Here is a 41,614-nt window from a genome sequence, read left to right as displayed (position 1 = left end):
CTCCACGATGTCGGACGCCGCCGCGGTGATGTCATAGCGCTGCGCGGCGCCCGCACCCAGCAGGTACAGCTCGGGGCCCAGCGACCACATCCCGCTGGTCCTGTCCCGATCGACCATCCCCTGCTGGGCGAGCGCAGTCAGCAGACGATGCGCGGTGGGCCGGGCCAGATCGGTGGCGCGCGCCAGCTCGGAGGTGGTGGCACCACCCGTTTCGGTGGCGGCCACAGCACGCAACAACGCCGCGGCGCGGTCGATCACCTGGTTACCGGATGCACTGGACATGGGCTCGACAATAGCGTTCATATAATGAACGCATTACGTCCACCAAGATCATCTGTCGAGCAATAGGCGCGATATCTGGACGAAAGATTGCGGCATGACGTGCAGATGAGCAGACTCACCACCCAGTAACTTTCGCGTTCATTGAACGAACGCAAGCGCGGTGGAGGTGTCATGGCAACACAGGTGAGCACTACGGTGGGCGAGGCGATCGCCGACATCGTCAGCGGCAGCACGCTCGCTGTCGGGGGCTTCGGGCTGTGTGGGATACCCGACAAGCTCATCGAGGCAGTCGCCGAATCCGGCGCCACCGACCTCGAGGTCTATTCCAACAACTGCGGGGTGGACGACCACGGGCTGGGCATCCTGTTGTCATTGGGCCGAATCCGCCGCGTCACTGCGTCCTACGTCGGCGAGAACAAGGAGTTCGCGCGTCAGTACCTGGCCGGCGAACTCGAGGTCGAGCTCACCCCGCAAGGCACTCTCGCCGAACGACTGCGCGCCGGCGGCAACGGAGTTCCGGCTTTCTACACACCGGCTGGGGTGGGGACGCCCATCGCCGACGGCGGCATGCCGTGGCGCTACGCCACCGACGGCACGATCGCCGTCGCGTCACCGCCGAAGGAGACGCGGGTGTTCGGCGGCAAACGGTATGTACTCGAAGCGGGCATCCACGCCGACTTCGCGCTCGTGCATGCGCGTGTCGGCGACACCCACGGCAATCTCGTGTTCGACAAGACCGCGATGAATTTCAATCCCCTCGCAGCGATGGCCGGCCGCATCACCATCGCGCAGGTCGAGGAGCTCGTCGAGCCAGGCGTGATCCACCCCGCCGACGTGCATCTGCCGGGGGTGTTCGTGCAGCGGATCGTGCACACCGGACCTCAGGACAAGCGCATCGAGAAACGCACGATCAGCACCACCGAAGGAGCCGCCTGATGACCACCACCGTGACCGGCTGGACTCGGCGGCAGATGGCCGCACGCGCAGCCGCCGAGATGATCGACGGCGAGTACGTCAACCTCGGCATCGGGCTGCCCACACTGATCCCGGATCACCTCCCCGCCGACATCCACGTGACGCTGCACTCCGAGAACGGCATCCTGGGCACCGGCGGGTACCCGACCGAGGACGCCGTCGACGCCGACCTCATCAACGCCGGCAAGGAGACCGTCACCGTCAGATCCGGTGCGGCATTCTTCGATTCGGCGATCTCGTTCGGGATGATCCGCGGCGGCCACATCGACACCGCGGTGCTGGGTGGGATGCAGGTCTCGCGCACCGGCGACCTGGCGAACTGGATGGTGCCCGGCAAGATGGTCAAGGGCATGGGCGGCGCGATGGACCTCGTTCACGGCGCGGCTCGGGTCATCGTGCTCATGGAACACACGACCCGCAACGGTGACCCCAAGATCCTCGATACCTGCACGCTGCCCCTCACCGGCGCGGGTGTCGTCAACAGGATCATCACCGATCTCGCGGTGATCGACGTGATGGGCGACGGCACGCTGCTGCTCACCGAAGTCGCTGCCGGCGTGAGCGTCGATGATGTGGTCGCACGCACGGGCGCCGAGCTCACCGTCGACGTGGGTTGAGAGTCACCGGCCACTCACGCGCCCGCTGAAGCCGGACTCACCCCACCGGCACGCACACGATCGTGATGCACACCGTCTTGGGTGCGTCCGGGATCGGGAAGATCGGCACCAGCGGCACCGGCAGCAGCGGCACGGGCAGGATCGGCACCGGGATCTCGGGCACTTCGATCGTTGCTGCCTCATGCGTTGTGGGTGCCGCCGACGCGGTGGGCGCGACGGCCAGCGCCGCTGCCGCTGCGAGCCCTACCCCTGCTGCCAGCTTCTTGAGATGTGCGGTCATGATTGTGCTCCTGGAGATCCTCGAGAATCAGACCGCTGATTGTGGACCGGCAGGGATTCAACAAGAGCCGACTGATCATTTCGTTACTGACACAAAACAATTGGTCCACCTGACCCGGCTGCGGGCTGCCACACCGTTCGGGTCGGGCTCCACGTCGATTTTCGCACACGGCGATGGCGATATCGAGAGAATCGTCATTCGACGGACGGAGTCGATCGGGGCACAACGGTGTCGACCGCGCCGACCAATGCGGTCAACGCCTGTCCGCAAAAGACGGCAGTATGGTCACATGTTGGAGACCTCTGCCCGCCTGTTGGCGTTGCTGAGCCTGTTGCAGACCCGCCGCGAGTGGTCGGGTTCTGAGCTCGCCGACCGGCTGCACATCACCACCCGCACGGTGCGCCGTGACATCGACAAACTCCGCGAGCTCGGTTACCCGGTCGACGCCACCGTCGGTGTCGGGGGCGGCTATCGACTCGGCGCGGGGGCGGAGATGCCGCCACTGCTACTCGACGATCAGGAGGTGCTCGCGGTGGCGCTCGGCCTCAACGAGATCACCACCGGGTCGGTCAGCGACATGGCCGAGGCATCGGCAGGCGCACTCGCGAAGCTCCGTCAGGTGATGCCGTCACGACTGCGCCACCGGCTCGATGCGCTCACCATGGAGGCCGTGCCACGCGAGACCCGAAATCCCGTCTCCGGTGCGACCCTCACCGACATCGCCACCGCGTGCCACCGCACCGAACGCCTGCGATTCGACTACCGACGCGGCGACGGGACCGAGAGCCGACGCGAGGTCGAGCCGTACCGGCTGGTTCGCAGCGGGCTGCGGTGGTACCTGATCGGTTGGGATCTCGGGCGCGACGACTGGCGATCATTCCGGGTCGACCGCATGGAACCGAAGACACCGACCGGTCCGCGCTTCGTCCCGCGTGAGCTCCCAGAGGGCGGTGCCACCGGATACTTGTCCCGGAGCCTCGGGGCGGTGTATCGACGCGCGTCGGCGCGCGTACGTGTCCACGCGCCGCTGGCCACTGTTGCCGCCATGGTGCACGACGAGTGGGGCACCATCGAGGCGGGAGACGAGAACAGCTGCGAATTGGTGCTTTTCAGTACATCGCTGGTCAGCATCGCGCGCTGGTTACGCGCCTTCGACGCCGACTTCACCATCCTGGAGCCGCCCGAACTCATCGACGAATGTCGGGCGGTGGCCCGCTATCACGACGACGTCGCGGCACGATACCTGCGCGCGGCCGACGCCGCCGAACGATCATGAACGTCGCCGACCTGCCCGCGTTGCTGGCGCAGACCACGCAACGATTGCGTACTGCCGGTTGTGTGTTCGCCGAGGAGGAAGCACAACTGTTGCTGGCCCATGCCGACAACGAGACCCAGCTCGCCGCCTGGATTGCTCGCCGCGTGACCGGAGAACCGCTCGAGGTGGTGCTCGGCCGGATGACCTTCTGTGGGCAGACCGTGTTCGTCGATGCCGGAGTGTTCGTCCCACGCCGACGCACCGAGTGGTTGGTCCGACAGACCGTCGCGGTCACCCGGGCCGGTTCGTCGGTGGTGGACATGTGCTGCGGGACCGGTGCGATCGGTCTCGTGGTGGCGCGCGAGGTCTCTGACATCCGGTTGTATGCCTGCGATATCGATCCGGCTGCGGTGCGCTGCGCGGCCCGCAACATCGAACCGCTCGGTGGCCGAACATTCTGCGGTGACCTGTTCGACCCGCTGCCCGCGGCGTTGCGCGGCACCGTCGACAGCATCGTCGTGAACGCCCCGTACGTACCGACCGCCGAGATCGCCCACATGCCTCCCGAAGCACGTGACCACGAGCCGCGGCAAGCCCTCGACGGCGGGGCAGACGGCGTCGACCATCACCGCCGGATCGCTGCTGCGGCGGGCGAATGGCTACGACCGGGTGGTCACGTCCTGATCGAAACCGGCGCGGCGCAGGCGGGACTGACCGCCGAAGCACTGTCGGAGCACGGTCTGCTGACCTCGGTGGCGTCGTCTGACGAGCTGGCGGCGACGGTTGTGACGGGACGCCTGCGAGGCCGGTGAATCCACAGCGCCCCGGCCGCGGGTGAGCGGTCGGGGCGCGGTGAGTTGTCTGACACCACCCCCGGAGTCCCGCGGGTACGGGGATGTCGACAAAGGTGGTGCGTCCTCGGGATCGCCCGGGGCGAGTGCAACGATCGATCCGTCGGCGCCCTCGACGCTACCGGGCGATCCGGCACCGGTCGAACAGCGCCGGATGAACAACGGATGAAGCATCTGATCAACTGCGCGAACGCGTTTCGCACTGTTCCGCAGCCCGCTCGCATGCGCACCCGACGCACGCCTTCCGACGCTGTCGGCGGCCCGTGACATGCTGTCAGCCGACCGCCTGTGACACGAAAGCGCCGATGCCGAAGACGACACCGATCCGACGACGAACCTGGCTGCTGCTCGGGGTTCTTCTCGTGGCTGCCCTCGGACTCGTGGTGGTCAGCGCGCTGCCCGATGCCGACGACACCACCGCCGGCGGCGACCGCACGGCAGTGGGCTCGACCGTGCCGAGTGCGCCCGCAAGCGGTTCCGCAGCCCGGTCGGTCTCCCCTGCCCCGGAGACCACCGCACCGCCCGCCGGACAGTCGGAAGCCGTCCGACGCTCCCTGACGACGTTGGACACCCTGGCGGTGAAGGGTCGGGCACCCAGGACCGGATACGAACGAGAGCAGTTCGGACAATCATGGTCAGACGACGTGAGCGTCACCGACGGCCACAACGGCTGCGACACCCGCAACGACATCCTGCGCCGCGACCTCACCGACGTCGCGCTGAAACCCGACACCCGCGGCTGTGTGGTTCTCGCCGGCACGCTCGACGACCCGTACACCCGTCAGACGATCTCCTTCACCCGTGGTCCGGACACCTCCGCTCAGATCCAGATCGACCATGTTGTCGCCCTGTCGGATGCGTGGCAGAAGGGAGCGCAGCAACTCGACGCCGATCGGCGGCGTGACTTCGCGAACGACCCGCGAAACCTGCAGGCAGTAGCCGGGTCGGCGAACCAACGCAAAAGCGACGGGGACGCGGCCACCTGGCTGCCGCCGAACAAGAGCTACCGATGTACCTACGTATCCCGCCAGATCGAGGTGAAGTCGCTGTATCGGCTCTGGGTGACGCCGGCGGAGAAGGACGCGATGACACGGGTGCTCACGGCCTGTTCCGGCACCGCGATCCCGACATCAGAGACGGCATCGCCCCCGCCGACGAAGACCGACCGGGTCGCGCCGGCCTCCTACTTCCCGAACTGCGCGGCAGCGCGTGCCGCGGGGGCCACGCCGTTGCGGCTTGGTCAGCCGGGGTACCGCGCCGCACTCGACGGCGACGGTGATGGGGTCGCCTGCGAGTAAGCCCGGCGCTGTCGCGGAGGTGTCGCAACATACCTCCTGAGGCAACCCACTCGGCGCGGCCTCGCGGATGGATCAGCTGGCGAACAGCAGAGCCGGGAGCAGCGAACTCCCGAGCGTCGCGCTCCCGACGATGCCGACCCCGAGCGCTGCGCTGCCTGCTGCGACAATCGCGCGCCGCGCGTTGATCATTCGCACGTGGAAAGTCTCGTACCACGTCCGCGGATCGAGTGTCGGGCCCGCGGCACCCATTTCACACGACCGCTCGACGACACATCCGCGGTGGTGCGCGCAAAGGGATTCGAACCCCTGACCGCTGGTGTGTAAGACCAGAGCTCTACCGCTGAGCTATACGCGCAAGTGACGATCCGGCTAGTTGATTACCGGCCGACGCCAACTCATGAATGTAATGGGTATCTCGTCAGAGCCCAAACCGGCCGACCCGTCACCGCGGCGACGGGGCCGCTCCGTCCTCGGCCACGGCGAGCAACGCTTTGTCCCACAGCGAAGAATCGCGCGCCTCCCCGGGCTCGAGCATGTCGCTGAATCGGATGATGCCGTCCCGATCCACGAGGAAGGTGGCCCGGTTCGCGTACCCGGAGATCTCGTTGAAGGCCCCGTACGATCGTGCGACCTCGCCGTGCGGCCAGAAGTCCGAGAGGATCGGGAACAAGAACCCTTGCGCCGAAGACCACACCTTGTGCGTCGGCGGCGGCCCCACCGAGATCGCGACGGTCCGCAACCCCTCGTGGATAAAGCTCGGCTCATGATCTCGGATGTAGCCCAGTTCGCCCTGACACGTGCCGGTGAACGCCAGCGGGAAGAACACCAGCAGCACCTGCCCGTCGGCACGCAGCCGGGACAGCGAGACGCGCTGATTGTTCTGATCACGCAGTTCGAAGTCCGGGGCTGTCTCCCCCACTTCCAGCGGCGACGTCGGCTGTTCGGCGACCTCGCTACTCATGCGCGCTTACGGGATTTGGGCTGAACCAGCCGTGATCCCGACCATCTCCCCAGACTGAGCACATTGGTCTGAGTCAGCCCCGCAGTCGGTGCGGACTCGGCGATCTCACTGGGATCGACGTGACCATCGGTTCCGGTCTTGGGTGAGAACACCCAGACGTACCCGTCATCGGCCAGCGGTCCGATCGCATCCATCAACGCATCAACGAGGTCACCGTCACCGTCGCGCCACCAGAGCACGACCACGTCGATCACTTCCTGGGCGTCCTCGTCGAGCATTTCCTCACCGATGACGTCCTCGATGTCGGCCCGCAACTCGTCGTCGGTGTCCTCATCCCAACCGAGTTCCTGCACGACCATGCCAGACGTGAATCCGAGCTTGTGGGCGCTATTGTCCCCAGCGCTGCTGGACTCTGTGGCGGCTACCACCGCGTGTGACCTCCCTGCCAATGCGTATTCGACTGTCAGCTTAGAGAACAGCCTAAATGCTCGGGGTGCAACCCGAACAGGGGTATGCGGACACCAGGTCGTCACCCGTCATGGCGTCGCCGGGGCCGATGGCGCCGTCGAAGGGGGCGCAACCGTCTGCGGCGCACCTGACCCGGGCGCCGGAGCCGGCGACGCGTCGGAGGTCGGCGGCAGCGGTAGGTACTGCGCGCACCTGTCCAACACGAGGTTCTTGTCTTTCGTCCACTCCGCCGCGATCGGGTTGAGGCCGGTCAACCGCCGCTTGGCGATGGCGTCACCGAGTCGTCCAGTGGAGTCGAGGAACTGCGCGGTCGGATCGGCTACGTCCTCGGGTGTGACAGACGAGAGATGCCCACGGATCACGTCCGAACCCGCGATCAGACTGGCGCGCGCCCGGTCGTCGAGGTCACCCACCCGGTCGTAGCTGTGCACCTCGCTGAGACGTTGGACGAACGCGTTGTAGCCGCGCACCATCACCACCATCGACGACATGGCTTCCCGACACAGGTCCACGCCGTCCTGCCGAATCGACGACGCCACCGAGGCCGACAATTCGGCCTGGTAGGCGGCCACCTGGCCGGGCGCGGCGGAACCCGAGCCGTCGATCGGTGTCGCGCAACCCGCGGTCCCGAAGCCCGCGGCGACGACGATCCCGACCGCGATCGACGACCTACGCACCCGACTCGTCGTCGTGCGCGTGACCCCATGATCACCGTCGCCCCGCATCGCTCTCCTGACTCATCAGTAACAAACACCGAAACGCTACCGCAGGTCGCAGCGGGTGGCAGCCATCCGGCGACAACCTCGCCCACCCGGTGCCAACCGTAGTGACATGCGGCACGATAAGAGGGGGACGCCGTGGTCCCGACATCATGGGAGCGGCCCCGTGTCATCGCACGCCGGACACCACCGTGTTCGGCCGACCGAGGGAGTAGGCATCACAGTGACCGAACAGGCAGAACACACGACGACCAAGGAGTCCGGCTCGCAGAAGCCGGCCGAGGGCGCCAACGGCGATGGTCGTAACCGTGTCCGGGTGATCCGCGAAGGGGTCGCCTCGTACCTGCCCGACATCGACCCCGACGAGACCGCCGAATGGCTCGAGTCCTTCGACGACATGCTCGATCACGCCGGGCCCGGGCGCGCCCGCTATCTGATGCTGCGACTGCTCGAACGCGCAGGCGAGAAGCGCGTGTCCATCCCGTCACTGACCTCGACCGACTACGTCAACACGATCCCGACCGAGAGCGAACCCTGGTTCCCCGGGGACGAGGACGTCGAGCGCCGGTTCCGCGCCATGCTGCGCTGGAACGCGGCGATCATGGTCCATCGGGCCCAACGTCCCGGCGTCGGCGTCGGCGGTCACATCTCCACGTACGCGTCGTCGGCGGCCCTCTACGAAGTCGGCTTCAACCACTTCTTCCGCGGACTCGATCATTCGGGCGGTGGCGACCAGATCTTCATCCAGGGCCACGCCTCCCCCGGCATCTACGCTCGCGCATACCTCGAGGGGCGCATCGACGAACACCGGATGGACGGGTTCCGCCAGGAGCACAGCCACGCCGGTGAGGGTGGCGGTCTGCCCTCGTATCCGCACCCACGATTGATGCCGGAGTTCTGGCAGTTCCCGACGGTGTCGATGGGCATCGGGCCGATGAACGCCATCTATCAGGCGCGCTTCAATCACTACCTGCACGACCGGGGTATCAAGGACACCTCCGATCAGCACGTGTGGGCGTTCCTCGGCGACGGCGAGATGGATGAGCCCGAGTCCCGCGGCTTCGCCAGCTTCGCCGCGACCGAGGGCCTCGACAACCTCACCTTCGTGATCAACTGCAACCTGCAGCGGCTCGACGGTCCGGTCCGTGGCAACGGCAAGATCATCCAGGAGCTCGAATCGTTCTTCCGCGGCGCCGGCTGGAACGTCATCAAGGTGGTGTGGGGCCGCGAATGGGACTCGCTGTTCCACGCCGACCGCGACGGCGCCCTGGTCAACCTGATGAACACCACTCCCGACGGTGACTTCCAGACCTACAAGGCCAACGACGGCGCCTTCGTCCGCGAACACTTCTTCAACCGGGATCCCCGCACCAAGGAGCTGGTCAAGGACCTCTCCGATGCCGACATCTGGAATCTCAAGCGGGGCGGTCACGACTACCGCAAGATCCACGCCGCCTACGCCTCGGCGATGGCCCACAAGGGCCAGCCGACGGTGATCCTCGCCCATACGATCAAGGGCTACACACTGGGCAAGCACTTCGAGGGGCGCAACGCGACGCACCAGATGAAAAAGCTGACCCTCGATGATCTGAAGGCCTTCCGCGACTCCACCCGAATCCCGATCAGCGACGAGCAGCTGGAAAAGGACCCCTATCTGCCGCCCTACTACCACCCCGGGATGGATGCACCGGAGATCCAGTACATGCTGGACCGCCGCAAGCAGCTCGGCGGCTCGTTGCCGGCCCGCCGGACAAAGTCAAAGGCCCTGAAACCCGACGTGAGCCGGGCACTCAAAACCGCAGGCAAGGGCTCGGGCAAACAACAGGTGGCCACCACCATGGCGCTGGTCCGCATCTTCAAGGACCTGCTGCGCGACAAGGAGATCGGCGACCGCATCGTGCCGATCATCCCGGACGAGGCACGTACCTTCGGCATGGACTCGTGGTTCCCGACACTCAAGATCTACAACCGCAACGGACAGCTGTACACCTCGGTGGATGCGGAGCTGATGCTCGCCTACAAAGAGGCCACCGACGGCCAGATCCTGCACGAGGGCATCAACGAGGCGGGGTCGGCGGCCTCGTTCACCGCGGTCGGCACGTCGTACTCCACCCACGACGAACCGATGATCCCGCTCTACATCTTCTATTCGATGTTCGGCTTCCAGCGCACCGGCGACAGCTTCTGGGCCGCAGGTGACCAGATGACCCGCGGGTTCGTCATCGGCGCGACGGCAGGTCGCACCACGCTGACCGGTGAGGGTCTGCAGCACGCCGACGGTCATTCCCCGCTGTTGGCCGCAACCAACCCAGCGGTCGTCTCCTACGATCCGGCCTTCGCGTTCGAGCTCGGCCACATCGTCGCCGACGGCCTCCAGCGTATGTACGGCGAGAACCCAGAGAACATCTACTACTACCTGACGGTCTACAACGAGCCGATCTCGCAGCCGGCCCAGCCGGAAAACCTCGACGTCGCCGGGCTGCTGAAGGGCATCTATCGGTTCCAGCCGGCACCCGACGGCAAGAAGTTCTACGCCAACATCCTGGTGTCCGGGGTCACCATGCCGGATGCCTTGCGCGCGGCCGAGATCCTCGCCGACGAGTGGGATGTGGGCGCCAACGTCTATTCGGTGACCTCGTGGAGCGAACTGGCCCGTGACGGCGTCGAGGCCGACCGGCTCGGTGTCCGCGAACCGAACACGGCGCACCCACAGCCGTATCTGACCGAGGTGCTCGGTCAGACGGTCGGCCCGACGATCGCGGTCAGCGATTTCATGCGGGCGGTGCAGGAACAAATCCGCGCCTACGTGCCGGGCACCTATCTCACCCTGGGAACCGATGGGTTCGGCTTCTCCGACACACGTCCGGCCGCACGCCGGTTCTTCAACGTCGACGCGGAGTCGATCGTGGTCGGGGTGTTGGTCGGCCTGGCACGCGACAACAACATCCCGTTCACCGTCGCCCAGGAAGCTGCCGATCGCTACCAGATCACCGATGTGGCAGCCGCACCCGAGCAGACGAGCGACCCCGGGGTCGCCTGATCAGCCCATCGATGTCCTCGGCCACTCACCGTCTGCGGATCGGTGCGTGGCCGAGGGCATAGATTGAAGTGGTGACCGACGCTCCGCTGAACCCTGAGCCACCGCCGGCCGACGTATTCGGCGAACGGGGGGCGCACGTCCCGGCACCGGCGACGGTGCACGATGCGCTTCCCGACACGCTCTTGCGGCGCGTGAAACAGTACAGCGGTCGCCTGGCCACCGAGGCCGTGCATTCCATGCAGGACCAGCTGCCCTACTTCGGTGACCTCGATGCCGCCCAGCGGGCCAGCGTGCAGTTGGTGGTGCAGACCGCGGTGGTCAACTTTGTCGAGTGGATTCAGGACCCCGAGGGCAACGTCAAGTTCACCGTGCAGGCCTTCCAGGTGGTCCCACAGGATCTGGCCCGGCGCATCACCCTGCTGCAAACCGTCGAGATGGTCCGCGTGGCCATGGAATTCTTCGAGAAGTGGCTGCCCCTGCTGGCCCGCAACGACGCGCAGCTACGTGCGCTGACCGAATCGGTGCTGCGCTACGGCCGTGAGATCGGCTTTGCCGCCGCCTCCATCTACGCCTCGGCGGCCGAGTCGCGCGGCGCCTGGGATTCCCGGCTGGAGGCCTTGGTGGTGGACGCAGTGGTGCGTGGTGACACGGGACCGCAGTTGCTCTCGCGGGCCGCCGCCCTCAACTGGGACTCCGACGCACCGGCGACCGTCATCGTCGGCATACCCCCACCGGAGCAGAACGTGTCGGTGCCGTTGGCCATCCACAACACGGCCAAACAGTTCGACCGATCGGCGCTGTCGGTGGTGCAGGGCAAGTTCCTGGTGGCCATCGTCAGCGGCAGCATCCGGCCGACCGAGCGGTTCGTGACGGCGCTGCTCACCCACTTCGCCGAGGGCCCGGTGGTGATCGGCCCCACCATGCCCAACCTGGGCAGTGCACACACCAGCGCCGATGAGGCGATGTCGGGGATCACGGCCGTGGTGGGGTGGCCCAATGCGCCTCGGCCCGTGCACAGCCTCGAACTACTGCCCGAGCGCGCCCTGAACGGAGACACCACGGCGATGTCCGCGCTGAACGACCAGTTGGTACAGCCGTTGGCCAAAGGCGGAAGCACGTTGAACGCGACTCTGGAGGCGTATCTCGACTCCGGCGGATCGGTCGAGAGTTGCGCCCGCCTTCTGTATATCCATCCAAATACCGTTCGTTACAGACTGAAGAAAATTGCGGAAATCACAGGTCGCGATCCGACAAACCCCCGCGACGCGTATGTACTGAGGATCGCGGGCACTGTGGGTCGATTGACACACTTGCAAAACGAATCACCCTCTCACGCCACATAGGTCACATCAGCCACAGTCCGATTTTCGCGTTTTCGCAGATCAAGGTCATCAGGACACGGTTTCATAACGCATCTCGGAGTGATGACGAACCAGGTACCCCTTCGATGAACTTTGTGGGAACCCTACAAATCAAAGCCACAAGGTTCATGGGCCTCAACACCCGCAAAATGGGCTCCGACGGTGTTCTCTGGTCACGTGCTCACGATGCTTGCGCCCGGCCAGGGCTCTCAGACACCAGGGATGCTGACCACGTGGTTGGAACTCGCGGGTGCGCGTGACCAACTCGCCACGTGGTCGAAGCTGACGGGACTCGATCTCGAGCGGCTCGGAACCACCGCGACCGCCGAGGAGATCACCGACACCGCGGTGACGCAACCGCTCGTGGTCGCCACCGCGTTGCTCGCCTTCGACGAGTACCGCAAACGCACTGATCTGCCCCCCGACGCCATCGTCGCCGGCCACTCGGTCGGTGAACTCGCTGCTGCCGCGATCACTGGTGTGATCAGCGCCGACGAGGCGGTCACGTTGGCGGCGATCCGCGGCGCGGAGATGGCGAAGGCCTGCGCGATGGAGCCCACCACCATGGCGGCGGTCCTCGGCGGCGACGAAGCCGAGGTGCTCGCGCGCCTCGACGAGCTCGATCTGATCCCGGCCAACCGCAACGCTGCCGGACAGATCGTCGCCGCGGGCAAGGTCGAGGCGATCGACGAACTCATCGCCGCCCCGCCGGCCAAGGCGCGCATCCGCAAACTCGCGGTCGCCGGCGCTTTCCACACCCGATTCATGGCGCCGGCCCAGGACGCCGTCGCCGAGGCGGCGGCGAGCATCACACCTGCCGATCCGGTGCGGACCCTGCTGTCCAACTCCGACGGCCGCCCGGTCACCGACGGCGCGGACGCGCTGACCAAGCTGGTCGCCCAGGTGACCAAGCCGGTGCGCTGGGACCTGTGCTCGGCCTTCATGCGCGAGCAGTCCACCACTGCCATCGTCGAGCTGCCGCCGGCTGGCACGTTGGCGGGCATTGCCAAGCGAGAGCTGAAGGGAACGCCGACGTCGGCGCTCAAGGACCCCGACGGCCTCGACACCATCACCGAACTTGGATAGCGGTCGCGGCGTGACGCCGTGACCCCCGGATAACCGGACCCCCGGTAGTCCAAGCACGCATGGGCAGGCGCCCGCGCGTGCTCCGGAGCTGCATCAGCACCGATCAGTCACCCCATGGGTCGACCCAGATGGTCAACCCAGAAGTTCGACACAGAAGGGAGCCACACAGTGGCCGCCACTCAGGAACAACTCATTGCCGGCATCGCCGAGATCATCGAGGAAGTCACCGGCATCGAGCCGTCCGAGGTGACCATGGAGAAGTCCTTCGTCGACGACCTGGACATCGACTCGCTGTCGATGGTCGAGATCGCGGTGCAGACCGAGGACAAGTACGGCGTCAAGATCCCCGACGAGGACCTCGCCGGTCTGCGCACCGTCGGCGACGCCGTGGCCTACATTCAGAAGCTCGAGGCCGAGAACCCCGAGGCTGCTGCCGCCATCCAGACCCAGGTCGAGGCAGACCAGAACTGATGAGTTCTCCGTCCCTCCGCGAATACTCCACGCTGGGCGGGAACTTCCCGAGTGTGGTGGTCACCTCCATGGTGGCCACCACCTCGCTCGGCGTCGACCTCGACTCCACCTGGCAAGGCCTGCTCGACGGCAAGACCGGTATCCGCGAACTCACCGACGACTTCGTCACCAAGTACGGCGAACTGCCGTGCCGCGTCGGTGGACGCCTGCTGGCAGATCCCGCTGATGAGGTCACCCGGGTCGAAGCACGCCGGATGGCCTACGTCGAGCGCATCGCCCACGTCATGAGCAAGCGCTTGTGGGCTCAGGCTGGCGAGCCAGAGGTCGACCCCGACCGTCTCGCGGTCGTACTCGGCACCGGTCAGGGTGGCGGTGACGCGATGGTCGACGCGGTGAAGGCGATCGAGTCCTCCGGCAACTACCGCAAGGTATCCCCGTTGGCCGTCTCGATGGCCATGCCCAACGGCCCGGCGGCCGTTACCGGCCTCAACGTCGGTGCACGGGCCGGTGTGATCACCCCGGTGTCAGCCTGCTCGTCGGGTGCCGAGGCCATCGCGCACGCGTGGCGGCACATCGTCATGGGCGACGCCGACATGGTGGTCACCGGTGGCGTGGAAGGTCACATCGACGCGATTCCGATCGCTGCGTTCTCGATGATGCGGGCGATGAGCACACGCAACGACGATCCGGCGGGTGCGTCACGTCCGTTCGACAAGGACCGCGACGGCTTCGTGTTCGGTGAGGGCGCCGCCATGTTGATCCTCGAGCGCGAGGAGCACGCCAAGGCTCGCGGCGCACACATTCACGCGCGCCTGCTCGGTGCCGGGATCACCTCCGATGGGTTCCATCTGGTGGCTCCGGATCCCAGCGGCCAGGGCAATGCTCGCGCGATGACCCGGGCGATCCAGACTGCCGGTCTCACCAAGACCGACATCACCCACATCAACGCGCACGCGACGTCCACACCGATCGGCGACACCGCCGAGGCGGCCGGGATCAAGGCCGCCATCGGTCAACAGGCTGCGGTTTACGCACCGAAATCGGCTCTCGGACACTCCATCGGCGCAGTCGGGGCGCTGGAATCCGTGATCACCATCAAGAGTGTCGAGGAAGGCGTGATCCCGCCGACGCTCAACCTGGAGAACCAGGATCCCGAGTGTGACATCGACGTCGTTGCCGGTGAGGCTCGCTACGGGCAGATCGACTACGCGTTGAACAACTCATTCGGTTTCGGCGGGCACAATGTCGCGCTCGCCTTCGGTCGCTACTGACCCTCCCGACACCACAGGAGACTGCGATGACCACATTGGCCCCCATCGTCGGCCATGAGGATGCAGCCGATCCCCGTGATCCGCTGTTGCGGTTGACCAACTTCTTCGACGAAGGCTCGATGTCGCTGCTACACACCCGCGACAAGTCAGGTGTGCAGGCAGCCATCGGGCTGGTCAACGGCATTCGCACCGTCTCCTATTGCACCGATGGCACCGTGATGGGCGGTGCCATGGGTGTGGTGGGGTGCGCCCACATCGTCAATGCGATCGACACCGCCATCGCCGAACAGGCCCCCGTTGTGGGGATCTGGCATTCCGGGGGCGCCCGACTGGCCGAGGGCGTCGAGGCACTGCACGCCGTCGGCGGTGTCTTCGAGGCGATGGTCCGCGCGTCGGGCTACGTCCCGCAGATCTCGGTGGTCGTCGGCTTCGCGGCCGGTGGCGCCGCGTACGGTCCGGCGCTCACCGACGTGGTCATCATGGCCCCGGCGGGCCGCGTATTCGTCACCGGTCCCGACGTGGTCAAGAGTGTCACCGGCGAATCGGTCGACATGGAGTCCCTCGGCGGACCGCTGACGCACGGCAAGAAATCCGGGGTCAGCCACATCACCGCCGATTCCGAGCCCGACGCCTACTGGCGGGCTCGTCGGCTCGTGTCCACCTTCGGTCGGCAGGGCCAGTTCGATCTCGAACAGGCACGTGCCGGCGACACCGATCTCAAAGCTCTTCTCCCCGAGTCCAATCGGCGCGCATACGACGTGCATCCGGTCCTCCGGGATCTGCTCGACACTCAACTCGCCGCCGACAATGAGACCGAGATCTCCAGTTTCGAAGAGCTGCAGGCCAAGTGGGCGCCGAACATCGTGATCGGGTTCGGCCGACTCGCCGGCCGCAGCGTCGGCGTGATCGCCAACAATCCCTTGCGCATGGGTGGCTGCCTGAATTCCGAGAGTGCCGAGAAGGCATCGCGATTCGTGCGACTGTGCGATGCATTCGGCATACCGCTGGTCGTCATCACCGACGTCCCCGGCTATCTGCCCGGCGTCGGCCAGGAATGGAACGGCGTGGTGCGCCGCGGCGCCAAACTGCTGCACGCGTTCGCCGAATGCACCGTGCCCCGGGTCACCTTGGTGACCCGAAAGATCTACGGCGGCGCCTACATCGCGATGAACTCCCGCGCGCTCGGCGCGACGGCCGTGTTCGCCTGGCCGGGCTCCGAGGTCGCCGTCATGGGTGCCAAAGCTGCCGTCGGCATCCTGCACAAGAAGGCCCTCGCCGCGGCGCCTGACGACGAGCGTGAAGCCCTGCACGAGCGTCTCGCCGCTGAACACGAGGCCATCGCCGGCGGTGTCGGCCGCGCGCAGTCGATCGGAGTGGTCGACGATGTCATCGACCCGGCCACCACTCGCAGCCGTATCGCCGACGCGCTCGCCGCCGCCCCCGCGCGTCGCGGGCGGCACAAGAACATCCCGCTCTGACCCGGCCCAACCCGATCCCCCGGAGCGCCCCAGCGACGATCGATTAGCGGGCGAGCGACAGCGAGAACGCGTATCGAGTTCACCTGTCCAGCTGGAGATCTCGATACGGCTCCTCGCTGCCGCTCGTCACCTACTCGATCAGCAGAGGTGTGCCTACCCCACCCGCTGCTGCAACCAGGTCACCTCGGCGCCGGCGCCACCCATGCGATAGGCCTCCAGCGCGTCATCCCACGCAGTGCCCAACGCCGCCTCGAGTTCGCCGGCGAGTCCGACACTGTCGGGTTGACGCTCGATGAGCGCACGCAGCTGCATCTCGCCGATCACGACGTCGCCGTTGGCGCTCGTCGAACCGCGCCACAGCCCTAGTCCGGGTACGTAGCAGAAGCGTTCACCGTCGACACCGTCACTGGCGTTCTCGGTCACCTCGAACCGCAGGCCCGACCACTCGCGCAAAGCGGTCACCAGACGTGCGGCGGTACCGACCGGCCCCGTCCAGTCAACGGTCGCACGTTGCGTCCCGGGGTCGGCCTCTTGCGCGGACCACTTCAGGTTGGCCCGCGCATTCAGGGTCGACGACAGAGCCCACTCCACATGCGGGCACAGCGCCACCGGCGCCGAGTGGATATACACCACTCCAGTCGTCATGTCCGCAAACTGACTCAGATTGCGCACCTTGTTTCACCTCCGGTCTCGACGAGGAACGTCTTCCCCAACACACCTCGCGAATCCGGATATCACACTTGTGTGGTCAATTGTGCCCCATGGTGCCCGTGTTGCGCCAGTTTCTGGTGTGCTTTCTCAGGTTCGAGATCGAGACCGAATCTCGTCGACAACCGAATCGTTGAACTCGCTCCACAGCGGCTTGGCCCAGGCTCCGAAATCGCGGTCGCCGAGCACGACGCACGCTGCGCGCAGTTCGGGGTCGACCCACAGGAACGTACCGGTCTGACCGAAGTGACCGAATGTCTGCGGCGAGTTCTGCTCGCCGGTCCAATGCGGCGTCTTGTGGCCCCGGATCTCGAATCCGAGGCCCCAATCGTTGGGCCGCTGCTTTCCGTAGCCCGGGACGAACCCGTCCAGGCCCGGGAACTGCACCGATACCGCCCGGGCCGCCGACTCGGCAGACACCAGGCGGGGCGACAGCAGATCCGCCGCGAACCGTGCGAGATCGGCAACGCACGATCGGGCGCCGTGACCGGCCGGCCCGGCCAATTGGGTCGACGACATACCCAACGGCTCGCAGACCGCCTGGCGCAGGTACTCCGCGAAGCCGATGCCGGTCGCAGCCTCCACCGTCTCGGCGAGCACTTCGAACCCGGCGCTCGAATAGATGCGCTGCGTCGCAAGGGGCGCAATGACGTCGCGACTGGCGAAGTCGAGCCCCGAGGCATGAGCCAACAGATGCGCGATGGTGGCGCCCGGCGGGCCTGCCGGGTCGTCGAGGGCCACGGCCTCCTCCTCCACCGCCAGCAGCACGGCTTGCGCGACCAGGAGTTTGGTGACCGAGGCGAGTTCGAACACGCGAGTGGGGTCCCCGTACTGCGCGGTGACCCCACTCGGCGTGATGATTGCGGCCGCAACGTTGTCGACCGGCCATTGTGCTAACGAATCCAGAGACGACACAGCGGCCAGCGTACCGCCGCGTTCTGTCGCTACCGCGTCAGCGGTCCTCGTCGGTGTAGCGGATGACACCCCGGATGTTCCTGCCGTCGAGCATGTCCTGGTATCCCTCGTTGATCTGGTCCAGACGGTACTGACGGGTGATCATGTCCTCGATGTTCAGTTTGCCCATCCGATACATCGACAGCAGCTGCGGGATGTCGAGCTTCGGGTTGGCGCCACCGAAGATGGTGCCCTGCAAGTTCTTCTGCAGCAGGGTCAGCATCGCGAGGTTCAGGGTGACCTCGCTCTCCATCATGTTGCCCATGCCGGTGAGGACGCAGGTGCCGGCCTTGGCGGTGATGCCCATCCAGGTGTCGACGTCCTTGCCGTGTACCTCGCCAACGGTGACGATCACCTTGTGGCACATGTGCCCGTTGGTCAGTTCGGCGATGCTCATCGCCGCCTCTTCGACCGAGGCGAACGCGTGGGTGGCACCGAACTTCATGGCCTGCTCGCGTTTCCACTCCACGGGATCGATCGCGATCACATTGCGCGCACCGGAGACGACTGCACCCTGCAACGCCGCGGTCCCCACGCCCCCGACGCCGACGATGGCGACATCCTCACCGGGCCGGACGTCACCGCTACGGGTCGAAGATCCGTATCCGGTCGGGATTCCGCAGCCGCACAGCGCGGCGACCTCGAACGGGATGTCCTTGTCGATCTTCACCGCGGACGCCTCGTGGACCACCATGTAGGGCGAGAACGTACCGAGCAGAGTCATCGGATAGACCGGTTCACCCGAGGCGGTGTGGATGCGGAAGGTGTTGTCAGAGACGGCCTCACCCTGCAGCAGCATGGCACCGAAGTCGCACAGGTTGGCCAGACCCGCCTTACACGAAGGGCACTTTCCACACGACGGGATGAAGGAGAGCACCACGTGGTCGCCGACCTCGAAGTCGGTGACGCCCTCCCCCACCTCCTCGACCACACCGGCGCCCTCGTGGCCTCCCAGGATCGGGAAGCCCGCCATCGGGATACCACCGGTCATCAGGTGATGGTCGGAGTGGCACATGCCGGCCGCTTCCATCCTGATCTTGATCTCGCTGCGCTGGGGATCACCGATCTCGATCTCCTCGATCTCCCACGGCTTGTTGTTCTCGCGCAGCAGCGCACCCTTGGTCTTCACTGACTTCCTCCACTTCCGACTACGACTCGTCTGACGTGAATCGCCCCCCGCCAGACGTGGACGATCTAGGAGAGACCCTAGTCACTTTCCCGGAAAAATGGAACGTGTTCTAGTCTGGTATTCGGCGCTCCACAAACCACAAAGGGAACTGACATCCACGGTGGATACAACCAGCGTGGATGTCAGTTCCCCGTGTGGTTACCCACACAAACGTGTTCAGTTGGCCAGGCCGGCATCCTTGCTGCCGTAGGACGACCGCAGCGAAGGCTTGACAACCTTGCCGCCGGCGTTGCGCGGCAGTTCGTCGACGATGACCAGATCCTTGGGATGCTTGAACCGGGCCAGGTTCTCGTTGAGGTAGGGCTCCATCTCCTCCAGCGTGAGGTCGTCGACACCCTCGGCGAGCACCACCACCGCGACGGGCACCTCACCCCACTTCTCGTGTGCGCGACCAATGATCGCGGCCTCGGCGATCTTGTCGTGGCCGAACAGCGCGTTCTCCACCTCGGCGCAGTAGATGTTCTCACCGCCGGAGATGATCATGTCCTTCGCACGGTCGACGACGTAGAGGAAGCCCTCCTCGTCCTCGCGCACCAGGTCGCCGGAGTGGAACCAACCACCGTGGAAGGCATCCGCGGTGCCCTGCGGATTCTGCCAGTACCCCTTCATCATGTTGGGTCCGCGGTAGACGATCTCGCCGACCTCGCCGCGCTTGACATCATTCATCTCCGGGTCCACCACGCGTGCGGTGACGGCCGGCACCACCTTGCCGATGGACCCGATCTTGCGCAGCGCATCCTTGCCCTCGAGGACACAGGTGATCGGCGACATCTCGGTCTGGCCGAAGACGGCCACGTTGAGCGCATCCGGGAAGGTCTCACTCATGGCCCGCAGCACGGTGTCCGATGCCGGCGCCGCACCCCAGCTGATCACACGCAACTTCAGGTCACGTGGTTTGGCCTGCTGGGCGGCACACACCGCCTGCCACTGTGCGGGCACCAGGAAGATCGAGGTGGTGCCCTCACGCTCGAGGGTGTCGAGCATGTCGTTCGGGTCGAAGGCGCCCAGCGGGTGGATCACCGAGAGCGCACCCATGTAGAACAGCGGGGTCATCGCACCGAGGCCGGCGATGTGGAACATCGGCGCGACGCAGGCACCGATGTCGTCGGACCGGGTCTGCAGCGCCTGCAGACAGGTCACCGCCTGCGCCTGCAGATTCTGATGGGTCAGCATGGCGCCCTTGGGCTTTCCGGTGGTACCCGAGGTGTACATGATGAGCGCGACGGTCTCCTCGGGGATGTCGATCTCGGGAAGTTCCGAGGCATCCTCCGCCATCAGTTCCTCGTACTTGAGATGTGCCTCGTTGTCGGTGTCGCCGACCACGATCAGCGAATCGATCGCTCCGGTGGACGCGCTCACGGCGTCGGCGAGCGGTGCGAGCAGCGACTCGGTGACGATCACCTTCGCGCCGCTGTCGGACACGAGGAAGGCGATCTCGGCGGGGCTCATGCGGACGTTGACCGGGACCGGGATCGCACCGATGAGATTGGCACCGAGTGTGGCCTCCACGTACTCGGTGCGGTTCAGCATGACCAACAGGATGCGGTCGCCGAATCCGACGCCCCGGCGGTTCAGCGCGGCGGCGAATGCGCGAGTGCGCTCATCGAGCTCACGCCAGGTCGTGACCTGACCGAGGAACTTCAGCGCGGGCCCGTCCGGTGTCATGAAGGCGTGCCGACGCACCTGGTTGTTCCAGTGGTTACGCCGCGACCGCAGTGGCTCGGTCGTCAGATCGCTGGCCGGGTCGATGGTTGCGGTCATTGGGGATACTCCTCCAGTCGTGCGCCGCTCTCGCAGGTCGCGTTGGGTGTTGTGCTGGTGTCGATGTCGGTCGGGTGGCGGTCGGCGACACGGCCGAGGGTCCGACGCGTCAGGATGTGGCGCTGCCCGCGAAGGCCGCCATCGCAGCCTGGAACTCGGCGGACTGCAGCAGCTCGGTCTGCCCGTCGAGTTCCCGGTCGAGCGCGGCCTCGAAGTCACCCATCGTGTGGGCGTCGAGCGCCGCCTTGGTCAATCGCAGCGCGCTGGTCGACGTGCCGGCCAGCTTTCCAATGACCTTGTCGACAGTGGCGTCGAGCGCGGCACGGTCGGCGACCAGCCCGCTGAGCAGCCCTGCACCGAAAGCCTCCGCAGCCGGCAGCTTTTCACCCAACAGCGCCATGGTGTTGGCACGCGCGCGCCCGATCGAGGAGGCCACCAGCATCGATGCCCCGCCGTCGGGCATCAGTCCGATGTTGATGAAGGCCAGCAGAAAGTAGGACCGTTCGGTCGCATAGACGAGGTCCGCGGCCATCGCCAACGATGCACCGATGCCGACCGCCGGCCCGTCCACCGACGCGATGACCGGAACCGGGACCGCACGCACTGCACGGGCGAGCTCGGAGCCGCCGGAGATGACGCCCCGGGCCTGCGTGGCATCGAGGCCACCGGTCGGGTTGCCGCCCGCGGTCTGCGCGATGTCGATGACATCGGCGCCGGTGCTGAAGCTGCCGCCGACGCCGTCGATGATGACCACCCGCACGTCATCGCGCTGGGACCACTCGCCGAGCGCGTCCATGATCGTGCGGGTGGCTGCGCCGTTGAGCGCATTCATCCGATGCTGCCGGTCGATCTCGATCCGGGCCACCCCTCGTGCGTCGACCTCGGCCCGCACTTCGTCCACGGCAGCGTCGTGTTCGCTCACTGTTCGCCTCACTCCTCAGCTTTGTCGCCCTCGCCTGTCACGGGTGGATCGACGCCCACAGTACTACCACAGTGCGACCTAGATCACGAGAATACTTATTAACTTTCCTTTACGTAAATACCCTTTTTCCTGGACTTTTGTTCCAAACAAAGAAATCACGGGTGGAGAAGATCGACTCCGGCTAAGCTCGCATCCCATGGCTTCACGTTCGTCGACTCCGGCTGCCCCGCAGGGCCGCAAGCCACGGCGCCGGCCGGCCGATAGGCGCGATGTCATCCTGCGCGTGGCCGCGAAGGCTTTCAGCGACAGCGGGTATCACGCCGTGCGTCTCGACGACATCGCCGACGCCGCGGGCATCTCCGCGCCCGCGCTCTACCGGCATTTTCCGAACAAGTACGCGCTTTTCGCCGAGACCGCGCGCTCGTTGGCCGGCGCCCTGGCAGCAGCAACCGCCGCGGTGCCGTCGTCGCCCGAAGACCCCGCCGGCGAGCTGCGCGGGTTGCTCGGCGCACTCACGGCAGCGGCCGTGGACAACCGCCGGACGGGCGGGATCTACCACTGGGAGGCCGACTACCTCGTCGACGACGACGCCCGGTATGTCCGGACGGTGGTGGTCGACCAGCATCGTCGTATACGCAGCGTCCTGTATGCGTGCCGGCCGGATCTCGACGGTGCCGCAGCAGATCTCATCACCGCCGCCATGACCAGCGCAGTCGCCAGTCCCGCCACTCACCGGACGGTCCTGGCCGCACGACAGATCGTGACGCTGATCACCGACGCCGCGATGTCACTGACGGATGTGGAGCTCCCGCCCGAATCCACTCCGAGGATCGGACCCGCCGGCGGGCTGTCCCCCACGTCGAAACGTGAGGTGCTGCTGGCTGAGTCGATCCGACTCTTCGCCGCCCGCGGATTCCGCGAGGTGACCATCGACGACATCGCGCGCGCCGCCGATCTGCCCCCGTCCGGCGTGTACCGCCATTTCGAGAGCAAGGCCGCGATCCTGCAGGCCGCGTTCTGGCGCGCATCGGACCGCGTCACGGCGATGATCTCCGATGCGCTCGCGCGCGCCGCCACCCCCCGACAGGCGATCGTCGCGCTGGTGACCGGTTACTGCGACATGTGTTGCACAAACAACGACATCCTCGCCGTCTACGCCAGCGAGATCGGAAACATCGAACCGCGCCAGCGCACCGAGCTGCGCGCCCAGCAACGGATCAACGTCGAGGAGTGGGCAGGCTGGCTGACCCGCGATCGACCCGAGCTGACTCCGGTGCAGGCACGCTTTCTGGTTCAGGCAGCACTCAATGTCACGATGGACCTGACCCGCCCCCGCCGTCGACCCTCGGCCGAGCGCGTCAGCAGCCTGGGACTGCGGCTACTCCTGGCCGACCACGCCCCCAGGCAATCAGACGGTGTCCAGATCAGCCAGTAGCCATCGGCCGTCGCGTCGCTCCAACGTGACCTTGACCCGAGACTGGTATGGGATACCCTTGGGCACTTGCGAACTCACTTCCGGAGAGGTAACCGTCTGATCGAGTGTCACCAGCACGACCGCGGTGCCGTCGGACAATGACTCCACGCCCGCATCATTGGCAACCGCCCGCGAAGTGCCACTGACCGAGGCGTTGCCGCGCCGCGCATCCGCCGAGGAGGTGATGTAGGTCTTCGCGAATTCCGGAGTGGAGATCTCGCGAATGCGACGGTCGAGATCGTCATAGCGAGCCGGATCATAGGTGGCGACCGTGGCCGCATAATCCCGCGCGATGCGCATGACCTCGGAGCGAGTGGCTGCCGACGGCCCCGCCGCGTCGGCGCGATCCTCGGCCTGCACCCAGGCGTAGGCGAAGTAGGCCGTCGTCACGGCCAGTAGCGCCGAGAGCGCGACCAGAATGATCAAGGCGATGCGCGTGCCGCGGCCCCCGCCGCCGGTGGCAACCCTTCCGGGAACCCGGTCGGCCGAATCCGACCCGCCACGTGATCGACCCCCGCGCCGCCCTCCTTTGGACTCGGCCTCGGCTCGTAGCCGGTCGCGCTTCGAGCGGTTGACGGCGAGGAAGTCATCGCCATCAAGAGAGGTGATGTCCTCCGTCGTCCGGGAATCATCGAGGTCGCGATCGGTGACCGATGACGAGTCGGTGCCGGCAGAATCGGCAGCCGCTGCGACGTCGACGCCGCCTTCGTCGGTCGAGGTCGGCCGTTGAGACTTTGGCATGCGACCAATGTAGCGGGCATCGATTGTGTTGTAGGTCACCGCTATCCTGCTTACATATATTTGATGTGATACTTTCTAGCCCAACATCGAGCATCGCTCACCCGATCATCACGAAAGGCCAGATCAAGCAATGGTGTCCTTCACCGACGAACAGACCGCTTTTGCCAAGGCCGTCGCCGATTTCTGCCAACGCGAAGCCGGTACCCGTGCACAACGTGACGCGCTCACCGACAACGGTGCGGAACTACATTCGCCCGAGCTCTACGGAAAAATGGCCGCTCTCGGGTGGACCGGCATCGTGGTTCCCGAGGACTTCGGCGGCGCCGGCGCGGGCAACGTGGAGATGTGCATCCTGCTGCAGGAGGCGATGCGCGGGAACGCGCCGATCGGTGGCATCGGCCCGACCCTGATCACTGCCGCCGCCTACGAGAAGTTCGCCGACGAACAGCTGAAGAAGAATGTGCTGGCCGGCGTCGTCGACGGCGATTCGTTGTCCATCTCGATGTCGGAGCCCGAGGCCGGCTCCGACGTCGCCAATCTGTCGTGCCGGGCCGAGAAGGTCGACGGCGGCTGGGTCATCAACGGGCAGAAGACCTGGTGCTCCAATGCACACTTCGCCAAGTCCATCCTGCTCATCGCACGGACCGAGAAAACCGACAAGAAGCACGAGGGCCTGACCCAATTCCACATCCCCGCCGGCACTCCGGGTCTGGAGATCAAGGGCATCGACACCCTTGGCGGCCGTGAGGTCAACGACCTGTACTTCACCGATTGCGAGGTGCCCGATTCGGCCGTCGTCGGCGAGGTGGGCAATGGCTGGAACCAGCTGATGGCCGGACTCAACACCGAGCGTCTGATCCTTGCCGCGATGCAACTCGGCGTGGCCGAACGGTCGTTCGCCGACACTCTGGCGTTCATCACCGACCGTAAGCAGTTCGGTCGACCGATCGGCACCTTCCAGGCGCTGCGCCACCGGATGGCCGACCTCGCAACCGAGATCGAGTGCACACGGGAGCTGGTGTACTCGGTGGCCCGGCAGGCCGATGACAACCCCACCAAGCTGTTGCCGCGCGAGGCCTCGATGGCCAAGCTCAAGGCGACCGAGACGTCGAAGCGGATGACGATCGACGCGATGCAGATGATGGGTGGTTACGGCTATGCAACCGAGTTCGACGCCGAGCGTTTGATGCGCGGTGCAATCATCTCGACCGTCTACGGTGGCACAAATGAGATCCAGCGCGACATCATCGGCAAGACCTACGGGCTCTGAGGGTCCGGCGCGCTCGACGTCGCCACGTCTGCGCCGGCGGCCACAGCTCTCCGAGGAGGTCGCCGCCCACCTGCGTGAGCAGATCATGACCGCCACGCTGCGGCCCGGTGATTATGTCCGCATGGACGAGACGGCCGAGCGGCTCGGCGTCAGTGTGACGCCGGTCCGTGAGGCCTTGCTCACCCTACGGGGCGAGGGCATGGTCAACCTCGCGCCGCACCGTGGCTACATCGTCGCCGAACTCAGCCGTACCGATGTCGAGGACCTGTTCTGGTTGCAGGGCGAGATCGCGGTCAAACTGGCGTTGCGTACCGCAGACGCGATCACCCCCGAGCAGATCGCCGACCTCGAATGGCACAACCAACAGCTGCGCAGCGCGTTGACCTCCGGTGACGGCAGTCAGGTCGCCAGCGCGGAGTTCGACTTCCACCGCGTGCACAATCTGATCGCGTCGGGCGGCAAACTGGCCTGGTTCCTGCTCAGCGCCACCCGGTACACCCCGGCGCAGCTGTACGCGACCGACCCGGAATGGGGCGAGGTGGCGGTGGATTCGCATGCGAAGCTCATCGAGGCGTATCGGTCCGGAGACCGAACCCAGGTGGTCGAGCAGACGCGACGACAGTTCGTCGACGGTGCCGCACGCCTGACCAGACACCTGGAGGCCACCGGCATCTGGGATGAACAGAGCTGAGCCCATCACCCGAGCGCCGACTGCACACGACGCGCCGGGGCCGCCCGGCTGAGGTATTCGTCCGCGTCGGGTAGTCTTTGGAAGTGCGCCGCCCAGGGCGGGGCAGGTCACCCCCGACGACCTGCCCCGCCCTGGGCGGCGCGGTCGTTTGAGAGGTCCCGCGAGACCCGCCGCGACCTCATCACGTCGCGGTGCCCCGACGAGACGAAAGGTGCACTCGACATGGACACCGCCGACACCGCCGCGCACCAGCGCCGGGCATCTGCCGTCGGAGGACATGACCCGCTCGCCGGGTGGGAACGACGCGCCGAGTGGCCCCTCGTGGCCATGGCGGTGCTGTTCCTCGCCGCGTACTCATTGCAGGTGCTCGCCGATCCCGGCGAGACGATGAACACAGTGCTCGACGTCGTCATCTTCGCTTCCTGGGCCTGCTTCGCGATCGATTACGTCGTACGCCTGGCCATCACCCCCGATCGCTGGTCGTGGTTCTGGCGCCATCTCGCCGACCTGGCGATCGTTGTCCTGCCGATGTTGCGCCCACTCCGGCTGCTGCGATTGTTGATCCTCATCACCGTGCTGCAAAAGGCGCTCGGCGGCGCCATCCGAGGCCGCGTGGTGATCTACACGGCGGCCAGCGCCCTACTCCTGATCTACGTGGCATCACTGGCCATCTACGAGACCGAGGGCCGCCTTCCCGATGCCACCATCACTTCCTTCGGCGACGCCCTCTGGTGGTCCATGACCACGGTGACGACCGTCGGCTACGGCGACTACTACCCGATCACCACGACGGGTCGGGTCATCGCCGGACTGCTCATGCTCGGCGGGATCAGTGTGATCGGTGTCGTCACCGCCACCATCGCGTCGTGGATCGTCCAGCGTGTCGCCGACGACGACGAGGCCAACGCGGCGGCGACGTCCGCCGAGATCCAGACGCTGCGCACCGAGGTGGCCGAACTGCGCCGTGATCTGGCGCGCCACCGCGAGGCCGCCGAGGTCTGATCCGGGCATCCCGGAGAGCCGAAATCCCCCGCCACCTGGTGCAGGTGACGGGGGATTGTGTTGCTCCCCCAACTGGACTCGAACCAGTAACCGTTCGATTAACAGTCGAATGCTCTGCCAATTGAGCTATGGGGGAATGCTCTCGAACCGAGTGATGACTCTAGCGCATGGACGCGCCGGAGAACAAAACGCCTGCACGCCCGTTCTCCGGCGCCCCGTACCCGCATGAAGCCGAACCGTGTGAGGTCAGTGCCCGGCCACGACGTCCGCCTCGTCGAAGGTGCGGGGTGTCCGCGCGTTGGGCAGGAACCAGTATGCGATGCACACCAGACCGAAGAAGAGGTAGCCCAGTGCGACTTCCGGGGCGGCCGCCCAGCTCACCTCGGGCGCATGAATGAGCCCGATGAACGACAGCACCGCACCCACGGCGCAAGCGATCGCGGCGAAGTGGAATTTCTTGTCCAGGATGAAGGTGACGATGGTGCCCAACACCAGGCCGACGAGGACCGCGCCTTCGCCCAGCGTCTTCAGGCCGTCGTAGACCAGACCCGCGTTGCCGAGCGCCTCAGCGCCGACTTCCGCGGCGGTCGTGCCCGCCGCGCTCAGCGCGTTGTCGATCATTCCCCGGCCCCATTCGGCGAGATTGGGCAGAATCGCAGCGACCACCGCGATCGCATGAATCCTGGGAACGGCCTGGAATGCCTGCGCACCGATCAGGAGACCGATGTAGAGCAGGATGGGCACGATCGCGGGAACCGGGAGCAACGCCTCCAACACACCGAAGAGGCCGACGAAGCAGAGGACCCCGATCACCACCCCGCTGGCCAACGAGTAGCCGGCCCGACCGCCGGCGTCTTTCCAGCCAGGATGTCCGATGTAGACCGCGGGCGGAAACGGCGAACCGAAGGCCGCGCCGACACAGGCGCCTGCACCGTCGGCCAACAGCACACTGCGCAGGTTGTAGTTGTCGCCTGCCGCGGCTGCGCTCTCCACATTGCTCATCGCCTCGGTGAAGTTGTAGACGCCCAGCGGTATGGCGGTACCGAGCAGCGGCGCGAGGTCACCGAGTCCGGAGAACAACATGTCGAAGCGTTGATCCGGAATCCCGACCGCGATGTCGGAGACGGCCTGTTCGAGATCGGGCACCGACATGTAGCCGCCGATCCAGCCGATCGCGGTGCCCACCAACAGTGCGGCCAGCCCGACGGGAATGTTGCCGGGCAGCCGCACGTCGGTGAAGAAACCGATCAAGATGATCGCCAACACCGGCAGACCGATCCAGGCGACCTCCCACATCTGGGCGGCCGGGCGCATGGCGATGAACGTGATCGAGATACCCGCGAGCGTGCCGAGCATCGCCGCGCGCGGCGTCAGCTTGCGTACGTAAGGCCCCACGAACGCGCCGATCATCACGATCACACCGATCATGAACGCCCACGCGAGCCCGGCCTCCCAGGCCTGCATCGCATCGTTGGTGGTCAGATAGACCGGCAACATCACGACGAAGACCACGATGAACATGTGCGGCACGCTGGGTCCGTACGGCAACGCGGTGACGTCGGTACGCCGTTCGCGCTTGGCGAGTCGCCGCGCGAGGAATGTGTAGTACAGGTTGCCGAGTATCAGCGCGACGCCAAGCGCCGGCAGCACCGTGCCCAGTACGTCGCCGGCGGGAATCTGGACGACAGCGATCATGAGCCCCGTCAGCGTGAGCACGTTGACGAGGATGTTGAATCCGAGTCCGAAGAACGCGTTGGTGTCACCGCGGGTCCACCACGGAACGGGCGGTGGCGCCGGCGACAACGCCGGGTCGGCGGGCGGAGCGGGGTCGGTGGTGGTACTCATCGGTGGTTCGATCCTCTCGGCAACAGGTGACGTGCCCGCTTCAGGAGACTGCGGAGCCGGGCACAGGTGACGTCGGCGACGCTGCCGGCTGATCGGTGAGGGCGGCGACGAGCACGCCGCTCGGCGCGGTCCAGCCGAAGATCCCGCCCTGCGCGGCGATCATCTCCAGGCCCACTCGCTGGAACTCTGGGAAATACGAACCGACGCAATCGGATACGACGACGCATTCGTATCCGCGGTCGTTGGCCTCGCGGGTGGTGGTGTGCACGCACACCTCGGTGGTGACGCCGGTGACGAGGAGCTGGGTGACGCCATGTTCGGCGAGCACGGTGTCGAGGTCGGTGGCGTAGAAGGCGCCTTTACCGGGTTTGTCGATCACCACTTCGCCACCGACCGGCGCCAGCTCGTCGATGATGTCGTGGCCGTATTCGCCCCGAATCAGGATCCGGCCGTATGCACCGGGATCGCCTATCCGTTTGGCCGGCGTCCCGCGGTTGAGCTTGGCCGGTGGACAGTCGGACAGATCCGGCAGGTGACCTTCGCGCGTATGGATCACCAGCATCCCGGCCGCACGCGCGGCGGCGAGTAGCTCGGCCAACGGTGCGACCACCTGCTGTAGCCGCGACACATCGTTGCCGAGGGTCTCGCCGAAACCACCCGGCAGCAGGAAGTCGCGTTGCATGTCGATGATGACCAGAGCGGTACGTGCGATGTCGAGGTGCAGCGGTGCGGGTAGGGCGGCGATGGTCACGGGTTGGGCCACGGGACAAGCCTTTGCCGAAATGGGTGTAGTGACCGAGCATCGTGTTGGTCTCGATCGGTTGGTCGAGTACCTCCTCGACGGTGAACGTGCGACCGATGGTCGGCGTCACGAGCACGTCCAGGTCGCGCCATGTGCGGGCAACCTGGGCGCGCAGTTGCTGGAGTTCTTGCAGTGCGGCGAAGGCGTCGACGGCGGTGTATTTCTGGCCGCTGCGCAGGATGTCGCGCACCACCGGATGGATGGCGTCGGGCCGCTGGGCGAGGAAGTCACCGAACACCACCAGGCGCTCGGCCACCCACGGTCCGGCATAGAGCAGTTCACCGGCCGCCAGAAACGGCGCCAGCGACACCTCGACGATGTCGACAGCCGCGGCGAACCCGTTGTGCATCAACCTGTCCCGAAATGACAGATGCGCCGCACGCATGGCTTCGTCACCGAAGAACTCCAGTTCGGACAACGGCGGCAGACCCACCCGAATCGGGCCGCCGGCGTACTTCGGTCCCGGGCTACGCGACCACGGATCGTCGTCGTCACGACCCGCCATCACCGCCATCACCCGGTCGACGTCGTCGATGCAACCGGCCATCGTGGTGATGCAGTCCAGGGATTTACACGCGGGCACCAGCCCCACGGTGCTGATGAGCCCTCGCGAAGGTTTGTATCCCAGGACCCCGTTGAGTGCGGCGGGCACTCGCCCGGAGCCGGCGGTATCGGTCGCTACCGCGAACGGCACCTCACCGAGGGCGACTGCGAGCGCCGACCCAGAACTCGACCCACCCGAGATCATCTGTCCGCCGTACACACTGCGCGGCACCGTGTACGGTGTTCGGGTGCCGTTGAGCCCGGTGGCGAACTGGTCGAGATTGGTCTTGCCGACATAGAGCGCCCCCGCGTCGAGCAGGTGCTGCACCGCCGGCGCCGTCATCTTTGGGACGTAGGCATAGTCCGGACACGACAGCGTCGTGGGCACCCCGGCGACGTCGATGCTGTCCTTGACCCCGAAAGGGACGCCGTAGAGCGGGAGCGCCCGGGCCCCGGGACGTCTCTCGAGATCTGCCGCCGCGGCCAGCAGGTCCTCGCGACCGACGGTCGACAGCCAAGTGCCGTCGTCGCCGCGTGCATCGATCGCGTCGGCGACGATCCGCGCAGTCCGTGTCGGCGACCCACTGCCGGACACATGATCAGCGAGGATCTCCGCGACGGACGGGCCGAGTGCAGGTCCCCTACGGGACCGACCACCATCTCCATAGCGTCGATTGTCGACAGAATATGTGGCGGCCGCGGATCGTCTGTGTGTCGGTTGTGTTAGCGACGCCGAGGCGGGTCGACGGCGGACGGACCGGTGCACGCCCCGCAGCTACGTCGCGGTATCCCCCGGCGGCGCAGCCAGATCGAGGTACTGAAGATGCTTGTGGTCACGCAACGCGGCCACCGCGGCGACCGGATCGTTGGTCTCCAAGGCCTCGAGGATTGCCAGATGACGCCGAAAGCCGTCATCGGGTCCGTGATGGTCCACGGTCTCCGCCCGCAGGTTCACCGCCATCGGCAACTGGAGCTTGAGCAGAATGGGCTCGAGTGCGATGTCGAGCTGCCGATTACCCGCCAGACCCACCACCGCAGCATGGAAATGTCGATGGGCGTCATCCTTGGCGAGGTCATCGGTGGCCGTCTTCATCTCCTCGACCGCCGCCCGCACCGGCGCGAGTTGCTCGACCGGGTCGTTCAGCGGGAGCGCCGACTCCACCGCGAACCTCTCCAACACCTGCCGCAACTCGAAGAGCTGCACGATGTCGCGGGGAGACCATTCCGCGACCCGCGTACCACGCCTCGGCTGATGCTCGACCAGGCCCTGTTGCGCCAGCAGGCGCAGCGCCTCACGCACCGGAGCTCGGCTGATGCCGAGATCGGCACACAGAGTCTCCTCGACGATCTTCGCCCCGGGGGAGAGTCCACCGGAGAGTATCGCGTCGCGGATACGTCGGCCCGCCACGTCGACCAGACTTTCGGGGAGGTCGCGGTCCTCGCTCGCCCCGTCGCCCCCGGCCATGCGCTCCTCGTTCGTCACTGTGCTCGTGTCATCCGCTGTGGATTCCCTGCAGTCTAGTGTGCCGCGTTGCGCCGCGGCGCCGACCAGGTCGACGAGCCGGTGCGGTAATGTGCAGCGTCGGGCATGCGCAGCGCTCATGCCGGGGGCGGTAGCTCAGTTGGTTAGAGCCGCGGACTCATAATCCGTAGGTCGCGGGTTCGAGCCCCGCCCGCCCCACCAGAGACTCCGAGACGTCGGTGCACCAAACTGGACGTTCGTTTCCCAAACGAAGTCAACGACGCCGGATTCGACACTCCGGCACAGCACTTCGCGTGCCCCACCGCGACGGCTCGGTGGTACCCCACCGGCACCACCGTCCCCACGAGGCCACTCGGGCAACTCCAAACCCTCTGCACGCCAGCCTGACTCACAGTGTTCACCGCGACGACACGCGCGGTGTCACCCAAAGGGGGGAAAGTTTCCCGATCCAAAACCGGCGCGGGGTAGGGTTCGAGATCATCACATCGACCTTCACCACGACACAGTTGCCCGGATCGGCCCACCGGTCCACCTCCCCCTCCCCCACTCGCGGAAATCTCGATGACGCTTGCCGTTCGTGTTCCCCGAAAGTCGCTCCGAATCAACACAAGTGAAAGCATTACGACCACCCGACGGTGGCGTACGTCCATGCCCATCATCGGCCTCACGGCACTCTCGGTGGTCGCCGTCGGGCTCCTGACCGCCCCTGCGCCCGCGCCCGCTGATGCGCATGGTGCGCCGACGTTCAACCTGTTCATCCCGGGGACCTGGGAGACTGATGAGACCGCTGATCCCAGCACCCCGATCGGCGCCCTCAAGCCCATCGCCGAACGCATCCGTCGCGACCACGGCACCTCTGCGCACATCTACTTCCTGCCCTACCTCGCTCGCGCATTCGACAACGGAGAGAGCTACGGAGTGAGCAAGGCCACGGCTCTGGACAACGCGGCCCGCGTCCTGCGTGACTTCACCGCCCGACATCCGACAGCGAAGGTGACGATCACCGGCTACAGCCAAGGCGCGGATGCTGCCGGGGACCTCGCGTCGGCGATCGGGAACCGGATCGGCCCGGTCACCCCTGACAAAGTGCTCGCCGTCGCACTGCTGGCCGACCCACGTGCGGGTACCCGCGGCGAAACCGTCGTCGGACCACGAGCCGACGGTGTCGGAATCGCCGACCCACGCCCGGCCGGCATGGGCACGCTGGCCGGACGGGTCTCATCGATCTGCGCTCCCGCCGACCTCTACTGCTCGATCGACAAGCGGCAGAACCCATTCCTCGGTCAGCTGGGGTCGGCCTTGGGCAAGACACCGGACCAGGCCGTGCTCGCCGTCCGCCGCGCGGCGACTGCCGCCGGCACACTGGCCTCACTCGATCTGCACGGCATCGCGGCAGGGTTGGCCGCGCTGCCGCCACAAGCCGCCGATGGTGACCTCGCGGCGGCGCACGCGACCGCCACCGAGCTCAACGCCGACCTGCGACCCCTGGTGACCCTCGCCGCGGCGGTCGACTTCGCCGAGATCTCTGCCGTTCTCGCACTGATCCCCGACGAGACCGGATTCGCCAAGGCGATGTCCGTGGTCGCGGCGGGACTCTCCCATGTCGACGTGGAACGTACCGCCGACCTGGTGGGCCGAATCCAACAGCTGACCTGGGTGGCCGCCGCCGAGGTGGGACAGCGCGCGGGCGCCAAAACCCTACCGGTCACCGGGCATACGCGCGCCGAGGTCGCCCGCCTCGGCCGCGAGCTCGGCCAGGTCGCCCGTGGCGTCGTGTCCGCCACACCGCAGGCGGGCTCCGGGATGCCGGTCGTGTCACCGGACTTCAAGAACTCGGCGACCGCGGTGACCCGCATCGTCGCGAAGTACGCGATCACCGACCCGGCCACCCTGGTCACCGACGCAGTCTCGGCCGGAAAATTCTATTCCGGTGAGAGTCACGTTCGCTACGGGTCACTGGTCGTCGACGCCAACGGCAACAACGCCGTGAGCTGGCTGGCCCAATGGCTCACGACGGCCATCGCCCAGGCCTGACCACCCAGGCTTGACTGGTGAGGAGCGCCACAGTGGCGCCTCGCCGACCTGCCCGGTCGGACAGGTCGGGTGATAATTCTCCCAACGCACGGTCGCGAAGGGGGCACAACATGCGGGGAACCGATCACATCTGGGGACGGCCCAAACCGGCACCCGACCGTTGTCGCGGCCCGCACACCTACGGCGGGGGTTGCACCTTCAACGCCGACGACCCGCACCGGCCACTTTTCCCCGAGCAGCTCCGCCCGGGCGCGAGGAACGCGACCGCCGCGTGATGACCCCGGCAACCTGACCGAACAAGTCACCCGACTCCGGTGTCGGGATCGACGGCCTGCTCGAGCAGACTGCGCCGGTAGGCCTCCAAGGCCACCAGGTCCCCGAACACTGCGTTGTAGCCATCCGGGTCCTCGCCCGGCGCCATCCGACGCAGCCGCGACTTGATGTCGGCGATCTGGGCTCCGACCCAGACCTCCTGCAGCCGCGCCAACACGCTGCTGATGTACCGGGAGATGTTGTCCTCGGTGACCGGCATCGACTCCACGGCGAGTTCGGTCACCAACGGACCGAGAACCGGATCGTCGACGCCGTTGTGCACCGCATCCACCCACTCGGCACCGCCCATACCGGCCGACGTGCCACCGAGCGCGGACATCGCCGTTCGAATCGAGGCATATGCGGGTTCGGTGAAACACTGCACGGGCAGCGAATCGAAGACGGTCCCGGCGACGGCCGGGTATTGCAGTGCCGCCTTGAGCGCTTCGCGCTGCGGCCACAAACGCGGGTCGGCGGCCAGCGGTCGCGCGGTGGGCGGCGTCGATGCCGCCTCCGGTCGCTGGCGCCGGATGGAGGTGACCTGCCCCGAACGCCCGCTGTTGCGCGCTGCGCCGCCCGTCGCCCGGGCGTATCGCACGCCCTCCTCACGTACCCGTCCGAGCACCTGGGCCACGTCCTCCCAGCCCACCCAGCCGGCAAGCTGCCGCGCGTACTCATCGCGCAGGGCGACGTCCTTGATCCGCGCGACGACCGGAACCGTCTCGCGCAATGCGTGCACGCGCCCCTCTGCGGTGTCGAGATCATGACTGCCCAACAAGGCCTTGATCGCGAACTCGAACATCGGTACCCGCCGAGCGACCAGATCACGCACCGCTGCGTCACCACGTTCCTGCCGGAGTTCGCAGGGGTCCATCCCCTCGGGCGCCACCGCCACGAACGTCTGTCCGGCGATACTCTGCTCGCCTTCGAAAGCTTTGAGCGCCGCGGCCTTTCCGGCTTCGTCACCGTCGAAGGTATAGATCACCTCACCGCGAAAATACGAGTCATCCATCATCAACCGTCGCAACAGCGCCAGATGGTCCTCACCGAATGCGGTCCCACACGAGGCCACCGCGGTGGTCACGCCCGCGAGATGCATCGCCATCACATCGGTGTAGCCCTCGACGATCACCACCTGGTGCCCCTTGGCGATGTTCTTCTTCGCGTGGTCGAGCCCGAACAACACCTGAGACTTCTTGTACAGCATGGTCTCCGGGGTGTTCATGTACTTGCCGAGGTTGTCATCGGAGAACAACTTGCGCGCCCCGAAGCCGATGATGTCGCCGCCGAGATTGCGGATCGGCCACAGCAGTCGGCGATGGAACCGGTCGATGGGCCCTTTCCGCCCCTGCTTGGACAGCCCGGCGGCTTCGAGTTCGCTGAATTCGAAGCCCTGGGACAGCAGCGCCTTCGTCATGGTGTCCCAACCGGCGGGCGCATATCCGCAACCGAACGTCGCAGCGGTGGCGGCGTCGAAGTTCCGTTCGGTCAGGTAGTCGCGGGCGGGTTGCGCCTCCGGCGACTGAAGTTGTTGTGCGTAGAACTTCTGGGCGGCGGCATTGGCCGCCACCAGGCGTGCTCGGGTTCCGCGGTCACGGATGATCGCGGTGCCGCCGCCCTCGTAATGGATCTGGTAACCGATGCGATCGGCAAGCTGCTGCACCGCCTCGACGAATGAGATGTGCTCCTGCTTCTGCAGGAAGCTGTAGACGTCGCCGCCCTCTCCACAGCCGAAACAGTGGAAGTGTCCGTGATTCGGCCGAACGTGGAACGACGGGGACTTCTCATCGTGGAACGGGCACAGCCCCTTCAAGCTGTCGGCCCCGGCCCGGCGCAGCGCCACGTAATCACCGACGATCTCCTCGATGCGTGTCTGCTCACGGATCGCCGTGATGTCACGATCGGGAATTCGGCCTGGCACGCCGACCAGTGTAGTGAGTGCACGCCGCGTCGCCGCAGCCCTACTCACACTCAGCCGAGGTGTGCCTGAGCTCCCGAGTTCTGCCGGTCCGAACGTTCGAGCCTGCCCTCGGTCATCGACGCGATCTGATCAACGATGACCCGCAGCCGCGCAGCGTCATCGGAGGCGTCCTGCCAGAACGGCACGAAGATCGGGTCGAGCCCACCGGGGGCGGCGGCGGTCAACCAGTCCGCAACGCGATGGATTCGTTCGCGCTGGCGCCGCTGGGTGGCCTTGTGTCGTTCGTTGGAGAAGATGAACCGCAGCGCAAGTGTCTTCAAGATGGCGACCTCGGCCGCCACCAGCGGCGAGACGGTGAGGTCGGCGTCATAGCGCGACACCGACCGGTCCCCGACCATCGCGCGGGTGCCGGTGATCGCCGCCGACGCGAACCGGCCGATCAGTTCGCTGGTGAGCCGCTTCAACGTGACCGCGCTGTCGAGGCTCCCGTCGTATCCACCGGCGGCCATGACGATCTCCATCCGGGACAACCGCTGGGCGGCGTCGATGAGTGCGCCCGCCTCGAGGCCCTCGAACTCCTTGACGCCGATGTCGGCCAAGGCACGTTGATCGATGGGATCGGCCAGCGTGCGGAGGTCGATCCGATCGGCGATGACCCCGTCCTCGAGGTCGTGCACGGAGTAGGCGACGTCGTCGGACCAGTCCATCACCTGGGCTTCGATACACTGCCGGCCCGCCGCGGCGCCGTTGCGAATCCAGTCCAGCGCCGACGCGTCGTCGTCGTAGGCGCCAAACTTCACTGCCGGCGGCCGGCGCGTCCAGGGGTACTTCAGGGTGGCGTCCAGCGACGCCCGGGTCAGATTGAGTCCCGCACTGCGACCGTTCGCGTCGAGCAACTTCGGTTCCAGCCGAGTGAGGATCCGCAGATTCTGCGCGTTGCCCTCGAATCCACCGATCTCGGCAGCGACCTCGTTGAGAGCACGTTCGCCGTTGTGACCGTACGGCGGGTGCCCGATGTCGTGGGCCAGACCGGCCAGTTCCACCAGGTCCGGTTCGCAGCCCAGTCCGATCGCGATGCCGCGGCCGATCTGACCGACCTCGAGCGAGTGAGTGAGTCTGGTACGCGGGGTGTCGCCTTCCCGCGGTCCGACGACCTGCGTCTTGTCGGCGAGACGACGCAGCGCGGCGCAATGCAGCACCCGCGCACGGTCCCGCGCGAAGTCGCTGCGATGATCCGTGCGGGTACCGGGCAGACTCGCGACCTTCGGCGCTTCCGGCACGAATCGCTCGACGGCCTCGTCACCGTAGTCGGCCGTGAGCGGAATGGCAGACACGCTGGTCGAGCTAGTCAAGCACCCAGCCCCGGGCGACCGCGAAGTCGGTGATGCGCTGGCGGATCGCCACGATCTGTCCGGCGGTCAGGTCGTCGGAGGAGTCGAGCAGCAACTCCGTGATCTCTTCGGTGAAAGCCGACGCGTCGAGCGAACCCCGTGACCGCCGCGGACGCTCGCCACCGTGCGAACGTCCGTGGTCGTGTGTCTCACGTCGATGCGGACGGCCGGCGGGAGCCTCGTCGGCAGGTGCGGCCTCGGTGACGGCCACGTTGACCGCCTTGGAACCCCGGTCGGTCTCCTCGACGTCGAACTCCACCTTGGCACCGGGTTTGAGCGCCGTCTCGTCGATGTCAATGTCGTTGATGTGCAAAAAGACGTCGGCGCCACCCGACTCCGGCGCGAGAAACCCAAATCCCCGATTTGCGTCGTAGTGCACGACCTTGCCGCTGACGGTCACCGCTTCACTCGCTCTCCTCGTCGCACCACAGTCCGAACCCCGTGCCCGGGCGTGCGACGACAACTCCATCCACAACTATGACAGATATCCGCAGGTCGCACTGGACGCGCCCTTCGTGAGTCAGGAACCGAGCAGCTTGCCACCGAGGTACTCCACGACCTTGTCCAGAGCCACCCGCTCCTGACTCATGGTGTCGCGCTCCCGCACGGTCACCGCCTGGTCGTCGAGGGTGTCGAAGTCCACGGTCACACAGAACGGCGTACCGATCTCGTCCTGGCGGCGGTAACGCTTGCCGATACCCTGCGCGTCGTCGAACTCGACGTTCCAGTGCTTGCGCAGTTCTGCGGCGAGGTCCTTCGCCTTGGGGGACAGCTTCTCGTTGCGCGACAGCGGCAGCACCGCCACCTTCACCGGGGCCAGACGACGGTCGAGTTTCAGCACGGTCCGGGTGTCGATGCCGCCCTTGGCGTTCGGCACCTCCTCCTCGGTGTAGGCGTCACACAGGAACGCCATCAGCGAGCGGGTCAAACCGGCCGCCGGCTCGATGACGAACGGGGTGTAGCGCTCACCCGAGGCCTGATCGAAGAACGACAGGTCCTCACCGGAATGCTTGCTGTGGGTCGACAGGTCGAAGTCGGTGCGGTTGGCGACACCTTCGAGTTCACCCCACGGGTTACCGGAGAAACCGAATTTGTACTCGACATCGACGGTGCGCTTCGAGTAGTGCGACAGCTTGTCTTTCGGATGCTCGAACAACCGCAGGTTCTCCGGGTCGATGCCCAGATCCACGTACCAGTTGAACCGATGGTCGATCCAATACTGGTGCCAGTCCTCGTCCTCGCCGGGCTTGACGAAGAATTCCATCTCCATCTGCTCGAACTCCCGGGTCCGGAAGATGAAGTTGCCCGGCGTGATCTCGTTGCGGAAGCTCTTGCCGATCTGCGCGATGCCGAACGGGGGCTTCTTACGCGCCGTGGTCATCACGTTCTTGAAGTTCACGAAGATGCCCTGCGCGGTCTCCGGACGCAGGTAGTGCAGGCCCTCTTCGTCGTCGACGGGGCCGAGGAACGTCTTGAGCAGGCCGCTGAACGCGCGCGGCTCGGTCCACTTGCCCGGCTGGCCGGTGTCGGGATCGTTGATGTCGGCCAGACCGTTGGCCGGTGGGTGGCCGTGCTTGATCTCGTAGGCCTCGAGCAGATGATCGGCGCGGTAGCGCTTGTGGGTGTGCAGCGATTCGACGAGCGGATCGGTGAAGACCTCGACGTGGCCCGAGGCCTCCCAGACCTGGCGGGGCAGGATGACCGACGAGTCGAGGCCGACCACGTCCTCGCGACCGGTCACCATTGTGCGCCACCACTGGCGTTTGATGTTGTCCTTGATCTCGACGCCGAGCGGTCCGTAATCCCACGCGGAGCGGGTTCCGCCGTAGATCTCACCGCAGGGGTAGACCAGACCTCGACGCTTGGCGAGGTTGACGACGGCTTCAACGCGGTTGGACTGGGCGGCCACGGTTAACTGATCTCCAACGATTCGGTGTTCTCGGGATGACGCCACCGGCTCGGCATCATGTCACAGGAACACCATGTCGAAACGGCAACCCTTACAGGGTAGCCACACCGGTATCTGTTGTCGGAATCCACTCCACCGCCAAATGAAAACCACTTCCTTTAGGATGGGGGCGATGGGTTCACCAGAACGAGATTGCGCTCCCGGCGCCGACGCGCGTACTGCGGGTCCGGCGGCATACGAAGCTGCCAGCGACCTGCTTCGCGCGCTGGCCTCGCCCACTCGGGTCGCCATCGTGTTGCTACTGCGGGAGCGTCCGCAATGTGTGCACGAGGTGGTGGGCGCCTTGTCGTTGAGTCAGCCGTTGGTCAGTCAGCATCTCCGTGTGCTCAAGGATGCCGGCGTGGTGCGCGGCAATCGCAGCGGCCGGGAGATCGTCTACGAGCTGGTCGACGACCACCTCGCCCACATCGTCACCGACGCCCTGACCCACGCGATGGAGCCGTCGTCGCGGATCGAACCCGCATCCGGAGATGGCGAGGTGTCCCGGTGACCGCACGAACCGACCGGCCCGTCACCGGCGTCCGATCGACTCGCCAGCGCGCCGCGATCGCGGATGCGCTGGCCGCGGGCGACGACTTCGTCTCCGCGCAGGAACTCCATGAGCAACTCAAGGCCCGGGGCGAGTCAATCGGACTGACCACCGTGTATCGCAACCTGCAGGCGCTCAGCCAGGCCGGTCAGATCGATGTGCTGTGGGACGGCTCCGGCGAGATGCGTTATCGCCACTGCTCGTCGGGACATCATCATCACCTGGTGTGCCGTCGTTGCGGCACCACGGTGGAGGTTCAGGCCGAACCGGTCGAACAATGGGCAGCCAAGGTCGCCGCCGAGCACGGGTTCACCGAGATCAACCACACCGTGGAGGTCTTCGGCTACTGCGCCGACTGTCAGCGGTCACGCTAGCCCGAGAGCTGCTGTGCCGCATCAGCTCCCGCCGACAACACCATATGCAGCACGGTCAGCAACGGCATGTCGTCGAGCGATCCGGCCGGGAAAGTGTAGTACTGCAGAACATCGGTGGTCACCCCTTCGGGATCCGATCGACGCAGCGCACCGAAACTCAGCTGCGCATCACAAGTCTCGACGTCGTCGCGCAGCGCGTCGGTGTTGGGGAGGTCCAATGCGACCAGCTGGGTGACGGTCAGCACTTCGAGGCCGGCGGCCAGCTCCAGCGCCCTGATCGAGGCACGAGTCGAACCCACCTGCACGACAACCGAATCGGCGTCGACGGTGACGACCTCACCGAACTCCGCAACCAGCGCCGCAACGCGGGACGGCCACGTCGATCGCGGCGCCGAGAGTTCGGTCATGTCGACATCACCCCGCCGAACCGCCGATCCCGCTTGGCATATTCGACGCAGGCCGCCCAGAGGTCACGACGATCGAAGTCAGGAAAGAGCTTGTCCTGGTAGACCATCTCCGCATACGCGGACTGCCACAGCAGGAAATTGGAGGTCCGCTTCTCCCCTGATGGCCGCAGGAAAAGGTCGACGTCGGGCATGTCCGGCTCGTCGAGGTACTTGGCAAAGGACGCCTCGGTAATGCGTTCAGGGTCGATCTCGCCGGCGGCCGCCCGTCGGGCGATCTCCTTGGCTGCGTCCGCGATCTCGGCCCGGCCACCGTAGTTGACGCACATCGTCAGCGTCATCACGGTGTTGTTCCGCGTCATCTCCTCGGCGACCTCGAGCTCACGGATCACGCTGCGCCACAACCGTGGTCGCCGGCCCGCCCAGCGGACCCGGACACCCATCTCGTTCATCTCGTCGCGCCGCCGACGGATCACGTCACGGTTGAACCCCATCAGGAATCGCACCTCGTCAGGACTACGCGACCAGTTCTCGGTGGAGAACGCGTATGCCGACAACCAGGACACGCCGAGCTCGATGCACCCGCACACAGTGTCCATGAGCACGGCCTCACCGCGCTTGTGCCCCTCCGTGCGGGGCAGACCACGCTCCTGCGCCCAGCGACCGTTGCCGTCCATCACCAGGGCGACATGCTTCGGAATCAGCTCCGACGGCAATTCCGGTGGCGTCGCCCCACTGGGGTGTGCATCCGGTGGACGCACTCCGGCATCTGCCGATCGGGTGACGGCCGGTCGGACCTTCCCGGATCGCGAACCGGGTCGTAACGCCATCGCCCGTCTCCTCTCACGCGGTGTCCACCAGCCTATGGGGTGCTTCACGTTC

The 41,614-nt window shown here is 66.2% G+C and carries 40 protein-coding genes, 3 tRNA genes and 1 pseudogene (1 of these 44 running past the window's edge); 19 read left to right on the top strand and 25 right to left on the bottom strand.

The genetic code is table 11. The annotated features are described in order from the left end of the window. The coding region (locus tag OSB52_RS17755) for a helix-turn-helix domain-containing protein (protein ID WP_266062918.1) at window positions 1–282 on the bottom strand (282 nt) is incomplete at its 3' end. 171 nt (window positions 283–453) lie between these two features. Here OSB52_RS17755 and OSB52_RS17750 point away from each other — a divergent pair. Continuing rightward, window positions 454–1,218, top strand: coding sequence for a CoA transferase subunit A (locus tag OSB52_RS17750; protein ID WP_266062917.1), 765 nt, complete (start codon window positions 454–456; stop codon window positions 1,216–1,218). Beyond that, entirely contained in the window at window positions 1,218–1,874 is a 657-nt protein-coding gene (locus OSB52_RS17745) for a 3-oxoacid CoA-transferase subunit B (protein WP_235722718.1), read from the top strand. The genes OSB52_RS17750 and OSB52_RS17745 overlap by 1 nt, the downstream gene beginning before the upstream one ends. A gap of 37 nt (window positions 1,875–1,911) precedes the next feature. On the opposite strand, the gene OSB52_RS17740 is transcribed toward OSB52_RS17745, so the two are convergent. Further along, a complete protein-coding gene (locus tag OSB52_RS17740) occupies window positions 1,912–2,154 on the bottom strand; it encodes a hypothetical protein (RefSeq protein ID WP_266062916.1) in 243 nt (80 codons plus the stop codon). 289 nt (window positions 2,155–2,443) lie between these two features. On the opposite strand from OSB52_RS17740, the gene OSB52_RS17735 reads away from it, so the two are divergent. The 3 genes from OSB52_RS17735 to OSB52_RS17725 all read left to right on the top strand — a co-directional run bounded on the left by OSB52_RS17735 (window position 2,444) and on the right by OSB52_RS17725 (window position 5,558). After that, entirely contained in the window at window positions 2,444–3,430 is a 987-nt protein-coding gene (locus OSB52_RS17735) for a helix-turn-helix transcriptional regulator (protein WP_266062915.1), read from the top strand. Continuing rightward, a complete protein-coding gene (locus tag OSB52_RS17730) occupies window positions 3,427–4,221 on the top strand; it encodes a putative protein N(5)-glutamine methyltransferase (RefSeq protein WP_235722715.1) in 795 nt (264 codons plus the stop codon). The genes OSB52_RS17735 and OSB52_RS17730 overlap by 4 nt, the downstream gene beginning before the upstream one ends. Before the next feature lie 344 nt (window positions 4,222–4,565). Further along, window positions 4,566–5,558 (top strand): GmrSD restriction endonuclease domain-containing protein, encoded by a 993-nt coding sequence (locus OSB52_RS17725; RefSeq protein WP_266062914.1) that lies wholly within the window; start codon window positions 4,566–4,568, stop codon window positions 5,556–5,558. A gap of 72 nt (window positions 5,559–5,630) precedes the next feature. Here OSB52_RS17725 and OSB52_RS17720 read toward each other — a convergent pair whose 3' ends face one another. From OSB52_RS17720 to OSB52_RS17700, 5 genes are all read right to left on the bottom strand, one after another. After that, a complete protein-coding gene (locus tag OSB52_RS17720; RefSeq protein WP_266062913.1) occupies window positions 5,631–5,753 on the bottom strand; it encodes a hypothetical protein in 123 nt (40 codons plus the stop codon). 85 nt (window positions 5,754–5,838) lie between these two features. Continuing rightward, window positions 5,839–5,913, bottom strand: a tRNA-Val gene (locus OSB52_RS17715). Window positions 5,914–6,000: 87 nt separating this feature from the next. After that, the gene (locus tag OSB52_RS17710; RefSeq protein ID WP_266062912.1) at window positions 6,001–6,519 is read right to left on the bottom strand and encodes a peroxiredoxin; all 519 of its coding nucleotides are present in this window, start codon (window positions 6,517–6,519) and stop codon (window positions 6,001–6,003) included. Further along, entirely contained in the window at window positions 6,516–6,947 is a 432-nt protein-coding gene (locus OSB52_RS17705; RefSeq protein WP_160901083.1) for a DUF3052 domain-containing protein, read from the bottom strand. The genes OSB52_RS17710 and OSB52_RS17705 overlap by 4 nt, the downstream gene beginning before the upstream one ends. 108 nt (window positions 6,948–7,055) lie before the next feature. Continuing rightward, window positions 7,056–7,712 (bottom strand): Rv2240c family protein, encoded by a 657-nt coding sequence (locus tag OSB52_RS17700; protein ID WP_266062910.1) that lies wholly within the window; start codon window positions 7,710–7,712, stop codon window positions 7,056–7,058. A gap of 217 nt (window positions 7,713–7,929) precedes the next feature. On the opposite strand from OSB52_RS17700, the gene aceE reads away from it, so the two are divergent. From aceE to OSB52_RS17670, 6 genes are all read left to right on the top strand, one after another. Then, window positions 7,930–10,746 carry a pyruvate dehydrogenase (acetyl-transferring), homodimeric type gene (aceE, locus tag OSB52_RS17695; RefSeq protein WP_266062909.1) on the top strand — a complete coding sequence of 939 codons (2,817 nt, stop codon included), beginning with the start codon at window positions 7,930–7,932 and terminating at the stop codon, window positions 10,744–10,746. A 71-nt stretch (window positions 10,747–10,817) separates the two neighbouring features. Next, a complete protein-coding gene (locus tag OSB52_RS17690) occupies window positions 10,818–12,089 on the top strand; it encodes a PucR family transcriptional regulator (RefSeq protein WP_235722710.1) in 1,272 nt (423 codons plus the stop codon). 195 nt (window positions 12,090–12,284) lie between these two features. After that, a complete protein-coding gene (locus OSB52_RS17685) occupies window positions 12,285–13,193 on the top strand; it encodes an ACP S-malonyltransferase (RefSeq protein ID WP_266062908.1) in 909 nt (302 codons plus the stop codon). A 168-nt stretch (window positions 13,194–13,361) separates the two neighbouring features. After that, window positions 13,362–13,664, top strand: a complete 303-nt coding sequence (acpM, locus tag OSB52_RS17680; protein WP_266062907.1) for a meromycolate extension acyl carrier protein AcpM — start codon at window positions 13,362–13,364, stop codon at window positions 13,662–13,664. Next, the gene (locus OSB52_RS17675) at window positions 13,664–14,935 is read left to right on the top strand and encodes a KasA/KasB family beta-ketoacyl-ACP synthase (protein WP_266062906.1); all 1,272 of its coding nucleotides are present in this window, start codon (window positions 13,664–13,666) and stop codon (window positions 14,933–14,935) included. The genes acpM and OSB52_RS17675 overlap by 1 nt, the downstream gene beginning before the upstream one ends. 26 nt (window positions 14,936–14,961) lie before the next feature. Then, window positions 14,962–16,413 (top strand): acyl-CoA carboxylase subunit beta, encoded by a 1,452-nt coding sequence (locus tag OSB52_RS17670; RefSeq protein ID WP_266062904.1) that lies wholly within the window; start codon window positions 14,962–14,964, stop codon window positions 16,411–16,413. Window positions 16,414–16,566: 153 nt separating this feature from the next. On the opposite strand, the gene OSB52_RS17665 is transcribed toward OSB52_RS17670, so the two are convergent. From OSB52_RS17665 to OSB52_RS17645, 5 genes are all read right to left on the bottom strand, one after another. Continuing rightward, on the bottom strand, window positions 16,567–17,085 hold the full coding sequence (locus tag OSB52_RS17665; protein ID WP_266062903.1) for a DUF3145 domain-containing protein: 519 nt from the start codon (window positions 17,083–17,085) through the stop codon (window positions 16,567–16,569). A gap of 126 nt (window positions 17,086–17,211) precedes the next feature. Continuing rightward, entirely contained in the window at window positions 17,212–18,036 is an 825-nt protein-coding gene (locus OSB52_RS17660; RefSeq protein ID WP_266062902.1) for a serine hydrolase domain-containing protein, read from the bottom strand. 37 nt (window positions 18,037–18,073) lie between these two features. After that, entirely contained in the window at window positions 18,074–19,204 is a 1,131-nt protein-coding gene (locus OSB52_RS17655; protein WP_266062900.1) for an NDMA-dependent alcohol dehydrogenase, read from the bottom strand. A 216-nt stretch (window positions 19,205–19,420) separates the two neighbouring features. After that, complete coding sequence (gene fadD5, locus OSB52_RS17650) at window positions 19,421–21,025, bottom strand: fatty-acid--CoA ligase FadD5 (protein WP_235722700.1); 1,605 nt, start codon at window positions 21,023–21,025, stop codon at window positions 19,421–19,423. A 109-nt stretch (window positions 21,026–21,134) separates the two neighbouring features. Next, the gene (locus tag OSB52_RS17645) at window positions 21,135–21,947 is read right to left on the bottom strand and encodes an enoyl-CoA hydratase-related protein (RefSeq protein WP_235722699.1); all 813 of its coding nucleotides are present in this window, start codon (window positions 21,945–21,947) and stop codon (window positions 21,135–21,137) included. Between the two features lie 196 nt (window positions 21,948–22,143). Here OSB52_RS17645 and OSB52_RS17640 point away from each other — a divergent pair, with 196 nt between their 5' ends. Beyond that, window positions 22,144–23,382, top strand: coding sequence for a TetR/AcrR family transcriptional regulator (locus OSB52_RS17640; protein ID WP_235722698.1), 1,239 nt, complete (start codon window positions 22,144–22,146; stop codon window positions 23,380–23,382). On the opposite strand, the gene OSB52_RS17635 is transcribed toward OSB52_RS17640, so the two are convergent. Further along, a complete protein-coding gene (locus OSB52_RS17635; protein WP_266062899.1) occupies window positions 23,356–24,162 on the bottom strand; it encodes a hypothetical protein in 807 nt (268 codons plus the stop codon). The genes OSB52_RS17640 and OSB52_RS17635 overlap by 27 nt on opposite strands. Before the next feature lie 130 nt (window positions 24,163–24,292). On the opposite strand from OSB52_RS17635, the gene OSB52_RS17630 reads away from it, so the two are divergent. The 3 genes from OSB52_RS17630 (at window position 24,293) to OSB52_RS17620 (ending at window position 27,125) form a co-directional block, all read left to right on the top strand. After that, window positions 24,293–25,432, top strand: coding sequence for an acyl-CoA dehydrogenase family protein (locus OSB52_RS17630; protein WP_235722696.1), 1,140 nt, complete (start codon window positions 24,293–24,295; stop codon window positions 25,430–25,432). Further along, window positions 25,389–26,123 carry a GntR family transcriptional regulator gene (locus OSB52_RS17625; RefSeq protein WP_235722695.1) on the top strand — a complete coding sequence of 245 codons (735 nt, stop codon included), beginning with the start codon at window positions 25,389–25,391 and terminating at the stop codon, window positions 26,121–26,123. Before OSB52_RS17630 ends, OSB52_RS17625 begins: the two co-directional genes overlap by 44 nt. Window positions 26,124–26,345: 222 nt before the next feature. Next, window positions 26,346–27,125 (top strand): potassium channel family protein, encoded by a 780-nt coding sequence (locus OSB52_RS17620; RefSeq protein ID WP_372474973.1) that lies wholly within the window; start codon window positions 26,346–26,348, stop codon window positions 27,123–27,125. 63 nt (window positions 27,126–27,188) lie between these two features. On the opposite strand, the gene OSB52_RS17615 is transcribed toward OSB52_RS17620, so the two are convergent. From OSB52_RS17615 to OSB52_RS17595, 5 genes and pseudogenes are all read right to left on the bottom strand, one after another. Further along, window positions 27,189–27,261 (bottom strand) — tRNA-Asn (locus OSB52_RS17615). Between the two features lie 110 nt (window positions 27,262–27,371). Then, on the bottom strand, window positions 27,372–28,970 hold the full coding sequence (locus OSB52_RS17610; protein ID WP_235722693.1) for a SulP family inorganic anion transporter: 1,599 nt from the start codon (window positions 28,968–28,970) through the stop codon (window positions 27,372–27,374). Between the two features lie 40 nt (window positions 28,971–29,010). Then, window positions 29,011–29,733: a cysteine hydrolase family protein gene (locus tag OSB52_RS17605; RefSeq protein ID WP_235722692.1), complete on the bottom strand. Its 723-nt coding sequence runs from the start codon at window positions 29,731–29,733 to the stop codon at window positions 29,011–29,013. 13 nt (window positions 29,734–29,746) lie between these two features. Beyond that, window positions 29,747–30,925, bottom strand: a pseudogene (locus OSB52_RS17600) (amidase family protein); the annotation flags it as partial. A gap of 165 nt (window positions 30,926–31,090) precedes the next feature. After that, window positions 31,091–31,780, bottom strand: a complete 690-nt coding sequence (locus OSB52_RS17595) for a GntR family transcriptional regulator (RefSeq protein WP_266062898.1) — start codon at window positions 31,778–31,780, stop codon at window positions 31,091–31,093. Between the two features lie 142 nt (window positions 31,781–31,922). On the opposite strand from OSB52_RS17595, the gene OSB52_RS17590 reads away from it, so the two are divergent. Next, window positions 31,923–31,999: transfer RNA gene (locus tag OSB52_RS17590), tRNA-Ile, on the top strand. A 447-nt stretch (window positions 32,000–32,446) separates the two neighbouring features. After that, on the top strand, window positions 32,447–33,832 hold the full coding sequence (locus OSB52_RS17585) for a cutinase family protein (protein ID WP_266062897.1): 1,386 nt from the start codon (window positions 32,447–32,449) through the stop codon (window positions 33,830–33,832). Between the two features lie 301 nt (window positions 33,833–34,133). Here the strand turns inward: OSB52_RS17585 and dnaG are convergent, their stop codons facing one another. From dnaG to OSB52_RS17565, 4 genes are all read right to left on the bottom strand, one after another. Continuing rightward, entirely contained in the window at window positions 34,134–36,065 is a 1,932-nt protein-coding gene (gene dnaG, locus OSB52_RS17580; protein WP_266062896.1) for a DNA primase, read from the bottom strand. Window positions 36,066–36,115: 50 nt separating this feature from the next. Then, window positions 36,116–37,399 (bottom strand): deoxyguanosinetriphosphate triphosphohydrolase, encoded by a 1,284-nt coding sequence (locus OSB52_RS17575; protein ID WP_372512447.1) that lies wholly within the window; start codon window positions 37,397–37,399, stop codon window positions 36,116–36,118. A gap of 10 nt (window positions 37,400–37,409) precedes the next feature. Further along, window positions 37,410–37,856 carry a cold-shock protein gene (locus tag OSB52_RS17570; RefSeq protein WP_266062894.1) on the bottom strand — a complete coding sequence of 149 codons (447 nt, stop codon included), beginning with the start codon at window positions 37,854–37,856 and terminating at the stop codon, window positions 37,410–37,412. A 120-nt stretch (window positions 37,857–37,976) separates the two neighbouring features. Then, window positions 37,977–39,365: a glycine--tRNA ligase gene (locus OSB52_RS17565; protein ID WP_266062893.1), complete on the bottom strand. Its 1,389-nt coding sequence runs from the start codon at window positions 39,363–39,365 to the stop codon at window positions 37,977–37,979. A 172-nt stretch (window positions 39,366–39,537) separates the two neighbouring features. On the opposite strand from OSB52_RS17565, the gene OSB52_RS17560 reads away from it, so the two are divergent. Both OSB52_RS17560 and OSB52_RS17555 read left to right on the top strand, forming a co-directional pair. Beyond that, window positions 39,538–39,915: an ArsR/SmtB family transcription factor gene (locus tag OSB52_RS17560; RefSeq protein WP_235722685.1), complete on the top strand. Its 378-nt coding sequence runs from the start codon at window positions 39,538–39,540 to the stop codon at window positions 39,913–39,915. Beyond that, on the top strand, window positions 39,912–40,328 hold the full coding sequence (locus OSB52_RS17555; protein ID WP_266062892.1) for a Fur family transcriptional regulator: 417 nt from the start codon (window positions 39,912–39,914) through the stop codon (window positions 40,326–40,328). The genes OSB52_RS17560 and OSB52_RS17555 overlap by 4 nt, the downstream gene beginning before the upstream one ends. Here the strand turns inward: OSB52_RS17555 and OSB52_RS17550 are convergent. The 3 genes in view from OSB52_RS17550 to recO are tightly spaced (at most 13 nt apart) and all read right to left on the bottom strand, a layout consistent with a single transcriptional unit that may run on beyond the window. Continuing rightward, the gene (locus OSB52_RS17550) at window positions 40,325–40,735 is read right to left on the bottom strand and encodes a hypothetical protein (protein ID WP_266062891.1); all 411 of its coding nucleotides are present in this window, start codon (window positions 40,733–40,735) and stop codon (window positions 40,325–40,327) included. The genes OSB52_RS17555 and OSB52_RS17550 overlap by 4 nt on opposite strands. After that, window positions 40,732–41,562: an isoprenyl transferase gene (locus OSB52_RS17545; protein WP_235722682.1), complete on the bottom strand. Its 831-nt coding sequence runs from the start codon at window positions 41,560–41,562 to the stop codon at window positions 40,732–40,734. Before OSB52_RS17545 ends, OSB52_RS17550 begins: the two co-directional genes overlap by 4 nt. Window positions 41,563–41,575: 13 nt before the next feature. Further along, window positions 41,576–41,614, bottom strand: the 3' portion of a protein-coding gene (gene recO / locus OSB52_RS17540) for a DNA repair protein RecO (RefSeq protein WP_235722681.1). 720 nt of this gene lie beyond the right edge of the window; 39 of the gene's 759 nt are visible here — the last part of the coding sequence; its start codon lies off the right edge, out of view; its stop codon occupies window positions 41,576–41,578.

It is taken from the genome of Gordonia aquimaris, from assembly GCF_026262595.1.
GTDB classification, from domain to species: Bacteria; Actinomycetota; Actinomycetes; order Mycobacteriales; family Mycobacteriaceae; genus Gordonia; species Gordonia tangerina.
Note: the sequence above shows the minus strand (reverse complement) of the source record. Positions and strands in the feature narration are given on the sequence as shown.

Excerpts from the sequence above, each read along its gene's own strand:
- OSB52_RS17750 (WP_266062917.1), top strand. The coding sequence starts at position 454 with ATGGCAACACAGGTGAGCACTACGGTGGGCGAGGCGATCGCCGACATC.
- OSB52_RS17745 (WP_235722718.1), top strand. The coding sequence starts at position 1,218 with ATGACCACCACCGTGACCGGCTGGACTCGGCGGCAGATGGCCGCACGC.
- OSB52_RS17740 (WP_266062916.1), bottom strand. The coding sequence starts at position 2,154 with ATGACCGCACATCTCAAGAAGCTGGCAGCAGGGGTAGGGCTCGCAGCG.
- OSB52_RS17735 (WP_266062915.1), top strand. The coding sequence starts at position 2,444 with ATGTTGGAGACCTCTGCCCGCCTGTTGGCGTTGCTGAGCCTGTTGCAG.
- OSB52_RS17730 (WP_235722715.1), top strand. The coding sequence starts at position 3,427 with ATGAACGTCGCCGACCTGCCCGCGTTGCTGGCGCAGACCACGCAACGA.
- OSB52_RS17725 (WP_266062914.1), top strand. The coding sequence starts at position 4,566 with ATGCCGAAGACGACACCGATCCGACGACGAACCTGGCTGCTGCTCGGG.
- OSB52_RS17710 (WP_266062912.1), bottom strand. The coding sequence starts at position 6,519 with ATGAGTAGCGAGGTCGCCGAACAGCCGACGTCGCCGCTGGAAGTGGGG.
- OSB52_RS17700 (WP_266062910.1), bottom strand. The coding sequence starts at position 7,712 with ATGCGGGGCGACGGTGATCATGGGGTCACGCGCACGACGACGAGTCGG.
- OSB52_RS17675 (WP_266062906.1), top strand. The coding sequence starts at position 13,664 with ATGAGTTCTCCGTCCCTCCGCGAATACTCCACGCTGGGCGGGAACTTC.
- OSB52_RS17670 (WP_266062904.1), top strand. The coding sequence starts at position 14,962 with ATGACCACATTGGCCCCCATCGTCGGCCATGAGGATGCAGCCGATCCC.
- fadD5 (WP_235722700.1), bottom strand. The coding sequence starts at position 21,025 with ATGACCGCAACCATCGACCCGGCCAGCGATCTGACGACCGAGCCACTG.
- OSB52_RS17640 (WP_235722698.1), top strand. The coding sequence starts at position 22,144 with ATGGCTTCACGTTCGTCGACTCCGGCTGCCCCGCAGGGCCGCAAGCCA.
- OSB52_RS17635 (WP_266062899.1), bottom strand. The coding sequence starts at position 24,162 with ATGCCAAAGTCTCAACGGCCGACCTCGACCGACGAAGGCGGCGTCGAC.
- OSB52_RS17630 (WP_235722696.1), top strand. The coding sequence starts at position 24,293 with ATGGTGTCCTTCACCGACGAACAGACCGCTTTTGCCAAGGCCGTCGCC.
- OSB52_RS17625 (WP_235722695.1), top strand. The coding sequence starts at position 25,389 with ATGAGATCCAGCGCGACATCATCGGCAAGACCTACGGGCTCTGAGGGT.
- OSB52_RS17620 (WP_372474973.1), top strand. The coding sequence starts at position 26,346 with ATGGACACCGCCGACACCGCCGCGCACCAGCGCCGGGCATCTGCCGTC.
- OSB52_RS17610 (WP_235722693.1), bottom strand. The coding sequence starts at position 28,970 with ATGAGTACCACCACCGACCCCGCTCCGCCCGCCGACCCGGCGTTGTCG.
- OSB52_RS17595 (WP_266062898.1), bottom strand. The coding sequence starts at position 31,780 with ATGGCCGGGGGCGACGGGGCGAGCGAGGACCGCGACCTCCCCGAAAGT.
- OSB52_RS17585 (WP_266062897.1), top strand. The coding sequence starts at position 32,447 with ATGCCCATCATCGGCCTCACGGCACTCTCGGTGGTCGCCGTCGGGCTC.
- OSB52_RS17560 (WP_235722685.1), top strand. The coding sequence starts at position 39,538 with ATGGGTTCACCAGAACGAGATTGCGCTCCCGGCGCCGACGCGCGTACT.
- OSB52_RS17550 (WP_266062891.1), bottom strand. The coding sequence starts at position 40,735 with ATGACCGAACTCTCGGCGCCGCGATCGACGTGGCCGTCCCGCGTTGCG.
- OSB52_RS17545 (WP_235722682.1), bottom strand. The coding sequence starts at position 41,562 with ATGGCGTTACGACCCGGTTCGCGATCCGGGAAGGTCCGACCGGCCGTC.